Source organism: Cyanobacterium sp. Dongsha4 (assembly GCF_036345015.1).
Classification (GTDB): domain Bacteria; phylum Cyanobacteriota; class Cyanobacteriia; order Cyanobacteriales; family Cyanobacteriaceae; genus PCC-10605.
Window position 1 is genome coordinate 2,768,231 of record NZ_CP084098.1, and the last position, 57,671, is coordinate 2,825,901.

45 protein-coding genes (1 of these 45 cut by a window edge) are annotated in these 57,671 nt (G+C 35.5%); 21 read left to right on the forward strand and 24 right to left on the reverse strand.

Going from position 1 to position 57,671, the window contains the following annotated elements:
* On the reverse strand, positions 1-414 hold the 5' portion of the coding sequence (locus Dongsha4_RS11910) for a HEAT repeat domain-containing protein (protein WP_330202592.1). The gene continues 411 nt to the left of window position 1, outside the view; only the first 414 of its 825 coding nucleotides appear in the window; its start codon is at positions 412-414; the stop codon falls past the left edge of the window.
* A 239-nt stretch (positions 415-653) separates the two neighbouring features.
* Positions 654-1,925: a Ycf66 family protein gene (locus Dongsha4_RS11915; RefSeq protein ID WP_330202593.1), complete on the reverse strand. Its 1,272-nt coding sequence runs from the start codon at positions 1,923-1,925 to the stop codon at positions 654-656.
* Between the two features lie 276 nt (positions 1,926-2,201).
* Between Dongsha4_RS11915 and hemE the strand changes: the two genes are divergently transcribed.
* Positions 2,202-3,239 (forward strand): uroporphyrinogen decarboxylase, encoded by a 1,038-nt coding sequence (hemE, locus tag Dongsha4_RS11920; RefSeq protein WP_099435747.1) that lies wholly within the window; start codon positions 2,202-2,204, stop codon positions 3,237-3,239.
* Between the two features lie 181 nt (positions 3,240-3,420).
* Positions 3,421-3,897, forward strand: a complete 477-nt coding sequence (locus Dongsha4_RS11925; protein ID WP_330202594.1) for a TspO/MBR family protein — start codon at positions 3,421-3,423, stop codon at positions 3,895-3,897.
* A gap of 218 nt (positions 3,898-4,115) precedes the next feature.
* On the opposite strand, the gene Dongsha4_RS11930 is transcribed toward Dongsha4_RS11925, so the two are convergent.
* Positions 4,116-5,120 (reverse strand): pentapeptide repeat-containing protein, encoded by a 1,005-nt coding sequence (locus Dongsha4_RS11930; protein WP_330202595.1) that lies wholly within the window; start codon positions 5,118-5,120, stop codon positions 4,116-4,118.
* A gap of 211 nt (positions 5,121-5,331) precedes the next feature.
* Positions 5,332-6,228 carry a DMT family transporter gene (locus tag Dongsha4_RS11935; protein ID WP_330202596.1) on the reverse strand — a complete coding sequence of 299 codons (897 nt, stop codon included), beginning with the start codon at positions 6,226-6,228 and terminating at the stop codon, positions 5,332-5,334.
* A gap of 191 nt (positions 6,229-6,419) precedes the next feature.
* On the opposite strand from Dongsha4_RS11935, the gene Dongsha4_RS11940 reads away from it, so the two are divergent.
* The 3 genes from Dongsha4_RS11940 (at position 6,420) to Dongsha4_RS11950 (ending at position 10,628) form a co-directional block, all read left to right on the forward strand.
* Positions 6,420-7,805 (forward strand): FHA domain-containing protein, encoded by a 1,386-nt coding sequence (locus tag Dongsha4_RS11940; RefSeq protein ID WP_330202597.1) that lies wholly within the window; start codon positions 6,420-6,422, stop codon positions 7,803-7,805.
* 213 nt (positions 7,806-8,018) lie between these two features.
* On the forward strand, positions 8,019-8,573 hold the full coding sequence (locus tag Dongsha4_RS11945) for a hypothetical protein (RefSeq protein WP_330202598.1): 555 nt from the start codon (positions 8,019-8,021) through the stop codon (positions 8,571-8,573).
* A gap of 231 nt (positions 8,574-8,804) precedes the next feature.
* Positions 8,805-10,628, forward strand: coding sequence for a penicillin-binding protein 2 (locus Dongsha4_RS11950; protein WP_330202599.1), 1,824 nt, complete (start codon positions 8,805-8,807; stop codon positions 10,626-10,628).
* Positions 10,629-10,900: 272 nt separating this feature from the next.
* On the opposite strand, the gene Dongsha4_RS11955 is transcribed toward Dongsha4_RS11950, so the two are convergent.
* The 8 genes from Dongsha4_RS11955 to Dongsha4_RS11990 form a co-directional block, all read right to left on the reverse strand.
* Positions 10,901-14,041 carry an Hsp70 family protein gene (locus tag Dongsha4_RS11955; RefSeq protein WP_330202600.1) on the reverse strand — a complete coding sequence of 1,047 codons (3,141 nt, stop codon included), beginning with the start codon at positions 14,039-14,041 and terminating at the stop codon, positions 10,901-10,903.
* A gap of 49 nt (positions 14,042-14,090) precedes the next feature.
* Positions 14,091-15,290, reverse strand: coding sequence for a hypothetical protein (locus tag Dongsha4_RS11960; protein ID WP_330202601.1), 1,200 nt, complete (start codon positions 15,288-15,290; stop codon positions 14,091-14,093).
* A gap of 192 nt (positions 15,291-15,482) precedes the next feature.
* Entirely contained in the window at positions 15,483-16,088 is a 606-nt protein-coding gene (locus Dongsha4_RS11965) for a Crp/Fnr family transcriptional regulator (protein WP_330202602.1), read from the reverse strand.
* A gap of 209 nt (positions 16,089-16,297) precedes the next feature.
* The gene (locus Dongsha4_RS11970) at positions 16,298-16,984 is read right to left on the reverse strand and encodes a TspO/MBR family protein (protein ID WP_330202603.1); all 687 of its coding nucleotides are present in this window, start codon (positions 16,982-16,984) and stop codon (positions 16,298-16,300) included.
* Between the two features lie 42 nt (positions 16,985-17,026).
* On the reverse strand, positions 17,027-17,299 hold the full coding sequence (locus Dongsha4_RS11975; protein WP_330202604.1) for a DUF3493 domain-containing protein: 273 nt from the start codon (positions 17,297-17,299) through the stop codon (positions 17,027-17,029).
* A gap of 5 nt (positions 17,300-17,304) precedes the next feature.
* Complete coding sequence (locus tag Dongsha4_RS11980; protein ID WP_330202605.1) at positions 17,305-17,682, reverse strand: DUF2358 domain-containing protein; 378 nt, start codon at positions 17,680-17,682, stop codon at positions 17,305-17,307.
* A 15-nt stretch (positions 17,683-17,697) separates the two neighbouring features.
* Complete coding sequence (locus tag Dongsha4_RS11985; RefSeq protein ID WP_330202606.1) at positions 17,698-18,243, reverse strand: hypothetical protein; 546 nt, start codon at positions 18,241-18,243, stop codon at positions 17,698-17,700.
* A 98-nt stretch (positions 18,244-18,341) separates the two neighbouring features.
* Entirely contained in the window at positions 18,342-19,715 is a 1,374-nt protein-coding gene (locus Dongsha4_RS11990; RefSeq protein ID WP_330202607.1) for a gluconeogenesis factor YvcK family protein, read from the reverse strand.
* Positions 19,716-20,110: 395 nt separating this feature from the next.
* Here Dongsha4_RS11990 and Dongsha4_RS11995 point away from each other — a divergent pair, with 395 nt between their 5' ends.
* The 3 genes from Dongsha4_RS11995 (at position 20,111) to Dongsha4_RS12005 (ending at position 24,613) form a co-directional block, all read left to right on the forward strand.
* The gene (locus tag Dongsha4_RS11995) at positions 20,111-22,411 is read left to right on the forward strand and encodes an MASE1 domain-containing protein (protein WP_330202608.1); all 2,301 of its coding nucleotides are present in this window, start codon (positions 20,111-20,113) and stop codon (positions 22,409-22,411) included.
* A gap of 158 nt (positions 22,412-22,569) precedes the next feature.
* The gene (gene lpdA, locus Dongsha4_RS12000) at positions 22,570-23,994 is read left to right on the forward strand and encodes a dihydrolipoyl dehydrogenase (RefSeq protein ID WP_330202609.1); all 1,425 of its coding nucleotides are present in this window, start codon (positions 22,570-22,572) and stop codon (positions 23,992-23,994) included.
* A 112-nt stretch (positions 23,995-24,106) separates the two neighbouring features.
* Positions 24,107-24,613 carry a hypothetical protein gene (locus Dongsha4_RS12005; protein WP_330202610.1) on the forward strand — a complete coding sequence of 169 codons (507 nt, stop codon included), beginning with the start codon at positions 24,107-24,109 and terminating at the stop codon, positions 24,611-24,613.
* A 150-nt stretch (positions 24,614-24,763) separates the two neighbouring features.
* Here the strand turns inward: Dongsha4_RS12005 and Dongsha4_RS12010 are convergent, their stop codons facing one another.
* From Dongsha4_RS12010 to Dongsha4_RS12020, 3 genes are all read right to left on the reverse strand, one after another.
* Positions 24,764-26,368: a mechanosensitive ion channel gene (locus tag Dongsha4_RS12010; protein WP_330202611.1), complete on the reverse strand. Its 1,605-nt coding sequence runs from the start codon at positions 26,366-26,368 to the stop codon at positions 24,764-24,766.
* A 378-nt stretch (positions 26,369-26,746) separates the two neighbouring features.
* A complete protein-coding gene (locus tag Dongsha4_RS12015) occupies positions 26,747-27,511 on the reverse strand; it encodes a MinD/ParA family protein (protein WP_330202612.1) in 765 nt (254 codons plus the stop codon).
* 67 nt (positions 27,512-27,578) lie between these two features.
* Positions 27,579-29,390, reverse strand: coding sequence for a TolC family protein (locus Dongsha4_RS12020; protein WP_330202613.1), 1,812 nt, complete (start codon positions 29,388-29,390; stop codon positions 27,579-27,581).
* 41 nt (positions 29,391-29,431) lie between these two features.
* Between Dongsha4_RS12020 and Dongsha4_RS12025 the strand changes: the two genes are divergently transcribed.
* The 5 genes from Dongsha4_RS12025 (at position 29,432) to Dongsha4_RS12045 (ending at position 39,281) form a co-directional block, all read left to right on the forward strand.
* Positions 29,432-30,604: a DUF7005 family protein gene (locus Dongsha4_RS12025; RefSeq protein WP_330202614.1), complete on the forward strand. Its 1,173-nt coding sequence runs from the start codon at positions 29,432-29,434 to the stop codon at positions 30,602-30,604.
* Between the two features lie 292 nt (positions 30,605-30,896).
* Entirely contained in the window at positions 30,897-32,006 is a 1,110-nt protein-coding gene (locus Dongsha4_RS12030) for a cyclic nucleotide-binding domain-containing protein (protein WP_330202615.1), read from the forward strand.
* Positions 32,007-32,119: 113 nt separating this feature from the next.
* Positions 32,120-33,715, forward strand: a complete 1,596-nt coding sequence (locus Dongsha4_RS12035; RefSeq protein WP_330202616.1) for an NHLP bacteriocin system secretion protein — start codon at positions 32,120-32,122, stop codon at positions 33,713-33,715.
* A 375-nt stretch (positions 33,716-34,090) separates the two neighbouring features.
* Positions 34,091-36,340 carry an NHLP family bacteriocin export ABC transporter peptidase/permease/ATPase subunit gene (locus Dongsha4_RS12040; RefSeq protein WP_330202617.1) on the forward strand — a complete coding sequence of 750 codons (2,250 nt, stop codon included), beginning with the start codon at positions 34,091-34,093 and terminating at the stop codon, positions 36,338-36,340.
* A gap of 4 nt (positions 36,341-36,344) precedes the next feature.
* The gene (locus Dongsha4_RS12045; RefSeq protein ID WP_330202618.1) at positions 36,345-39,281 is read left to right on the forward strand and encodes an NHLP bacteriocin export ABC transporter permease/ATPase subunit; all 2,937 of its coding nucleotides are present in this window, start codon (positions 36,345-36,347) and stop codon (positions 39,279-39,281) included.
* Positions 39,282-39,784: 503 nt separating this feature from the next.
* Here the strand turns inward: Dongsha4_RS12045 and Dongsha4_RS12050 are convergent.
* The 5 genes from Dongsha4_RS12050 to Dongsha4_RS12070 all read right to left on the reverse strand — a co-directional run bounded on the left by Dongsha4_RS12050 (position 39,785) and on the right by Dongsha4_RS12070 (position 44,677).
* A complete protein-coding gene (locus tag Dongsha4_RS12050; RefSeq protein WP_330202619.1) occupies positions 39,785-41,041 on the reverse strand; it encodes an FAD/NAD(P)-binding oxidoreductase in 1,257 nt (418 codons plus the stop codon).
* 829 nt (positions 41,042-41,870) lie between these two features.
* Positions 41,871-42,710: a leucine-rich repeat domain-containing protein gene (locus Dongsha4_RS12055; protein WP_330202620.1), complete on the reverse strand. Its 840-nt coding sequence runs from the start codon at positions 42,708-42,710 to the stop codon at positions 41,871-41,873.
* A gap of 44 nt (positions 42,711-42,754) precedes the next feature.
* A complete protein-coding gene (locus tag Dongsha4_RS12060; RefSeq protein ID WP_330202621.1) occupies positions 42,755-43,609 on the reverse strand; it encodes a type II CAAX endopeptidase family protein in 855 nt (284 codons plus the stop codon).
* Positions 43,610-43,653: 44 nt separating this feature from the next.
* Positions 43,654-43,944 carry an ATP-dependent Clp protease adapter ClpS gene (clpS, locus tag Dongsha4_RS12065; RefSeq protein WP_330202622.1) on the reverse strand — a complete coding sequence of 97 codons (291 nt, stop codon included), beginning with the start codon at positions 43,942-43,944 and terminating at the stop codon, positions 43,654-43,656.
* A gap of 223 nt (positions 43,945-44,167) precedes the next feature.
* Positions 44,168-44,677 carry a hypothetical protein gene (locus Dongsha4_RS12070; RefSeq protein WP_330202623.1) on the reverse strand — a complete coding sequence of 170 codons (510 nt, stop codon included), beginning with the start codon at positions 44,675-44,677 and terminating at the stop codon, positions 44,168-44,170.
* A 404-nt stretch (positions 44,678-45,081) separates the two neighbouring features.
* On the opposite strand from Dongsha4_RS12070, the gene Dongsha4_RS12075 reads away from it, so the two are divergent.
* From Dongsha4_RS12075 to Dongsha4_RS12100, 6 genes are all read left to right on the forward strand, one after another.
* Positions 45,082-45,990, forward strand: coding sequence for a MoxR family ATPase (locus tag Dongsha4_RS12075; protein WP_330202624.1), 909 nt, complete (start codon positions 45,082-45,084; stop codon positions 45,988-45,990).
* Positions 45,991-46,068: 78 nt separating this feature from the next.
* A complete protein-coding gene (locus Dongsha4_RS12080; protein ID WP_330202625.1) occupies positions 46,069-46,581 on the forward strand; it encodes a dihem cytochrome c family protein in 513 nt (170 codons plus the stop codon).
* 144 nt (positions 46,582-46,725) lie between these two features.
* Complete coding sequence (gene mutL, locus Dongsha4_RS12085) at positions 46,726-48,423, forward strand: DNA mismatch repair endonuclease MutL (protein WP_425590798.1); 1,698 nt, start codon at positions 46,726-46,728, stop codon at positions 48,421-48,423.
* Positions 48,424-48,672: 249 nt separating this feature from the next.
* The gene (gene cobW / locus Dongsha4_RS12090; RefSeq protein ID WP_330202627.1) at positions 48,673-49,716 is read left to right on the forward strand and encodes a cobalamin biosynthesis protein CobW; all 1,044 of its coding nucleotides are present in this window, start codon (positions 48,673-48,675) and stop codon (positions 49,714-49,716) included.
* 123 nt (positions 49,717-49,839) lie between these two features.
* On the forward strand, positions 49,840-51,006 hold the full coding sequence (gene sat / locus Dongsha4_RS12095; protein ID WP_015219538.1) for a sulfate adenylyltransferase: 1,167 nt from the start codon (positions 49,840-49,842) through the stop codon (positions 51,004-51,006).
* Positions 51,007-51,332: 326 nt separating this feature from the next.
* Entirely contained in the window at positions 51,333-52,493 is a 1,161-nt protein-coding gene (locus Dongsha4_RS12100; RefSeq protein ID WP_330202628.1) for an NDP-sugar synthase, read from the forward strand.
* Between the two features lie 39 nt (positions 52,494-52,532).
* Here the strand turns inward: Dongsha4_RS12100 and Dongsha4_RS12105 are convergent, their stop codons facing one another.
* The gene (locus Dongsha4_RS12105) at positions 52,533-53,315 is read right to left on the reverse strand and encodes an aminotransferase class IV (RefSeq protein ID WP_330202629.1); all 783 of its coding nucleotides are present in this window, start codon (positions 53,313-53,315) and stop codon (positions 52,533-52,535) included.
* 23 nt (positions 53,316-53,338) lie between these two features.
* A complete protein-coding gene (locus Dongsha4_RS12110) occupies positions 53,339-53,539 on the reverse strand; it encodes a hypothetical protein (protein WP_330202630.1) in 201 nt (66 codons plus the stop codon).
* A 266-nt stretch (positions 53,540-53,805) separates the two neighbouring features.
* On the opposite strand from Dongsha4_RS12110, the gene Dongsha4_RS12115 reads away from it, so the two are divergent.
* Positions 53,806-54,123 (forward strand): antibiotic biosynthesis monooxygenase, encoded by a 318-nt coding sequence (locus Dongsha4_RS12115; protein WP_330202631.1) that lies wholly within the window; start codon positions 53,806-53,808, stop codon positions 54,121-54,123.
* Between the two features lie 129 nt (positions 54,124-54,252).
* Positions 54,253-54,687, forward strand: coding sequence for a photosystem I reaction center subunit II PsaD (locus tag Dongsha4_RS12120; RefSeq protein ID WP_330202632.1), 435 nt, complete (start codon positions 54,253-54,255; stop codon positions 54,685-54,687).
* 452 nt (positions 54,688-55,139) lie between these two features.
* On the opposite strand, the gene cobQ is transcribed toward Dongsha4_RS12120, so the two are convergent.
* Both cobQ and Dongsha4_RS12130 read right to left on the reverse strand, forming a co-directional pair.
* Positions 55,140-56,624, reverse strand: a complete 1,485-nt coding sequence (gene cobQ, locus Dongsha4_RS12125; RefSeq protein WP_330202633.1) for a cobyric acid synthase CobQ — start codon at positions 56,622-56,624, stop codon at positions 55,140-55,142.
* 262 nt (positions 56,625-56,886) lie between these two features.
* Positions 56,887-57,642: a DUF2993 domain-containing protein gene (locus Dongsha4_RS12130; RefSeq protein ID WP_330202634.1), complete on the reverse strand. Its 756-nt coding sequence runs from the start codon at positions 57,640-57,642 to the stop codon at positions 56,887-56,889.
* Between the last annotated feature and the right edge of the window lie 29 nt (positions 57,643-57,671).

Sequence of the window (57,671 nt, forward strand, 5' to 3'; positions counted from 1 at the left end):
TTTCCCTAGGGGTGTACCCTTACCATATTCTGTCAATTCTTCCCCTTCAACCGCCGTTTCTAATAAATTCATCAAAGATGCGATCGCTCTTGTATCATTTAACATTTCTAGGGCTTGGGCGGCAGATTCACGGACATAATAATCATCACAATCCAAGCATTTAATTAGAGGTTCAACAGACCGATTAAAACCCAATTTTCCTAGGGCTTTAGCGGCATTTCTGCGCAGGGGAAAACCACCATCAGGGGCGCGATCTTCTTTATCTTCTAAAGCCTGAATTAGAGCATTTACTGCCTCATCTGTGGCAACTCTGAACTTGCCCAACCACCAAGCGGCATAGTACCTCATACCAAGGTCTTCTTTTTGTAGTAAGTTAGCTATTGCTTTTTCTGGAGTTAAATTTGCTTCTGTCACGGTTTTTTTTAGTTAATGAATAATAAGGGGTGTAGATTTCAGAGTTAGGTAAGAGGTTATCAGATTGTAGGTGTTTGTTGGATATTGGGGACGAGATGAGAGGGGGAGTAGGGTATTAGGGAGAAACAAGTAATGAGTTAGGAGTTAGAAGTTAAGAGTTAGAAATCGTTAATTATAAACTATTTACCTTTCCCCTTGCCCTTTTCTATCAGTATCTCTTATCTGCTTCAGGAGTGTAATTAATTTTTCTTGTCAGGAAATAAATCATCAAGGGATTCGATGGTATCTTCTGAGGGAATTTCCTTTTCTTTATCTTCCTCTTGAGTGTCTGTTTGAATGGATATTCCCTCTTCTATGACGAGATTTTCTGCTTGAGAAGTGGCAGTGGTTTCTATTTCGGATTCAGTGTTTACATTCTCCTCCATGACTTCTATCTTTTCTTCTGTTATCTTTGTTTCTACCTCTTCAAACTCATTTTCCTTCTCTTCTTCCACAACTACTGATTTATCTTTTATTTCTTCGTTGGTTTCTTCTTCTGAATCGATAATTAACTCTTCTTCTAAGGCTTTTTCCTCAACGTCTTCTTGAGATATTTCACTTACTTCCTCGTTATCTTTTTCTTCCTCCAGTGTTTTTTCTGTAACATCTAGGTTTGCGATCGCTTCTTCTACTTCTACGGCGGTGGATTCAGGGTCAATTTCTTCCTCTAAATCATCAATTTCATCCAAAAGGGATTCTGGTAATTCATCCTTAACCGATGTGGAAGAAGTTTCGGCGGGTGATTTGCGGAAAATATTTCTAATTCGACCAAATAAGTTTGTTGTTGGCTTATTTTCTGTTGTTTCTGTCACATCCTCTGAGATAGCATCTACATTATCTATTTCTATCTCCTCATCATCTGGGGTAGCATCGATTTTTTCTTCTTCTTTATCCTCATCACTAATTGCTATGTCTTTTTCCAACTGAGGAGGGGAAGTTACTTCTTCTATGGTGTCTTTAATAACTTCTTCCCTATATGGTTTAATTTCTGTTTCCGTTGGCGGATTTTTAACTGGAGTTTCTTCTTTTGTGGTTGAAGCGACGGGGGTGGCAGTTTCTTCTTTTTCTTCTGAAGGAGTGGTGAGAGTCTCTGATGGTTTTTCTGGTTGGCTAGTTGTAACAACGGATTTTTTCTTACCTAACTGAGATACCTTTGCCAACAGTTGGGCTATAAATGTTAGCACTGAAAACCCTTCTAAGGCTTGGTTAGATTGAGATTCTGCTGTCTGGGCTTGTCTTAGTTTAGTATTTTCCCAAATAAATGCGATCGCCACTGCAACTCCTGCACATTGTCCTAATAATACAGCACCAGTTATTCTACCTGCACAAATCCATAACACAAGGGCATAAAATAAGCCTAAACCACTCCATAAAAAATCATCTTTCCTGTGTATTTTGGGACGGATAAAAGCATTTATATATAGAGATAAACTGGTTATTGCTACAAGAATTGCCAGAAAATAAGCTAACATCGCTTTTTTACCTTTTATAGATTATTTCTGTGATTATTATAAGTCATTAGTTCAATTAACAATTAGGAAAAGTTAAAAGGCAAGAGGCAACCCCCTCTGTGTCTCCCCTTTTAAGGTGAGAAGGGTAAAAGTGTTTAATTAACACTAACCCCAACACCCTAATACCCCAACTAGGGTTATAAGAAAATAATCGTTACATTTCTTTTCGTTAGTTATGAAGTGTATAACTCTGGTGATAAGCTAAAAAATGCACTAAATTTAAGAAACAAATATATAATGAGCGAATTGCCTTGTCTATTACGGGTTGCCCGTGGTGAAGTTTTAGATCGTCCTCCTGTATGGATGATGCGTCAAGCAGGTAGATATATGAAAGTCTATCGTGATTTGAGAGATAAATATCCTAGTTTCCGTGAACGTTCGGAAAATCCTGATTTAGCTATTGAAATTTCCCTTCAACCTTGGCGCGCTTTTCAGCCTGACGGGGTAATTATGTTTTCTGATATTTTAACTCCTTTACCCGGTATGGGTATTCCTTTTGATATTATCGAAAGTAAAGGTCCTATTATTGATCCTCCTATTCGTAGTTTGGCTCAAATCGAGCAGTTACATCCTCTACAACCAGAGGAGTCTTTACCCTTTATTAAAACTATCCTTAATACTTTACGTCAGGAAGTTGGTAATAAATCAACGGTTTTAGGATTTGTGGGTGCGCCTTGGACTTTGGCGGCTTATGCTATTGAGGGTAAAAGCTCTAAAAATTATGCTGTGATTAAAAGTATGGCTTTTTCCGAGCCTGATATGCTTCACAAATTGCTAGGTAAAATTGCAGATGCGATCGCAACTTATGTACGTTATCAAATCGACTGTGGAGCTCAAGTAGTTCAGATGTTTGATTCTTGGGCAGGAGAATTAAGCCCTCAAGACTATGAAACTTTTGCTTTACCCTATCAAAAAAGAGTAGTAGAACAAGTTAAAGCCACTCATCCTGATACCCCTTTAATTCTCTATATTAGTGGTAGTGCAGGAGTTTTGGAAAGAATGGGACAATCTGGGGTTGACATTGTTAGCGTCGATTGGACTGTAGATATGGCAGAAGCGAGACAAAGACTCGGTAAAGAGATGAAGGTGCAAGGAAATATTGACCCCGGAGTTTTATTTGGCTCACCAGAATTCATTAGGGAAAGAATCCATGATACTGTTGCAAAAGCAGGAAAAGGAGGACATATTCTTAATTTAGGCCATGGTGTTTTAGTGGGAACTCCTGAAGACCATGTTAGGGTTTTCTTTGAAACTGCTAAATCTATTAGATATTAATTGATATAGGAAAGGGCAAGGGGCAAAGAGCAAAAGGCAATTAGTGAATAGTGAATAATTAAAAACTCCTAACTCCTAACTCCTAACTCCTAACTCGTTTCTCCCCAATCCCCTAACCCCGAACTCCGAACTCCGAACTCCGATGTTATCTTTGAAAAAAGAGTTTACCCCTTGCTTTTAAATGTTTTTACCTTCTTGGCTAATAATAGGTGCGATCGCACTTTTGTTGAGCATTGTTATTAATCGCATACCTGCCGATGATTTACGTTGGTTTTTTCGGCTTAAACGTCCCTCATGGTTAACTTTTGAGTTTCTTATTCCCTTTATTTGGATTTTTATTTTTGTCTGTTTAGTCTTATCTGCTAGTTTGGTTTGGGATAGTAATATCAATCTTTTTCCCAAAATAACATTTATGTCTGCCTACGTCATCTTACAAATGTCCATACTTGCTTATACAAGAGTAATGTGTGCTGTGCGTAGTTTAGTGGTAGGAACTGCGATCGGGGCTTTTGGCTTTTTTATTGGTTTAATTTTGGCTTTTTTCGTGGCAAAAGTCGATTATTCTGCATTGGCTCTATTGATGCCATATCTTTTGTGGAGTCCTATTGGTACTTATGTTACATGGGCAATGATTCCTTTAAATCGTAGTGATATATGATATGTAGTTACCTGAGTTATACGAAAAAAGTATTGAAAAATAATGAGTTAAGACTTATGAATTAGCGAAATTTTCCTCGAAAAAATCAATTTTAATAATTTTTTTATCAATTATTATTACTATTCCCTATTCTCTTCTCCACTTTTAGGGGGAGACACAGAGGGGTTTTCCCTGTTCTTTACCTTAACTGGCAATTTTATATCGAACTCATGTTTTCATTAAATAAAAATTTTTCCATCAGGCATGGTTGCACCCTCTAAAATAGCCTCTGACAGATTAACTCCCGATAAGTCTGCATCCCTCAAACTAGCACCACTTAAATTGGTATCTTTTAATATCGCCCCATTGAGACAAGCACCCCAAAGATAAGCACCTCGCAAGTTTGCCCCTGTTAAATCTGCACCTCTTAGATTAACTAAGTTCAAATTAGCAAAACTTAAGTCAGCATTGCGTAAATCTGTTTCACTGAGATTACTTTTCATTAAGTTAGCTTGTATTATTTCTGCTCCTTTCATTTGCCCGTGATACAATTGGACATTTTTTAAATTGGCTTTGTGCAAAACACTGCGACGTAAGAAAGCACCAGTGAGATTACTTCCAGAAAAATCCGCCCCATAAAGTTTTGTACCACTTAATTTTGCTTCTTCTAAATCCATCCCACTAAAATTCAAACCGTGTAAGTCTAAACCGTTAAGAAATGCTCCTTTTAATTTTATGCCGTATAAGGTTGCCCCCCTTAAGTTTGCACCGCTCAACCTCGCATGGTTTAAATTTGTCCAATTTAGATTTGCCCCTTGTAAATTCGCACCCCTAAGATTAATTCCATCGAGATTTGCACCACATAAGTTAACCCCTGGTAGATTTGCCATGTAGAGACTTACCCATGTTAAAATAGCACCGCTTAATGTTGCTCCCTGTAAATCCGCTTTATGTAATTGAGCTCCTCTTAAATCTGCTTTGGTTAAATCGGCTTCTATCAGTTGAGCTTCTTTTAACTTAACAAAACTTAAATTTGCCCCATACAAAAATGCTCCTCTTAAATCTGATTCTAAAAGAAAACAACGTTCCAAATCTGACCATGCAAGATGGGTTTCAATCAGTTTGGAGTAAGAAAAGTTGGAATTACTTAGTTTCATTCCACTTAAATTACTTTTGCTTAAGTTAGTATTGCGAAAATCTCGATCGCCCTCTTGATAGCGTTTAATAACATCGGTAACAGTCATTTCCTTTTCTCCTTAAAAGATAGCGAAATGGGGTATCAAATCATTTCTTATTAACTGATAACATTAAATGAAAAAAACAACCTCTATCTATATTTTATATTCTTTGATTTATCTCTCATTTTTTATCAACAAATCCACACTAAATTTATCGAAACTTGATTTTTATTAATAAAAATACATATCATCTGAGTTTGGAGTTAAGAGTTTGTGGTTACAATTTTTTCTTAATAGAATAAGTGACTCCCAACAATAGAATAAAAGCACCGATGATAACTAACAACTGAGGTATTTCTTGAAAAAACCACCATGCAAATAAACTGGAAATAACAGGCTCAAATAAAATCAATAAAGAAATAGTAGTAGGGGAAAAATATTTTAAAGACCAATTTAAACTTGTATGACCAATTATTTGAGAGATAATAGCCATTAAAATTAAATAGATATAAATATTGAGGGAATGACCTCCATAGCTAGTTCCGAAAAGGAGTGGTAAAGGTAATAAACATAATGCTCCTGTGAGGTAAGCAATAATAATGTACTGTTTTGTGGTCAATCCTTTCTGCTGTGCTAATGTGCCTAGTAAGATATAGCCACTAGCAAACCAACTACCCATTAATGCTAGTATTGCACCTAACAAGGGATTTGAGCTAAAACTATTACCATCATGGGCAAAGGCAATCAATACACTACCTAAGAGTGCGATCGCAATACCAATAATGGTTTTTCGAGTTAATTTTTGTCCTAAACACCACCAAGAAAGCAAAGCCACCCACAAGGGATTGGTAGTTACGAGACTAACCGAAGCGGCAATGGAGGTAAAACCTAATGAACTTATCCATGTGGCAAAATGTAGCCCCAAACAAATACCAGCCCCTAAGCCATAATAAACACCAGAATTATTTTTCTTGATTTTCCATAAATCACCATAAGAGGGAATTAAGAGAAGAGCAGAAATTATTAACCTACTCGAAGCGATAAATAAACTAAATCCAATGGTAACTTCATTTATTTCCTGTTGAGATAAACGCACAAATATAGCGGCTAAAGAAACACAGATAATGCCAACTCCTAGAATAGTTCTTTTTTGCCAGTATGATGGAATGTTCACTTATGAAAAATTGTATGTATATTTTTTAAATTTTTATGATGAATGATATAAACAAAAATTAATAATAATTAATAATATATTATCTTTCTGTCTTTTATTTCCTTACTGAAGTATAGTAAATTTAGATGCAAACTAGCTTATAATTTAGATACCCAATGATAAATACTAAATAACATTTTAGGGAGTTCAATATGGATAATTATTCTCCTGCTCACGTCACTTTAATTAATAGTAAATTAAAAGAAAAAGTAGAGTATATTCTTTCTAGTCAATCTCTTAATTTAATGGGCAGATCTCCCGATTGTCAAGTGGTTTTAGATCCTCAAGAATATATTACTGTCTCTCGTTATCATGCACAAATTCAGTTAATAGAAAAAGATGATAATTTTTATTGGCAAATAGAAGATAAAGGAACAACTAATGGTACTTTTATTAATGGGGAAAAAATTATTTCTCCTTATACCCTCAAAAGCGGCGATCGCATCTTATTAGGATTAAAAGGACCAGAATTTATTTTCACCACAGAAATATTAAATCCAACGGTATTAGTCGAAGATTCTCCTCCAAAAATTAATCAAGATAAAGATAAATTAGAAAATCAGAATATAGAAACTGGGGAGCTAAAAGAAGATATAACATATAATAAAACTAATAAAGAAAAAATAGTTGCTAATAAAACAGAAAAACAAGAAAATAATCAAAATTTACCTCAAGAAAAAGTAACAGATAAACCAAAAATTGAGAAAGAAAAAATAGACCTTGATGCTTATTTAAAACCAATTAATATTCCTGAAAAAAATCTTTTTAATTTAGTCAATTTTCAAGAAATAGCTACCTTAGAAATAGATAGCAAAGAGGTTCAATGTTGTGTATTTAATCCTCAGAATCAATTAATTGTAACTGCACTCTCTAATAAAAATATAGAAATATGGGAATGGCAAACAAAAACAAGAATATTAACCCTAGAAAATGCCCATAGGATTAATATAAATAGCGTAAACTTTAGTCATGATAGTAAAAAATTAATTAGTGGTGGTAGCGATAAAATAGTTAAAATTTGGGATATAGAAAATCAAGCAGAAATAGCATCTTTATCAGGGCATAAAATGGCAATAAATACCCTCTGTTTTAGTCAGGATGATAAATTATTAGCTAGTAGTGGCAGTGATAAAATAATAAAAATTTGGAATGTAGAAAATCAAGCAGAAATAGCATCCTTATCAGGACATAAAATGGCAGTAAATAGCCTTTGTTTTAGTGATGATAACCACTATCTAATCAGTGGAGGAGGAGATAAATTAATCAAAATTTGGAATATAGAAAAACAAGAAGAAGAAAAAACCATTAAAGTAGAAAGTAAATCCCCTATTCAATCCTTAACTTTTAGTCCTGATAATACGTTAATTATTTGTTTGCTTCAAGACGGGAAAATTAGTGTTTATGATCGAGAAAAAGAAACAGAATTAATAACTCTAACATCTCCTGATATATGGGGAGAATTAATTGCAATTAATCGAAATGGAAATTTATTCATCAGCAAATCTCCAGATAAAGGCATTGTTATTGGGCAAATTTAACCCTGTTGTTTACCCTCGGCAACACCACTTTTTCATCAACCCTCAATTAAAACCATCAAGTCTGTTACCTGACACCCGAAACTTAACCAAACCCAATATCCTTATGCCAAACTGAGGTTAATTAATTCCCAAAGTTGGGAAAAATAAAAAATTATATATTTCTGCTATATTTGCTAATATTAGTTAATTCTAATCAAAATCTCCCAATGACTTATGTTAGCCCACGATACCTTACCCAAAAAGAATACTAATGCTGTCGTAAAAAATAAATCCCTTAATCAAAGAGATTTTCGCCGTAAATCCAGTCATTTCCACAATCAAGAACAAACCGTAAATAAAAACCCTAGGCGCGTTCAAGAAAGAAATAGTAATACTTCTACTTCTCAGTTTTCAGAATCAATACAGTATCCTCTATGGTTAAAAAGTTTTATCGTCCTTAATCATTTTTCATCTGTTATTTGTGGTCTGAGTGTTGGTACAGCATTAGTAATTTATGGCATGACAGTTTATGCTCCAAAGCAGTGGACTAATAAATATCATCAGTTACAAAATTTGCAAAAACAAGAAAGACAATTTACTTTTACCGATGAAGTACTGAAAGATACATTGGCGGAATCCGCCCAGCAACAGGGATCTGGCTTTGTAAATCCAGACCAAAGTAAGCCCCCTATTTTCTTACCAGAAACTAACGCCACTGCCATTACCCCAAAACCAATTAACCCAGTCAAAATAAAAAAAGTCAAACCTATTTATCCTGTTGCCTATTAAGATTAAACCGATTGGCTCTCTTGCTTCTCGTCGTGATAAATTGTTGGTTAGGGCAGGAAAGAGGAAAAAGGGAATTATTGAATAATAATTTATAAACTTTTAACTTTATATTTAACCTGAAACCAGAAACTTTTTTAAGAAGTAATTTATCATAAACTACGATAGAAGAATCAACTTATTTCTTTTTAGTCAATTGTTTGTAATAATGCTAAGTTATTTAACTTCCTCAAGATGAATGTTTTTAAGCTAAAATCTGACAATGATCATGTTGGTAACTCTCAATCTAACAGTAAATTGAGTAACCTAAAATTAGCCTTTACTCAGTTAAATTTTGATACATGGATTAGACTATTACTGATTTGGTTGTTTTTAGTTTTTGGAGCGACTGGTTTAGGATGGCGACTATATAAACTACAAATAGTCAAAGGAGATGAGTTAGTTAAACTGGCAAAACAGCAACAAACCTATAACTTTCGTCCATATATTCCTCGTCGCTCGGTTACAGATGCACGGGGTAATGTTATTGCCCTTGATAAAGTGGTTTATAAGGTTTATGTTCATCCTGTGATGTTAAATGAAGATAAGGATATAGTTGCTGAAAAATTAGCAACCATTCTTACAGATAGAGACAAAAATGAGATTTTAAAAGTTTTAAATAGCGGTGACACTGGTATCGTTTTAGCTCGAACCGTGACGGAAGACCAAGGAAATAGTATTAAAAGATTGGGATTTGAAGGGATTGACCTAGAAAAACGCTATGCTCGTTTTTATCCCCAAGGGGAGTTGTTTGCTGACATAATTGGTTATGTGGATACAGAACATAGTGGACAGGCAGGAATAGAATATAGTCAACAAGATTTATTAGAACGGGATTTAACTCAACTAGATTTAAAATCTATGATGACGGTAAAAAAAGACGGTGAAGGGGCTATTATTCCTGCTTCTTTGCCAGATGGTATCGTCCAATTAGATGATTTACAACTGCAACTTACCCTTGATACAAGACTACAAAGGGCGGCAAGGGATTCTCTCAAAGCACAAATTAAAAAATTTAATGCGAAACGAGGGGCTGTTATTGTTATGGATGTGCATACAGGGGAGATAGTTTCTCTGGTAAGTGAACCTACTTACGATCCTAATAATTATTCCAGCTATGATTTTGCTCTTTACAAAAATTGGACTGTAACAGATAGTTATGAACCGGGTTCAACTTTTAAACCCATAAATGTTGCGATCGCACTTGATGAGGGAGTAATTAATTCTACCTCAAGGGTATTAGATGCACCTAGTGTAGTAATTGATGGATGGCCGATTTCTAATGCTTCTAAAACAGGAAAAGGGTGGGTTAGTATTACCAAAGCCTTAGAAGATTCTAGTAATACAGCGATGATTTATACCATGAAAAAACTAAGCCGAGAAAAATACTACCAAAGATTAGAAGAATTAGGCTTAGATAAACTAATGGGGGTTGATTTACCTTTTGAAGCCACAGGATACGTAAAACCGAAAAGTATTTTCACCGCCAGAGACATCGAAACAGCAGTATCAGCCTTTGGACAGGGATTATCTCTCACACCATTGAAATTAGTTCAACTTCATGCGTCTCTCGCTAATGGAGGAAAGTTAGTTACCCCTCACGTTGTTAAAGGTTTAGTCAATGCAGAAGGAGAAATAGAATCGAGTGCTTCCTTGAAAACTAAGCAAATATTTTCTCCCGAATCTGCTCGTAGTGTCACTTTAATGATGCAATCAGTAGTTGCTAACGGTACAGGTAAAGCCGCTCACATCGAAGGCTATCACATAGGGGGTAAAACGGGAACAGCCCAAAAACATGATGGTAGAGGAAGATATAAAGCAGATGCTAAAATCACCAGTTTTATTTCCATTTTACCTAGTGATGATCCTCAATATATTGTTTTTGCAGTGGTAGATGAACCAAAAGGAGCAAATACTTATGGCTCAACTGTTGCCGCTCCTGTAGTTAAAGATGTTATTAAAGCCATTATTCGGACTTATGGACTTCCTCCCTCCTATACTCCTCAAAAGAAAGAATAGATTTCGTCTGAGATATTGGGGTATTAGAGGATTGGATGAATAATTTTAAAAAGTAGTTTAGGGGATTTCGGGGTTCGGAGTTCGGAGTTCGGAGTTCGGAGTTCGGAGTTAGAAGTTATTAATTATCATCAACTATTTACCTTTGCCCTTTGCCCTTTGCCCTTTGCCCTTTTAACTTTCACCTTTGCCCCCTGCCCCCCACTTCTTCCTAAATCTGCTACCAAAGCGAGAAAATTTTATGTCTAACTGAGGTGAGTTAAGATTCCAAAAATTTATTCTCTGATAGTATCAATGAGGAATTGTTTGATTTGGCTCGAATCCTCCTCGGAAACTGTGGCAATATTTAACATTTTTGGTAATAATTCTATGCGATCATCAAATATGGACTCAATTTGGCGGAAACCACTTAAATAACTATGGACAGGTAAATCGGATTTTGGTAATAACTCTATTTGTCGGCAGATGGTGGGATTTAGTTCATAGTCTAGGGCGTGCCATGCTAAACACTGGGATAAGCACCCTAACATATTTAAGGCAACTTGAGGTTTGATGATTACATGGTGCAACTGTTCTAGGGCAAATTGAGCGATTCCTTCTACCTGTTTAAAGTCAATTCTATACTCTTCAGGTTGTCCGGGGCTAATTAAACGACTTAACGCCCATGCGGCTTTTTCTTGTTGTCCCAAATGTTTGCTCGTTTTTAAAACGTTTTTCAGGAAGTTAAGGTTATTGGAGTTGCATTGACCACATTTACCTAGTGAGTTCAAAAATACTAGAGAGCTTGGTTCTCTTTGAAAACACTTAAAGGCTTCTATTAGTTTGAGATCAAACCCTTCCCATAATAGTTTACCCGGAATATTTGCGATCGCCTGATAAAGTTTATTATCTAATCGGGCTAAATCCTGATTAATTTTCATTTGAATCCACTGTTCAAATTTAATCTCAGCACTTTTTAAGGCGAGAGATTCTTCTGGGTTGAGAGAGGCTAAAATTTCCCCCAAACACAATACCGCTAAATAACTACGGGTTGGATGGTTAGATGTTCCCCAAAAACTATCCATTTCTAGCCATCGCAGTAAATCATTGACGATTTCTCCTCGATTAGATGCGATCGCGCTTAACTTAGTTAAATCACGACGGCGATCATGTAAACGAGCATTATTGAAATTGCGATCTAACTGATAGGCTACGTCTTCCCAATCTTTAAATTTTACTTGCACGCCATCGTCAATTTCTTTACCTTTACGAGTGCGAGAAATATGGGGAATTAAAGTTTTAGGGTCAAATTCACTAGCCACTTTCAAGGTTTTAGTGGTGGCCACAAAACCGTTGTTATGATGATCAGAGGCAACCTCTAACTTAAATCGTGCTTTCTCATTTTTTTGAGATACTAAAGTTAATAACAATCGTTCATCAAAAGTGTATTCTACCTCCAAATTGAGAGGATCACCCGGTTGTAAATTAGCTTCTAAAATTTCATTGAAAGATACCCCCCGTGAACGTTGTAAATTGGTATTTACATTAGGTTTACTACCCATGCCCACCCAAATATCAAAACTTAGATAGCCTTCAGCTAAGGAAGGTAACTTCAAACCATTCAGACTGGTTTTGTAAGGGTATTTTTGTCCTTGGGCAATTAATAATCTTAATCCTGTTGTATCTTCTTGATTGGTTTGCAAATAGATATGGGTAGGATTAACTCTTTCCACAGATTTTAATGCCCCTGCCGCATATAAACTTGCACCCCTTGCCACCGCTAAATCGGGATTCCCTTCATCTAAAATGGGAATATTACCAAAAAGCTCTCTTAATCTGTCTTTTATCGGAGGAAAATAAGTCATACCCCCGTTGAGCAAAATTGCGTCCACTTCTGGTATTTTTCCAGTGGTGATTTTCGCCTTTAACAATACATCTAAAATTGGTACGACAAAAGTATCAAAGCGGTCAGTAAAAGGGGTTTCATCAAAAGCAGTTTCGGGGTTCATGGCTTGTAACATCTCCAAATTGAGATCAGGGCAGAGTAAATCTGCTAAAATCAAACTCATCTTATCGACACTGATATAATGGCGAATGGGTAATTGATTATCTAAAAAAGTACCTTGAAAAGCCAATTTAAAGTTATTTTTATCATTAGTAGAAAAATACTCAGATCCCCATAATTTCTTAAATTTTTCTGCATAAAGAGGCAATTCATACCCTAATTTATCTCGATCAGCAGGAGACAAATTAACATTATTAACTGCATTCTTTAAAATATAATTAGCAATTAATTGATCAACTTTATCCCCTCCAACACGGGTACGAGATCCGATTGCAACATCATTGATCAAAAAAGTATTACTATTACTATCCCACTGCACCTGATGTAATGTAACATCTAAAGTACCTCCCCCCAAATCATAAACCATGATATTTGCAGGGGTATTAACATCAAAAGCAGGAGGAATATCACCCCGTTGCATCGAGTAAAGAAAATCATACAAAGCCCCTTGAGGTTCAGATAATAATACAACATCTTCCTCTTGCCAACCAGCCAACACCGCCGCCTTTCTCGTTGCTTCAATGGCATCTGATTCATAGGAAGCAGGATGAGTAATCACCACACCTCCCACATTGGTATATTTATCTAACAACTGCTGACGGCAAAAATTTAACACTTGAGAAGCCGCCTTTTCAGGAGAAACTTTTCCCGATGTCAGAGAATATTCAAAGGGTTTCCCATCAAGGTTATATCCCATATTGTGTTTCCATGCCAAAATAGTTTGATCTCGGAAAGCATAAGCATTACTCTTAATATGTCCACCAATTTCTCCTTCGTCTGCCGAAGTAAAACGCACTCCAGAAGGAATAATTGCCTTTTTCACCAAGCTACCATTTTCATCCTTTACAGGCACTTCCACCACTGAAGCATTCCATTCCTTTCTCAGAGTATAATTAGCTAAAGACATAACAGTATTAGTTGTACCTAAATCTATCCCCACATAAGTAGGTTGCATTACCTCCGTAAGAATTTCCACATAATTAGCATTTTCTCTGGACTTATTACCGATTTGATTACCAATTACTAGGGATTTTATGCCTTTAGATTGAAGATAGCTAAAAAGTCGAGCATAGTCATTATCATTACTAACAATTGCCACTAAATTAATAGCTAATTTACTATTATTAATTAACTCATCTACGGTTTGAAAGATTAAATTATCTACTTCTTGAGAAACAGGATTTAAGCCGGGGGTTAATTCAAAACGATAGTCAAATTTACGAAAACTACTACCATAGGCAGTTAAGACAGAAGGAGTATTAGAAAAAGCTCTTTTGACAACCATATTGCCGTATTTACCACATAGTTGCTCAATGGTTTCTAATCTCGGTTTAATATTATCTAAATCTAATAAAACAGCAATATTGTACATAATTTTTTCCTCTTGATTATCAAATATTTAGGCACAAGTTAATTAATTTCTAATTTTCAATTTCTTCCACTTTTGCAGGGGTAACAATTTCTTCTCCCACTTTCCAACCACAGGCAACACATTGAACTTTTTTTACTTCTTCTTTACTGGTGAATTGACTACCAGAAATATAGTTATATTTGTTGTTGTCTAAATCTTCTCCTGTGATTTCTAATATGGCTTCTGTATCTGGTGGAAAAGGTTGAATATTTAACGTAGAAAAAGCCTTAAATAAATTTTCTAAATTAATAAAACAAGTGAGGGTATCTTGAGTTGATAAACCTTCATTATTTTCTAGTAATTTATCAATCTTTTTATAAAGGCTAAAGAGTTGATCTAAAACAGGTTGTTGTTGTTCATCTTGGAGAGATTTAGCTAATGTATAAACTGCTTCTTGTAAGGAGTTTTCTTTTATATCTTGAATTTCTCTTTCTAACTCCTGACTCTCATTTTCTAGTCTGCTAATTTCTGCCCTTAAATTATTTTCTGTTTCCCCTAATTCTTGAACTAAATTTTGTGCGGCTTTTTCTTTTATATCAGTCCTAGTTAAATTAAATTCTTTTTGTAATTGATAACCAAATTTACCAATATATTCTGATGCACCGAATTGAATTATAGTTTGATAGGATTCAGAATTAAGAAGGAAATATTTATTTTTTTCGTCTAGGTAATAGGGTAGTTGATGCAAAAACCAAAAACTTCTTTCCCTTGAGCGATTAAAGTTATCGATGATGTTTGCAAAGTTTTCTAATTTAATTAAATCAAGTTGATCGCTGTTAACAATTTTTTCAAATAAATCGACAAATTCTGATATTTTTTGATGCCAAAAAGTGATAAATTTATCTGGTCTAATACTATATTGGCGAGAGAGATGGTAATAAAAATTTTCGGCTTTGTTATATTCTTCGTCGTCTAATTCGTCTAATTCGTCTAATAAGTCATCCCAATTATTTGTTTTATAGTTGAGCAATTTATCTAAACATTTAATCTGAATAACTGCTAGTTCGGAATATTGTCTTTTTTTACCGAAACTTCTAGGGGTTATATCTCCTAAAGCACGATCGAGAAAAAGGGTTAATTTGCCCCAAGGAGAAGACGTTAATTCAGCTTGAGAAACGGGATTTTTCTGTTTATTAATAATGGGTTTAGGTTTTGTATTTCTTTCAAAGGCTTTTGCATTTATTTTCTGGAAAAAATCAGGTCTATTCATGAAAAATACCCACCGTATATAGAATTATGTTTTTCGGGTGCTTATCTATATATCAGTAGCGATTTTCAATTTTATGCAAAGTGATAATAATTTTTTGAAAGAATAAAAATGAAATTATATGTAATCAGAATTGAGCTTAAATAGTTATTCCTCATTTCTGATACTTTATTTCTGGTGCTTTTTCAATCTATGCTACGAAAAATGTAAAAGTAAGTGACGACTAGAATCTAAGGAGATTAATTTTTGTTTCTGCATATCTCCTAATAGTCTTGTTACTGTTACTCTGGTTGTACCGATCGCATCTGCTAAATTTTGATGAGTAAATCTAACTTTAATTCTAATTTTATCCTCTTTGGTTTCCCCTAAATATGCACCGAGAAGATTTAATAATTTTAGCAGACGTTCTTCTATTCTTTTCAAAGTTGCGATCGCTAATAACTCCTCTGTTTGACGAATACGGGTAACAGTTTCCGTGAGAATTTTTTGAGCTAAATTAGGATCATGTTCAATTTCTTCCAAAGAAAACCATTGTAAATAAACATCAGATAAAGCCTTAGCCTGAAAAGTATCGAGATTAGTAAACCACAAGCCGAAAAAATTGCCCGTTTGTGACCATCCTAATAAAGTTTCCTCTCCCAATGCACCCACTTTGAAAAGTTGTACAACTCCTCTATTAACTTGCCAAATGCCTTGAGCAATTAAGGGTATTTCTTCCCCCCGCTCATAAAAATGTAATCTTCTTTCTCCGGAACGTAATTGAGTTTTCAGATTATGATTGGAAGGATAACCCAGTAGCATAATAAATACTGTTATTGAGAATACATTGATTTAAGCATTAGGTTAACAGAACAAAATTAAGAACAGGTAAAGGTTTCTCACTTTATAGAATCTTTTTTCTCCCAGATTTTATTGAATTGTTACCTTCAAGAATATATACACTTTCTCTCTATTTTCTTTAAAATAAACTGATAATAAATAAAAAACACCTGCTACCTGATACCTTTTTCCTAACTTCTATTTAACTGCCAAATACGAGTTACTAATGCGGAGGCAACAACTAACCAAACGCAAGAGGGAAGTATTAGCCACCCAGAAGAAGGGATTATCTGCCAGTAAACCACAGCGAGAATAATAGATGATAGTAATGGCCCTAATATTACAACAGGCACGGCTAAGGCGTATCTACCTTCAACGGTGAAAATAGTATTCCATGTATCTCCCAAGGCTAAATGAATAGCAAAGACAATTAAGGGAATAGCAAGAAAATTTTGGTCTAATTTTTGCCACACTAGGTAGGATGAGACGATTCTTAATACCCCAATACTCATCCACACTATAGGAAATACGAATGGAGGAGGAGCCCATTTTGGACGAATAACTTGATCATATTGACGGCGCGATCGAGTATTATCAAGAGGGGAGAAAAATCGAGAACGAATAGTAAAAAAGGTGAGAAAAAGACATACTATTGATACATTGATTTTCTCATCTAAATTGTATTTAATTAAATTCTCAAAACCCTTATTAGCTAACCATAGAGTCAAGGTCATTAAGCCAATTTGAGCTAGTGTTCCAGCAACATAACTGAATATTTTTTGTCCGTTTAAAGGGGTGTTTTCTTGATTACTATTTTGGCTTTCTTTTTTTACACCCATGACGGTGTTTACAGTGCCTGATAACCAGTTATTAGTCATTTTTTCCTTAATTTATGATAATTGATAATAGTGAAAAATATTTTACTTTTTTTTGCGATCTTCCCAACGATAGAGAAAAACCATAATAGCAATTACTGTTATTTGTACAAATAAATTATAAATGTTATCACTAATGTTTTTTCCTGCTAATAATTGAGCGAAAAAGATAAAAGCTCCGATCGCACCTGATGCTCCCAAACCTAAATAAATAAACTTTCTTAAACCCTTATAGGGGGCTTCTGCTTCTGCTTTTAAATAGGCATATTTTTCAGAACTTAATTTATTATTTTTCTGATTATTAGAATTATTATTCATAAAAACTATTTAAAAATAAAATGTTGTTTAATCATATCAAATAAAGAACAATCCCAATAGTCATAATGACCTATAATGAGATCATCTTTTAATTTTAGTTCACTTCTTCCTGATACAGAAATAAAAGGTTTCCACGGTAATGGACTATTCCAAGACATTGTCCAACGGGTATTAATTTGATTTTCTATTTGATTTATTTCATGTAATTCTAAGTTTAAATTACTAAACCATTTTCTTAAAAAAGCAATCATTTCCTGATATTTTTCAAGTCCATAAAAATCATAAACAGGGTCTTTAAAGTGGACATTTTCGGCATAAATTATATAGGTTTGATCTTCAGGAAATTTTTGATAATCCTCTTTGATAATATCGATTAAACTCATTTTTTTTATATTAATTTATACTAAATTAGAAAACTGTATTTGATAAATAGTCCAAATATCCACTAACCAGAGAAAAAAGGTAAAAAAGAATAAAAAAATATACATCCAAGGTTGTGCTAAAGGACGAATATCTGTAGTGTCAATGTTAGTTTTATTCTGCACCTGTTTAACCATTTTGGCAAAACCAGCAATTCTCATGGGTAGTAAATAGGCTTTATCTCTATTTTTTGAGACAAAATAATAGACTAATCCTCCTTGCCCCGTCGTACGCATTTTCAGACTGTCAATTTCTCTCCAAGATAAATGCCATCCCTTACGCCATAACCATTTTACCCATTGAGGATAAGTAACGGCTATACCCTCATCATCAACCATAACTCTTTCACTTAAAATAGCAAAAATTGCGATCGCACCTAAGCCAATTAATAGCGAAAGTAACCAAATAGGGAAATTAAGAGAAGTTGTTTTGAGCAGAAAAGGCAAAGGAATTGTTAAGGCGAAATAAAGATTAAGAAGGGTTATTTTGATTAAAGGAGAAATAGGATAAATAGATGATTCCATAATAATAGTTATGCTGTCTAAGGTTATAAATTGATGCCACAAGAAAACTTTAGCTTACCCCAACTTAAATGAAGTTATACGGGGGCAGTGAGTATAATTTATCGGCGGGAAATATCCATTAAAAACTGCTTACTATTTTTCACAAATTTTGATTTGGGCATATTACTATACCAACGAAATAAAACTTTTCCTAATAATTGAGGATCATGGCGAACATAAGCACTATCTCGGTTTTCACTCATGACATTGGCTTTAACAATTCTGCGACCCAATTTTTCCACCTCTTCCCGATCTAAATATACAGGATGACAATGTTTTTCTGCATACTTTCTTAAAGCCTCTGGAGAAGGTTGTCTTCCCTGCACCAAAACCGCATCAAATATTTTCTTCCCACACACCTTATCTATCGCTTTAATATGATCACTAACTGTATAACCATCAGTTTCCCCTTTTTGGGTCATTATATTACAAACATAAATTTTAGGAGCAGAACTATTCAAAATAGCTTCTTTAATTTCAGGCACTAGCAAATTAGGAATAATACTTGTGTATAAACTACCCGGCCCTAAAATGATATACTCTGCCTGTTGAATTGCCTTAACTACCGCAGGAGTAGCAGGTGGATTGGTGGGATTACATCCTAACTCAACTATTTTCCCCCTAGCAGAGGGAATATTAGACTCTCCATAAATCACTCTACCATCCTCTAATCTCGCCCACAAAGTAACATCTTCTAGGGTTGCAGGTAAAACTTTCCCCTGAATCGCTAATACCTTAGAACTTTTTGCGATCGCACCTTCTAAATCACCAGTAATATTAGTCATAGCGGTTAAAAATAAATTACCAAAACTATGACCATTTAATCCTTCCCCTGCGGTAAAACGATACTGGAATAACTCTGTTAACAATTTTTCTTCGTCAGCCAAAGCCGCCATACAATTACGAATATCTCCGGGAGGTAAAATACCCATTTCTCGTCTAAGCCTTCCCGATGAACCCCCATCATCAGCAACCGTTACAATAGCGGTAATATTGGCACTATATTCCTTTAAACCCCGTAATAAAGTTGATAAACCAGTACCACCTCCAATAGCTACTATTTTTGTCCCCTTATTTAAACGACGATAATGCCAAAGCACATCGATTAATTCTTCATCTTTATTTGGTTTTAAAACCTCTGTAATTGAGCCTAAAGTGCGAGTTTGCCCCCAAAATAATAAAAATAAACCCAGAAACAAAACTAAGGGGCCAGAAATATGACTAGGAATATAATTAGTAATTTGATCTAAAATATTAAAAATAAACTCGAAAATGCGAAAAACAGGAGTTAAGTTACTCCAAATAGCTAATCCTAGGGCAATCATAAAAGCCCCAATCACACTGGTAAGTAACCAACGCTTCACGAAAATTCCGGGGGAAAGCCATTTAAAAAGATGATTGACTTTTTTTCGGTGTCGGGGTTTTTTTTCCATAATCTTTGAAGGATTTTCTGCAAAACAGGGATAGTAGTTTAATTAATCAAGATTATATCTGAATTCTCAAAAACAAATCGGGGTAACGATGCGAGGTGAAAGGGGGAAGTAGAGAATAGGGGTATTGTTAGGAGTTAGGAGTTAGGGGTTTTTAATTCTTAATCATTTACCATTGCCCATTGCCCTTTTAACTTTGCCCTTTTCACCATCACTCATCGATGAAAATTTATCCCAAACTCAGGTTACTTAGTTAATTTTACTGAGACTAATGCTGAAAATACCCAATTTATTACAAGTTTGTTCGTCATGTTTAATACCTAGTCTAAAATAGAGAGAGCAAAGGTGTCTTTTTATATTTTTAATCTCTTTAATTACCTATCACAAAACCCCCAATAATGCCTTCCCCCGATCATTTTTTGTATATTGAATCTTCAGAGAATAACTTTTTGCCTCGGCAATCTCCTCCTGCTGGTTGGAAATATATTGTAGTTGCGATCGCATATTTTGTCACAGCGATACTTTCAGATTACTTTACTACTTATCCAGAAACAGGTTCAACCCCCATTTGGATTGCGGGGGGAGTAGGAGTAGGTTTGATATGTATTTGGGGAGATTCTTTGTGGTGGGCTTTATTAATAGGTATTTTAGGGGCAGAAATATTTATTTATCAAAGTTGGTTAGGCATTCCTGAGCTAATTTTAACTTTCACTATTACGGCAATTTCCACTTTAGGTAAGTTATTTGCAGTTTATTTAATTCGATTATCCGTTGGTAGCTATCAATTCATTTGTCATATAGAAAGTACCATTAAGTTTATTGCCTATGGTTGTTTTCTGAGTCATTTACCAGTAGCAGTATTATGTTCATTAATAATTTGTTTATTAGGAAAAGCACCTTGGGAATTGTATTTCGACATAAGTTTTACATGGTGGTTAAGTGATAGTTTCGGTATCTTAGTTTTTACCCCTTTAATTATTGCTTGGAATAACTATTTCTCTGGCTTCTTGGTGAAAATTAATCATCGTTACTGGCAAACAATCATCATTGTCGCTTTAACTATCATTATTATTTACTACGTTTCTATTGGCTATAACGTTGAATATTTATTTATACCGTTACTGGTGTGGACGGTTTTTCAGTTTCAGGAATTAGGTGGAACACTACTAACTTTTATTATTACCATTAGTTTAGCAGTAACAACTATCAAGGGTAATAGTTCTTTTTCCCAAGATAATATTAGAAGTTCTTTACTTTTTTTACAATCTTTTATTGCCTGTATTGCTATTACAACTTTAGTCTTGAGTGCTGTATTAAATGAAAAAAATCAAACGGAAAAAGACTTAGCTTCCGCAAATGAAGACTTGAGAGCAACAAATTTACAGTTAAAAAATTTAACCAAACAACAAAGGGAAGATAGACTACAAAGAGAAAAAATTTTAGTGGAATATAATAAAGCCTTAAAAACTCAGCTAAACTTGGCACAGGCAAAAGAAAAAGCAGAAAGTGTGGCTAAAGCTAAAAGTGAATTTCTCGCAAACATGAGTCATGAAATTCGCACTCCGATGAATGGGGTAATCGGTATGGCACAATTATTATCTCTTACTCACCTTAATGAAGAGCAAAAAACTTATGTTCATACTATTATCGATAGTGGGGAAACTTTGCTAACTATCATTAATGACATTCTTGATTTTTCCAAAATTGAATCAGGTAATTTACAATTAGAAGAACGCCCCTTTGCTTTTCGGGAAATTATCAAAACTATTGTTAATCTACTTTCTCCCCAAGCAGAAAAAAATAACATCCAAATTTCTTGCTTTATTGCCCCACAAATTCCCTCTAACTTATTGGGGGATAGTATTCGTTTCAGGCAAATACTACTTAATTTAATGGGTAATAGTATTAAGTTTACTCAGGTTGGTCGCATTAATGTCTATGCAGAGATAAAAAACGTTTATAGTCAACAGGAATGGCAAGAATATGAAATAATGATCAGAGTGGAAGATACTGGAGTTGGCATAGAATGCGATCGCCTTTCTTATTTATTTAAACCATTTTCCCAAGCAGATAATTCCATTACCCGTAAGTATGGTGGCACAGGTTTAGGGTTAGCTATTAGCAAAACTTTAATTAACCTCATGGGAGGCACAATTTGGGTTGAAAGTAACGGAAATATCGGTGGTTTTCCTCCAGAAAACTGGTTTTATCACCGTCCAGAAAAACAACCCGGATCAACATTTTATTTTACATTTAGGGCAAAAGAAGTTCTTAAATGTTATTTAACCTCAAAAAATTCGTCTTTTATTGTCGAAGATTTAGACAATATCAAACCATCAAATCTCAAGATTCTTTTAGCAGAAGATAACCTCGTTAATCAAAAAGTTACTCTTTCCTTCTTAAAAAAACTGGGATATAGTGCAGACATTGCCAAAAATGGACTAGAAGTCTTAAACAAAATTGAAAACAATAATTACGACATCATCTTAATGGATGTACAAATGCCCGAAATGGATGGTTTAACCACCACCAAAAAAATTAGAAAAATGTCCATCAAACAACCTTTTATTATCGCTTTAACTGCCAACGCTTTAGATCAAGATCAACAAATGTGTTTATTTGCAGGAATGAATGATTATATTCGCAAACCAGTGAAAATAGATGAACTTAATCAAGCTATTTTGAAAATTAAGAGTTAAAAGGGCGGCATTGGGCAAGGGGCAAAGGTAAATAGTTGATGATAATTAATAACTTCTAACTCCGAACTCCGAACTCCGAACCCCGAAATCCCCAAACTAAGGTATTATAAGGGTTATGGTTTATTTTTCTCAATTTCAGAAACAAAGTATAAAGTATTATGAGTAAGTCTTTTGATTATGATTTAATTATTATAGGTGCTGGTGTAGGAGGTCATGGTGCCGCTTTACACGCTGTTAAATGTGGTTTGAAAACTGCCATTGTTGAAGCAGGAGACATGGGTGGTACTTGTGTCAATCGTGGCTGTATCCCTTCTAAAGCCCTTTTAGCCGCTTCTGGTAAGGTAAGAGAGTTAAGAGAAACTGAACATTTACAGTCTATGGGCGTTACTGTTGGCGGTGTTAGTTTTGACAGAGGTGCGATCGCATCTCATGCGGGGGATTTAGTTAGTAAAATTCAATCAGACTTAACTAATAGCTTAACCCGTTTAAAAGTAGATATTATCAGAGGTTGGGGTAAAGTAGCTGAATCTCAGAAAGTAATTGTTATTGGTGATGATGGTTCAGAGAAAGTCATCACAGCGAAAGATATTATGTTATGTCCGGGTTCAGTGCCTTTTGTGCCTAGAGGGGTAGAAGTGGATGGTAAAACCGTTTATACTAGCGACCAAGCAGTAAAATTAGAGTCTTTACCCCAGTGGATTGCCATTATCGGTAGTGGTTATATTGGTTTAGAATTTGCTGATGTTTATACAGCTTTAGGCTCAGAAATTACTATGATTGAAGCGATGGATCAATTAATGCCTACCTTTGATCCTGATATTGCTAAAATTGCCGAAAGAGTATTAATTAATAGTCGTGACATCGAAACCTATACGGGCGTATTTGCCACCAAAATCACCCCCGGAAATCCTGTAAAAATAGAATTAACAGACGCTAAAACCAAAGAAATAGTTGATGTATTGGAAGTTGACGCTTGTTTAGTCGCTACAGGGCGTATTCCTGCCACCAAAAACCTCGGTTTAGAAAATCTGGGTATTGAAACCGAAAGAGGTTTTATCCCCGTCAACGATAAAATGCAGGTTTTAAAAGATGGTAAAGTCGTACCCCATTTATGGGCAGTAGGCGACGCTAATGGTAAAATGATGTTAGCCCATGCCGCATCAGGACAAGGTATCATTGCCGTAGAAAATATGTGCGGTAGAGACAAAACCATTGATTATCGTAGTATCCCCGCCGCCGCTTTTACCCATCCTGAAATTAGTTACGTGGGCTTAAATGAGCCACAAGCCAAGGAATTAGGCAAAAAGGTCGGTTTTGAGGTAGCTACCGCTAGAACCTACTTTAAGGGCAATTCCAAAGCCTTAGCAGAGAAAGAAACAGATGGGATCGCTAAAATTATTTTCCGCAAAGATACAGGGGAGTTACTCGGAGTCCATATTATTGGTATTCATGCCTCGGATTTAATTCAAGAAGCGGCAAATGCGATCGCATCTCGTCAAACCGTTCATGAATTAGCCTTTAATGTCCATGCTCATCCTACTTTATCCGAAGTATTAGACGAGGCTTATAAAAGAGCAAGTTAAGAGTTCGGAGTTCGGAGTTCGGAGTTCGGAGTTTTTTAATTGTTAACTCTTGATTGTATATCTTACACTGTTCCCTGTTCCCTGTTCCCTTTTTTAATTATTAATTGAAAACATGAAGAATTACTTAATCGCTGTATTATCCGATCGCATCCAAGCAGAAGATGCTTACACTGCCCTTGAAAAAGCGGGTATTCCCACAAAACAAATATCGATTCTCGGTAAGGGGTATAAAAGTGCCGATGAGTATGGCTTAATTAAACCTGAAGATGAGGGGCGTAAAAATGCCATTAGAATGGCTTATTGGTTAGTGCCTTTTGGTTTTTTTGGTGGTTATACTTTTGATGCCATTACCAGTATTAATACCTTCGGTTGGGCAGGTGAACCTTTTAACCATATTATAGGTGGTTTTTTAGGTGCGATCGGTGGTGCTATGGGTAGTTTTTTTGTGGGGGGAAGTATCGGTTTAGCAGAGGGTAGTGGTGACGCTCTACCTTATCGTAATCGTCTTAATCAGGGTAAGTATTTAATCATTGTTGAAGGAGATCAAATGATCAAAAATCAGGCTACTAGAATTTTAAAAGTTTTTGAGCCTGAAAATTTACAAGGTTATCAAGGATGATTAAGGGGCAAAGGGCAAGGGGCAGGTGCAAAGGTATATAGTTGATAATTAAGAATTAAAAATTAAAAATCCCGTTCACGACCGAAGGGAGTGTAAGAGCCGAAGGCGAACTCTCCTAACTCCTAACTCCTAACCCCGAACTCCCCTAAACTACTTTTTAAAATTATTCACCCAATCCTCTAAAACCTTTCCAGCCACTTCTCTGCCTCCTAAACCAAAAGCAAGTGCGATCGCAACTGCAATACCTCCTGTTAGTAAGCCAAAAGCGAGATTAACAATATTTGGGGCAATGCCGATTCTTTCTAAAGCCATAGCCGAAACCATGACAATAATGGCAATACGAGCCGTTTGGGCTAAGAAATTCGCTTGATTAGTACCAGAGTTAGCAATTAATCGGAATACTAAATTAGCAAAGTATAAGCCAATGGCAAAAACCAGCAACCCTGCTAAAATTTGTCCTGAAATAACAAGAATAAAAGCCACAACACTTCTAAGGGCATCTATTTCCAAAATGTCAACTGCTGTTAAAGATGCAACTAACATCACTGCCACTAAGACGATAACTCCTACAATTTGAGAAGGTGTTTGTTGGGCAGTTGTTTGAATGCCATTTTCTGCTTCTTCTGTTTCCTCTGCTTGAGGACTTTCTTGAGTTACTCCAAGCCAAATGAAAATATTATTAAATCCGACAGTGGTTAAAAGATTTGTGATTAATTCAGATAAATATTGCCCTGCTACATAAGCCAAACCAATAATCACGATCGCAGCAAAAAGTTTTGGTAATATATTTAATACCTGATTGAGCATTTCTGTGGCAGGAGTAGAAATGGCATCGATTTGCAGAGCATCAAGGGCAGTTATGGCAATAGGTATTAAGACTAACACATACACCACAGAACCAACTATTTGAGCCAAAGATTGACTATTTTCCTTTCTCCCTAAACCAAATTTCTCTCCGATTTGATTTATACCACTAGCCACTAATAGATTAATCACAACCTTTTTAATGATTTGTGCAATTACCCAACCAATCGCCCCAATAATTACCGCCGCAAAAACATTGGGTAAAATACCAACAACTTCATTAACTAATTCTTCTAAAGGGCGTAAAGTACCCTCTAATTTTAAAATACTTAATAGAGCAGGTAAAAATAAAAGGTAAATAAACCAGTAAAGAGCATTACCAATAGTTTCACTTAAGGCAATAGTTTCTGTTTCTGAATCATCCCCCTGTATTTGTTGATTAAGGCGTTTATCTACTTCTAGTTTGCCTAAAGCATTGACAACTAAAATTTTGACCACTGTTGCTAATGCCCAAGCCAATACAAGTAGTAATACTGCACCTCCTATACGAGGTAAAAATTGGGCTATTTCCTGTAATAGAGTATTTAACGGTTGGGAAACAACTTCTAAATCTAAGGCGTTGAGAAAGGCAACAATAACAAATAAACTGATAATCCAGCCGATGATTTCTCCAATCCATTGTTCAATCGGTAAAGAAGAAGAATCTTCATCGCTAGTAATCCAAGCGGCAATTTTATTGTCGATTTCAGTCCTATGTAGCCATTTTTTCACTTGTCCCTTAAAAACACTGGCAAAAATTAAACCTATCACCAAAATTAATAAGGCTTTTGCGATTATAATCAAATTCTCCCCCAAAGTTCCATCTAGGGAAAAAGTTTTCATTGAGTTTTCAATCTGAGCAAGAAAATTAATCGTCCTAAAAGACGGATTTAATAAAGAATTGTCAAACATTTTTTTACTATTTTTGATTCTTTACGTTTTGTCCATCTTACTTAGATTTCATTTTTTCTTCAAATTTCTTTTCTCAAATTTACTCTTAAATATTCCTCCAAAAAGTAAAAATTCTAATTAATATCCCATTAATATCCTGTAAAAAAGAGTTTTCCTGAGTCAATTGGTGTATTTTAATTCAAGTTTTAAGAAAAAAGTAATATCTTTCTAAGATTATCAAAATTAGTTTTAGAGATCTGAGATGTTGTACTGGTGCATTAATACTTAACAAAATAAATCCAGAAAATCAATTTAGGAACTGTTTTTATTAAATATTATTACTATTGCCCATTGCCCAGTCTCGATGACACTATTTTTACATCATTTTTGCGTCAACCTCTATTTAATCATTACTGTTTTGGCAATTTCTTTAATAGTTTCTGTAATGGGATGATCTTCATATTTCAACGAAAAAATACCATTACTAGCAAGTTTAATCACATCTTTTGATTCTGGCAAAATTCCCACTACAGGAAGACCATAGGTACTTTCTATTTGTTCTGACATTTTCATGAAGTTATATGCCGCTAATGCTTTATTAATAATTAAAAATATTTGGGGTACTTTGAGTTTTTGTGCAACTTCTACTGTTACCGCAGTTCCCTGAAAGTCCTGTTTATCGGGACGTAAAACCACAAAGACAATATCAGAAAATGTGAGAGATAAAAGAGTTTCTTCGTTTAAGCCGGGGTGAGTGTCAATAAATAAATAGTCTAGTTTTAATTTTTCTACTAGGCTTTGAAAACCATCAAATAACAACTCAATATCAAATCCTTCTCTGAGAATACGAGAAATATCATTGATTTTCATGCTGGAAGGAAGTAGATATATTTTACTGTCTTTATGGGCGTTTTCTTGCAGAACATGGGTTACATCACAAGCGACTTTTTCTATGGGACACTGACCCCAAAGAAAATCATTAAGAGTATATTCTAGTTTTTTCTCATTAACCCCGAAAAGAATATGTACCCCCGGAGATTGAATATCAGTATCCACTATTCCGACTCTATTTCCTTGACTTGCGACAATACTGGCAATATTAGCGGTAAGATTTGATTTTCCAGTACCACCTCTGTAAGAATGAATTGAAATTATTTTAGCCATAAAAAAATCCTCTTAAAAATCTTTTTTTTATCTTAATCAACAAAATAAATAACTAAATAAATTATTTTTAATTTTTAACAGCTCTTTGTAGTTCTGCTTTAGCTCTGTTGTAACCTAATACGGCATTGAGTAAATTATTTTGAGCTTGAACCAGACGGGTTTGAGCATCTAAAACTTCTGTTTGAGTGGTAACACCAGCACTGAATCGAATTTGAGCCGCTTCGACTGCTTCTTGAGCCCGATTAACAGCTTGTCTTGCTGTGTCAATATTTTCCACTTGGGAGGGTAATTGTAGGTATGCTCGTTCTACCTGAAAACGTATGGAATCAGCTTCTTGAGAGTATTCTTGATCTGTTCTGGCAATGTCTGCGTCGGCTTGTCTCGCTCTTGCGTTGGCCGCACCACCGTCAAAAAAGTTCCAATTTAACTGTAAACCAAAAGCATATCCTGTGGAAAAACTACCATCTACTAAGACATTGATTCTGGGGTCATCGGTATAAGATTGTAGCATTTGATAGTTAGCAAACAAGGCTAAAGTTGGTCTAACTTGTGCTAGGGCAATTTCTCTCTGGGCTTCAAAACTTTTTCGTTGGGCTAATTTTTGTTGTAGTTCAACTCGGTTTTTATATGCCATGATGATGCTTTCTTGTAGGGAGTATTCCCACAAATCACTCATTGCGATCGCATCTGAGGCAGAGGGGGTCACAGTAGGGGGTAAATTCAATAAACGAGCTAAATTACGCCGTGAGGTTTGTTGAACGGTTTGGGAATTTCTTAAGTTTTGTATGGAGTTATCGAGTTCAACTTGGGCATTGAGTAAATCCACACGGGTGGCTAACTGGGCTTCTAATTGCAACTGTAAGCCTTCTAATCTAATTTGTCGGTTGGTTACGTCATTTTGGTTAATTTTTACCTCTTGATCTGCTTGTTGAAGGTCATAATAAGCTAAGGTGACATTTAAAACCAATTCATTTTCAATTCTTTGTACTTCTAACTGGTTGATTAAAACTTGTTCCGAGGCGGAATTGATAGTTGCTTGACGACCCGGAGAATAGATATTATAGTTTAAGCTCACAGTGCCATCAATGAAAGTACCTGCATAATTTTTGATGTCTCTTAGGGCTTCCCTACTGCTTTCTAAAGAACTTTGAGCGCTTAGAAGACTTTGTTCAACATTATTTCTTTCTATCAATAAGGAAACGATTGTTGGTATGACAGTGGGATCGGCAGGGTTCAATTGTTCTAATACACTATCAATCTGATCAAGTTGATTTTCAATGGCAGGAATAGAAGACTCTAACTGTGCTATTTGGTTTTTTGTGTCTTGTTCACTCGCATCCGTAGATAAACCTTGAGAAGCCTCCTCTCGACGGGAAGCAGTAACCGCCGCCGAAAGAGTGGGAAACAGAGCCGCTTTCGCTTCGTCTAAGACGGCTTGACTTTTCTCTAAGTTGATTTTGGCTATTTTTAACTGTTGACTATTTCCTTTTGCAACTGCGATCGCATCTTCTAAAGATAAAGGAATAGTAACGGTTTCCACTTCTTGGGGAGTTGTCGGTAAATCTAAAGGATTTGGATTCACTCGTAAGTCTGGAGGAATACTATTTTCAACCTCTGAAGTATTTTGACTTAAGAATAATTTTTCATATTCAGAGAAATTAAATTCTTGTGTATCAATAGCTTGATATTTACTATCAATAAAAGGTGTTATTTCTTCTTTTTTATTGTCTCCCATTGTTAAAGAAGGCTCATTTGCTAATAAAGATTTTTGAGAGATAAACAGAGTAGTTATGTTAACAAAAGTTAATATCAGAAGATAAAAACTGCCACTTCCAAAAACTTTATTTTTAGAAATATAAATCATTAGAAATTTTTTCATTATCTTCATTTATGATGGTAGGAAAAAAGTTTAAAAAGTATATGGATAAAATACAATCACGTTATAAAACCTTAACCAAATTTAAACTAAATGAATCCGAAATTGAAGAATTATTGACTTATAACGAAAATAAGTTCAAACAAAATAGTAATATCAATGATTTTATTTCTTTCCCACTAAAATCAGAACCTCACGTAAAAATTTGGCAAAATTATAAAACTTTAGCTGATAAAATTGGTACTAATAATAGCTTAACTTTTCCATTAGTTCAACTGAAATTTCCCGTGCAAGAGGGAATGAGTCAAAACGAACAGTATCTTCGAGCAGTGCGCAAGGGGGAATGTGAAGAAAACTTCCGATTTGAGGGGGGATTACAATTAACAGACCCAGATAATTTACAACTGGAGATTAAAGACACTCTTGCAGGAGCAATACCTGTTATTATTGCCCCTAATCGTCAAGACTTTGAGCTTTTAATTCAAGCCATCACCAAAAAAAATGAACCCGCCACCATTCCCCCATCCATGGGAGCTTGTATAATTGGAGGTTATAACAATTGGGATCGAATCAAACAATATCGCCTTGAATGGGAAAAGAATAATCCTAACCATTGCACTCAAGAAGACTGGAATCAAGAATTTAAAAGATTAATCCCCCAAAAATCCTTATATCAAGACCGTTTTATTATTCTTAGTCAAGGCTTTTACAGTAATGTTAGTGCTACTCAACTAGGGTTAACAGAACAACAATGGCAAAAACTATCTCTTACTATTCGTTTAGAGCATGAGTGTACCCATTATTTCACCCGTAGAGTGCTTAACTATATGGGCAATAACTTATTAGATGAGCTTATTGCTGATTATCAAGGAATTGTAGCGGCTTTGGGGTATTTTCGGGCTGATTGGTTTCTCCATTTTATTGGTTTGGAATCTTTCCCAGATTATCGTCAAGGAGGAAGACTAGAAAACTATCGGGGTGTCCCACCTTTATCAGATCAAGCATTTAAAATACTTCAGAATTTAGTAAAAACTGCCGCAGAAAATTTAGAGAAATTTCATAACAAATACTTTGACTCTACTCCCACAGAAGAAGAAAGTATTTCCTTACTAATGGCTTTAACAACTTTAACATTAGAAGAATTGGCTTCTAACGATTTCGAGACTCTTGTTCAAGAATCTATAAATTATCAAAAAAAATTCTTTAAGATTGAGTAAATATGGTTATACTTTGGACAAGAATAATTGACTCTGAAAAAAGGAGAAAATCAAGGAGAAATAGGTAATATTCAGATCTTGACCCAGAGAATAGATGACTAATGAAGGTGACAAACAGAGTTGAGTAATAATTTTAATTGAAGCATACTCAAGATATTTGCACCATTTTGGCTAGTTAGTCGATGTTATTTTAAACCAAGATCTCTAATAATAATCAGTATTTTTTATTATCTCAAATTACCAACTTCGCCAAAATAAAACAAATTTAAGATTGCGGAGAATAAATTGAATTATGACAGATGTTTTATTACAGGAACTAAGCAATAGCGATATTGAATGGCTCAAAAACACAGGTCAAACTCAAAGAGTCGCTGTTAACACCCTTTTAATTGAACAGACAAAACAAGTTGATTTTGTTTATATCATTATTCAGGGAGAATTTATTGCCACTTTAACTCGTCATGAAAAAGGACGACTGGGAGAAGTTTTTGCCGCTTTAGAAGATAATCAAAGTCTTGAACAAGAAATTGGTAAATTTTCTGAGGGTGAAATTTTGGGAGAAATGAGTTTTTTAGAAGTGAATCCCGCCGCTAATAGTATAAGAGCGATCGCAGATTCTGTGGTTTTAAGTATTCCCCGTGAATCCCTAAATCAAAAATTACAACAAGATTATGGATTTGCCGCTCGATTTTATCGAGGAATGACCATACTTTTACTCGAAAGATTCCAACATCTAATCACTCTCTATTTGAAAAAAAGACTAGGTCAAATAGCCCCCCTCCAAGAAGTATCCCTCATTTTTGGAGAATTAAGAGATTCAGATGTGGACTGGTTTTTACAAAAAGGTAAATTAGAGACATTTCCCCCTAATACCGTTTTAATTCAATCAGGGGAGCAAGTAGAAAATATTTATATATTGCTTCAAGGAGTAATGAATGTTTCTGTGAGTGAACAGAAAAAAAATCGTCTCAATAGCATTTTTGCTCTTTTAGAAAGTGACGATAATACTTCCTCTGCTCCCGTAGAACGAGAAATTGGTCACATATCAAGGGGAGAAATAGTAGGAGAAATAGCGGTTTTAGAATCCCATCGCTCCTACTGCACAATTAAAACAGTAGAAAACTGTTCTGTTTTGGTCATCTCAAGGCAACAAATGATTCTTAAACTACAACAAGACATCGGTATGGCTTCACGCTTTTATCGAGTAATTGCAAAACTAATGTCAGGTAGGGTGCAAGGCATGATTAGTCGTCTAGGGTTTGGCAAAACTTCTTATTCTCAAGGAGAGGCATTATCTCAAGATACAACTTATGAAGATGAAATCGACTTAGATGTTATGGATAATCTCACCCTCGGCGGTGCAAGATTTGATTGGATGCTAAGAAGATTAAAAGTTAGTTAATATTTGATGACAAAAATTTTATATATCCTTATTTTCCATTGGCACATTAGCACATTAGTTGAAACATAAAACATATAACGAAATATTAGTATATAAGGGAAATTCGCATAGCAATGAGTAAACTATTCAGACAAGAATCTCTCGAACGTCTTTCTTCCCCAGAAAGATTAGACCAATTAATGCAGGTGATAAACCCCAAAGCATGGGTACCTTTAACCGCCATGAGTTCTTTAGTGTTAGTAGGAGGACTTTGGAGCGTTTTTGGTCGTATTCCCCTGACAGTAACAGGTCAAGGAATTTTAGTTCAACCTCGTCGTGTGGTTCAAGTTCAAGCCCTAGGGCAAGGAAGAATTATCACATTAAATGTTAAATCAGGAGATGTGATCAAAGAAGGAGAGATATTAGGCACTATAGACCAATCTTCTTTAAGACAACAAATCGCCCAAGAAAAACAAAAATTAGCCGATTTACTTAACCAAAATCAGGATACAACACAAGCAGAAGGATTAAAAAGAGAATTAGAAAGAGGAACTTTAGAACAAAGAAAAGATAACCTAGAAAAAACTCTCGATCGCGAATCTATCATACCTGTTTTACGGGAAGAAAATTTTGCATTATTAGAAAAAAACCGTATTAATCTACAAAAAAGTCTTGAGAACCTTGAAACAAACGTTCCTCTCGTGCGAAAAAGAAGCATTACAGCCCTTGAAGAACAAAGAAAGAGTTTAAATGAGCGTATTCGGCAAATTAATGTCCTGCTACCCACCCTCAAAGAAAGAATTGAAAGTCGCCGTAAACTTCTCGAAAAGCAATTAATTACAGGGGATGCCCTCTTAAGTGCGGAACAACAACTATTTGAAAATATTGCCTCATTATCTAACCTAGAAGCAGAATTAAGTCAACTTGATGTGAGAGAAGCCCAAATAGAACGAGAATATCTACAAGGTTTAGATCAAATCAATAATCTTAAAAGTAAGCTCCAAGAAATAGAAGTACAAAAAACAGATATGCAACGACAATATCTGGAAAGTCTCAATCGTCTTGATGATATTCAAAACAAAATAGATGAAGTTAACAGCCAAATAGCCAGTATAGATCAACAAAAACTAGAATCATCCTTTAACAGATCCAATCAAGTCGATGAAGTAAAGCGTAAAATAGCTCAATTAGAACTTCAATTGGCGGATCAAGGAAAAATTATCAGCAAACATCATGGCAAGATTTTAGAATTAGCCATAGTACCGGGTCAAGTAATTCAAAGTGGTACTCGTGTTGGCTCTATTGAAATCGATGAAGAAGACAGCCCCTTGATTAGCGTTACCTATCTTGCCGACAGAGACGGACAAAAAGTCAAAGAAGGAATGACAGTTCAAGTTACTCCTAGTCTCGTCAAAAGAGAAAGATACGGAGGAATTTTGGGCAAAGTAACCGATGTTTCAGATTTTCCCGTCACTACTCAAGATATGACTGCAATTATCGGTAATCCAGAATTAGCCCAACAATTAGGACAGGAAAAAGCACCCATACAAGTATTTGCTGAATTGGAAAAAGACCCTAACACTTTTAGTGGTTATAAATGGTCTTCTTCTAAAGGTCCCAATGAAGAATTATCCCCCGGCACTACAACCACAACTCGTATTCAAGTGGGAGAAGTTGCACCCATTTCCTACATTATTCCCCTATTTAGATCTTGGACGGGGGTTTATTAAAATTTGCCTTAAAAATATTTTAACAAGCCTAAAATTGACAATAAAATATCTTAATTTAATTTATTTTGTGCTTTATATCAAGTCTATAAAAACTATTTTTAAATTTTAATTTAAGCTGAATTATGGATAAAATTTTCTAGTTTTAGCAGGAAAAAGAAAAGAGGGAAAAAAGATAATAATTTACAAAAACATATATTTATTGATTTTCTTCTTTTTAATCTTTTAACTGAATTATTAAATATTAGAAAAATAAAACTGTCAAACCTATCCTTATTAGATATTCTTCAGACAAACTGAAGTTAATTCAATCAACTTTATAACCATAACCATACCCGATAACTACTTTTTTACTTTTAATATTGGATGTTATAAATTATGGCTTTTGCATTTTTATCAAAACTATTTTCTTCTCCCCAAACAAAAAGAGTTCGTACTCCTACAGTCATTCAAATGGAAGCTGTGGAGTGTGGTGCGGCGGCATTGGGGATTATTTTAGGTTATCACCGTCGTATTGTACCCTTACCCGAATTAAGGCGAGAGTGTGGGGTATCCAGAGATGGTAGTAAAGCATCAAACGTATTAAAAGCCGCCAGAATATACGGCTTAAATGCTAAGGGCTTTAAAAAATCCTTAGAAGAAGTACAAAAACTTCCACCCCCTTATATTGTTTTCTGGAATTTTAACCACTTTTTGGTTGTAGAAGGATTCGTAAAAAATAAAGTCTATCTCAACGATCCAGCTTCAGGTCCTAGAACCATTACCCTAGAAGAATTTGACCAAGGTTTCACAGGAGTTGTCTTAGTTTTTGAACCGGGACCAGAGTTTACCAAAGGAGGGAAAAAACAAGGAATTATACCTGCTTTAACTGCCCGTTTACAAAATTCTCACGCCGCAATTTTATTTTGTCTTTTAACGGGTCTATTTTTAACTATTCCCCGATTAGCCGTACCAGCATTTACTCAAGTTTTTATTGATGAGGTGATAGTGGAAGGTCGGCAAGACTGGCTCAAACCGTTATTATTAGTAATGTTATTTGCCGTTATCCTCATAGGGGTTTTAGCAAGATTGAGGTTGACTTATCTGCGAAGATTGATGCTGAAACTGTCGATTTCTATGTCAGGGCAATTTCTGTGGCACACTTTGCGTCTCCCCATTGGTTTTTATGCTCAAAGATACGCAGGAGAAATAAGTAATCGATCGCAGCTTAATCAAAAGGTTGCTAATATTTTATCGGGACAGTTAGCCACAACGATCATTGATACGGTGATGATTGTCTTTTATGCCTTAATCATGTTCCTTTATGATTGGGTATTAACAATAATGGTTATTTTCTTTGCCGCCATTAATTTCGTCGCCCTGAGATATTTAGCCCGTACCAGATTAGATGCCAATGCCAGATTAGCCCAAGAGAGCGGAAAAGTGGCGGGGGTTGCCATTGGGGGAATTATGACCATTGAAACAGTGAAAGCCGCAGGTTTAGAATCAGACTTATTTTCTAAGTTTGCAGGTTATTATTCAAAAATGGTTAATGCTCAACAGGAATTGAGTTTACCCTCTCAAGTTTTATCTTCTATTCCTAGTTTATTAACCTCTCTCGCAACCACAGCTATTTTAGTGGTAGGAGGTTTTCGGGTGATGAATGGCAATCTTAGTATTGGTATGTTGATTGCTTATCAGGCTTTAACTCAAAGTTTTTTATCTCCCGTGAATAACCTACTTAATTTCGGTAGCACTTTACAGGAATTAGAAGCAGATTTAGGACGTTTAGATGATGTTTTAGCCAATCCTATTGATCCTGAAGTAGAAAGAGGGGAAGAAGTAGAAACCACTACCCAACTAGCAACGGTGAATCAAGATAATTTTAAACTAAAAGGTTATATTGAATTACGCAATATTAGTTTTGGTTATAGCCGTTTAGAACCCCCTTTAATCAGTAATTTCAGCTTAAGTATCAAACCGGGGCAAAGAGTGGCTTTAGTGGGGGGCAGTGGTTCAGGTAAATCCACCGTCGCAAAATTAGTAACGGGACTTTATGCACCTTGGGAGGGAGAAATTTTATTTGATGGTATTCCTCGTACCCGTTTATCAAGGGCGGTTTTAGCTAATTCTTTGGCAATGGTAGAGCAGGAAATCTTCCTTTTTGCAGGTTTAGTACGAGATAACTTAACTCTTTGGGATTCTACTGTGCCTGAAGAGTATATTGTTCAAGCCTGTGAAGATGCGGCAATTCATGATTTGATTTTAGCTATGCCGGGGGGTTATGAAGGGGAGTTAATTGAAGGGGGTATGAACATGAGTGGAGGACAGAGACAACGTCTAGAAATTGCACGGGCTTTAGTAAGAAATCCCTCAATTTTGGTCTTGGATGAAGCCACAAGCGCCCTTGATGCGGAAACAGAGTTAATTATCGATCGCAATTTGCGCCGTCGAGGTTGTTCTTGTGTTGTAGTTGCTCACCGATTAAGTACGATTCGAGATTGTGATGAAATTATCGTTTTAGATCGAGGCAAAGTAGTACAACGGGGAACTCATGAGGAACTAAGGGAACAAGGAGGTATTTATGCCCAGTTAACCAGTTCTCAAGAAACCGAAGAAGAAGAACAAGAACAAGGAGTATTGATCTAAAGTTATGACAGAACAAACTTTATTACCCGAACAAATTTTAGTTAAAGGTAACGAACCTTTATTGTTAAATGATCCTCAAACCGTGTGGTTAGTGGAGTCAGGTTCAGTAGTATTATTTTCTACCCTGATTGAAGATGATAAGCCTCAAGATATTCGTCGTTATTTATTTACCGCCGTAGAGGGAGAAATTTTACTAGGAGTTGATTTTCTCTCGGATGAATATGGCATAATTGCGGTGGGTTTAGAGGAAACGGTTTTAAGAAAGTTCTCTTTTCAAGATTTTTTTGAACCCTTGATCCAAAAAACTTCTGATTCTGACCCCAATCAAGATCTAAAACAAATTACCCCATTAGAAACATGGTTACATCATTGGGATGAGTGGTTAGCCCGACAGTATGTAAAAATCACTGAATTTCCCTTAAGTTTGGTTACAGCCGAGGGTAGTCATTTCATTTCTTTAATTGAAGGACAAAGTCTTCAAGCTAGAAAAGAGCAGGTAGCTTGGATTGACGTTCGCTCAGGAAGTTTTCATTGGATGGGATTAGAGGAAATAATGCTTGAGTCGAATTGCTCTGTTTTTCCCCTTACTCCTGAAATGTGGTTAAATACAAAAGAACAGACGGAAATTTATACCTGTCCCACTTCTGATTTAGAAAATTGTCAAGATTTAAGTCTAAGTTTAAATCAATTTCATCGTTATTTATTGCATTACCTTGGTTTAGTTGTTGCCAAGGAACAAGAGGAGAATTTCCAACAGTTTCAGCAACGGCAGGAACTTAATGTTCAGGTGACAGAAAGTGCTTTGGGGGGATTAAAAGAAGTTTTACACCCTGAAGAGGTGGGCTTTTTCCAAGAGGGAATGCCTTTGTTAGTTGCGGCTGGGGCTATTGGCAGAGTTCAAGGAATTACAATTCTTCCTCCAGCTAAGTCAGAAGATTTGAGTCGGATTAAAGATCCCCTAGATGCGATCGCACGGTCTTCTCAATTTCGTACCCGTCGGGTGTTGTTAATGGGGGAATGGTGGAAGCAAGAAAATGGACCTCTTTTAGCTTATACCCTAGAAGATGATAATCCTGTGGCATTGCTACCCCATCAGGGTAATAAGTATGTTTTGTTTGACCCGATTACTAAAACTAAAACCCCTGTAAATGAGGCTATTGCTGAAACTTTATCGGTGGAAGCCTATATGTTTTATCGCCCTCTGCCTACGGGAATAACTAATTTTTTAGAGGTGTTTAAATTTGGTATTCGGGGTTATGAAAAAGACGTAATTGCCATTGGTATTATGGGTACTGTCGGTACTCTTATGGGGATGGTGACACCTCAAGCGACTAACCTTTTAGTTAATAATGCCATCCCTGACAGCGATCGAGGTTTGTTATGGCAAATTGGTTTGGCTTTATTTGCGGCGGCTTTTGGACAAGCGGCCTTCCAGTTAGCTCAAGGGATTTTTTCTTTAAGGGTAGAAAGTGCGGCCGATGGAGTTTTGCAACCTGCTGTATGGGATCGCTTAATTAAACTCAGTCCTGCTTTTTTCCGTAAATATGCCACAGGGGATTTATTGGTGCGTTTGTTGGCGGTGGGGCAGATTCGTTCTCAGTTAAGTGGGGCGACTCAACGTACTCTTTTAAGTGGTATTTTCGCCCTATTAAATTTAGGGTTAATGTTTATTTACAGTGTCAAATTAGCTTTAGTGGCAATGGGCATAACCCTTGTAGCGGCAATTGTTACCACTGTTTCTAGTACCATGCTTGTACGGCGACAAAGGAAAACAGAGGAGTTAGACGGGGAGTTAAATGGTCTCAGTATTGAGTTAATTAACGGAGTTTCAAAATTGAGGGTTGCGGCCGCCGAAGAAAGGGCTTTTGCGGCTTGGGCAAAAAAATTCGGTCAACGGACAAAGTTAATGGCTGGTATTCAAAGAATTAATGATAGTGTTACTGTAGTCACAGAAGCCTTACCCTTAATGAGTTCGGTATTATTATTTTGGTTTGCCATTATGTTTATTCAAGGTGCGATCGCAAAAGGCATACCGGGGGGCTTAAATGCGGGTACTTTCTTAGCTTTTAACTCTGCTTTTGGCACTTTTTTCAGTGGTGTAATCGATCTGAGTGTTACTATTACCGATGTCTTAGAAATTGTCCCTCTATGGGAAAGGGCAAAACCTATTTTAGACGGCAAACCCGAAGCAGACGTTACCAGCGCTGACCCTGGGCGTTTAACGGGACGTTTTACAGTGGATCATGTTACTTTTCGTTACCGTGAAGATGGCCCCTTAATTTTAGATGATGTCACCATTGAAGCAAACCCCGGAGAATTCATTGCTTTGGTAGGTCCTTCAGGTAGTGGTAAATCAACAATCATGCGTTTGTTACTTGGCTTTGAAACCCCTATAGCAGGAACAATCTATTATGATGGGCAAGATTTAGCAGGTTTAAATCCTCAAGCTGTCAGACGACAATTAGGGGTTGTTTTGCAAAATGGGCGTATCGGTGCAGGTTCTCTGTTTGATAATATTACTTCTGGAGCTTTAGTTACCCTTGATGAGGCTTGGGAAGCGGCAAGAATGGCAGGTTTTGCAGAAGATATTGAACAAATGCCAATGGGAATGCACACGGTTATTAGTGAGGGGGGAACAAACCTTTCTGGGGGGCAAAGACAAAGGCTTTTAATTGCCCGTGCTTTAGTGCTGAAACCAAAAATTATCTTCCTCGATGAAGCCACAAGCGCCCTTGATAATCGCACTCAATCCATTGTTACCAAAAGCCTCGATCGCATGAACGCCACTAGAGTAGCGGTAGCCCACCGTTTAAGCACCATCCGTAATGCCGATCGCATCTATGTTTTAGAAGCAGGGCGAGTGGTACAGGTGGGCAATTTTGATCAACTTATCAAAGAAGATGGATTATTCGCTAGACTTGCCGCCCGACAATTAGAGTAAGTTGTGGGGAAAAGGGCAAAGGTAAATAGGGAATAGGGAATAGGGAATAGGCAATGGTTTAATAATTAACCTGAGTTTTGGATAAGCTGAAAGCTGAAACCAACTCGTAGTCAGAAAACCTTATAGCTTCTTAGAAATAACGATAAAATTGCCTTAACCCGAACTAACGTTAAAAATATATTCAACCCCTACCACCCCAAACCCTAAGCCTCTACTTCCTCCTCTCATCCTCTCTTATCATCTGGTCATCATCCTAACACCTGCAACCTGACCTGAGTTCGGAGTTCGGAGTTAGGGGTTCGGAGTTAAAAGTTATAGTTATTGACAAAAAAGCTGAATAAATTAATTTCATAAGAATTTATTTAATTATTTTTTCTCGCAAAATTTTCTCTGCGATAACTCTCAACTTCTTATTTTTCAAAACTTTCTTCATCGAACTCAGGTAACCTGCAACCTGAAACCTGACACCTACCCTTATCGGATATTCTTAAACAGAACTGAGGTTATTTTAGTAAACCTAATTTTTTCAAGATACTGGTTTCAAAAGGTTTACCTTTTAACATTCGATTCCAGTATAACCAAGGTAAAAGATACCGTTTGACCAAAAACATACTATAACGCTCTTTTGCTAAATCAATGAAAAAAGAAGAAATGGGTTCACCCTCATAATTAAATTCTGCTAAAACTACTGAATTATAACTGGTAATAATCGGGCAACAAGTATAACCATCATACTTAGCTTTCAGAGGTTGAGATTTCATAAGAGATAGTAGATTTTCCACTACTATTGGCACTTGCCCACGCACGGCGGCGGCCGTTTTTGAAGTGGGCAAAGAAGAAGCATCTCCTAATCCGAAAACATTGGGATACTGTAAGTGTTGAAGGGTATATTTATCAACATCAACCCACCCCCCTTGAATACCATCATTTTCTTGTGCAAAAGGGCTTTCTTTAATAAAATTTGGGGCACTCATTGGCGGTGCAACATGAAGTATATCGTATTCAATGATAACTTCTTTTGTGCCATTGGCTGTAATTACATCGAAAATAGCTTCTTTAGTATCTGCTTTTATCTCTTTGAGGTTATGTTGATATTTAACTTCTATTCCCTGTCTTTCCACAACTTCATCTAAAACATCGGAATATTCTTTAACCCCAAACATTCTAGTACCTGCTGTACAAAACATCACCTCACTATTAACACCTACACCACTTTTTTTCTTGAAAGTTGCATCAGCCATATACATTACTTTTTGTGCCGCACCCCCACATTTGATAGGTGTGTTGGGGTAAGTAAAAATGGCTGTACCCCCTTTGAAATTATCAATTAGCTTCCAACTGTAACCCCCTAAACCTGCATAGTTGCTCGTTACCCCATTTTTGCCTAAAGTTTCTTTTAAACCTTTAATTAAATGTAAATCTAGTTGACATCCGGGACACAAAATCAGATATTGATATTTAACAACTGTGCCTTGACGAGTAATGAGGCTATTGTTATCAGGATTAAATTTTGCTACAAATTCTTTAATCCAATGAACTTGTTTAGGCATTACTTTTTTTTTGTCATGGATTATCTTATCAGGATCGATTAAACCACCACTAGCTAAAGTCCAACCCGGTTGATAATAATGTTTTTCAGAAGGTTCAATTACTGCAATATCAAGATTTTTGTCTTTAAGTAACAATTGGGCGGCGGTGGTTATTCCGCCACTACCTCCACCAACTATTACTATTTGATGAGAATAGGTTTGATGTTCCATTAATTTATTTAATTTTGTATAAGTCCGAATAATAATTTTTGTAGGTTCAGAGCTTGATTTATTTAATAATTACTCTTAGCTTTAATATTTTTATTATATAACTATATAATTAAGTGTACAATAAGTAAATTTTCCTGATGGTAAGTAAAACCACTGCTCAAATATTTTGTTCGTTGCCTTAATTGTTTTGTTAGAATCTTCTAATTTAATAGAGTTTCTGTTTGTGGCGATGAACTAAAACCCTTAAATTTGTGATTAGTCAATCAAAGAATTGAAAATAAATAAATGCTCAATTTTCCAACTAGAAATCTTAAATAATCATTTCTGACTCTTTTATTTACTTTTTCGGCTCTTCAGAGTATAAGTAACCTGAAGTTAGGGATAAATTTTCATCTATGAGTGATGGTGAAAAAGGCAAAGTTAAAAGGGCAATGGGCAAAGGGCAATGGGCAAAGGTAAATAGTTGATAATTAAAAGGTGACAGGTTTCAGGTTTCAGGTTTCAGGTGTTAGATGTTAGAAAATTTCCGAATTTTTAATTCTCCCTACTCCCTACTCCCCACTCCCCTACTTTTATAAAACCCCTAACTCCTAATTCCTAACTCGTTTCTCCCCAATCCCCTAACAATCTGACACCTACCCTTACCCGATATTCTTAAACCGAATTGAGGTTAATTAGTACAAACCTTAACTGACAAGAAGTTTTGCTCAAATAAAAATACAATGGTTATAAATTAACAATTTTAATTCCACCTAAAACCTGCTCTGCTACCTTTCACCTTTTATGGACAATTAATTATATTTTTGCGTAACATCAGTTATTAATTTATTTATCTATTACCGATGAAACAAAGACTATCTCTGTTGTTGGGGCAGAACTGTCGTGCTACTGGATTTTGATGTAGATATACCCTTTCTAAATTTTTTAAATCCCATAGGGGTTTGATTCCGACTTCTGTTACTTGATTGTTATTGAGGGATAATTCTTCTAGTTTACTCAGTTTTGCTAAGGGAGTTAAATCAGAAATTTGATTATTATCTAAAGATAATTCCTCTAAATTAGTTAAATTTTCTAATGGTTTTAAATCACTAATTTTGTTGTCTCTAGCATATAATTCTTGTAAGTTAGTTAAATTTTCTAGTGGTTTTAAATCACTGATTTTATTCTGATTAATATATAAAGTATTAATTTTTTTTAGGTCTTTAATTGCTTCAAAATTATTAGTATTAATATTGCTGATATATAATTTTTCGAGGTTATTTAATGATTTTAAAGGGGTTAAATCTTGAATGGGATTATGACCTAAAACTACTTTCTTTAAATTGGTCATCGATTGTAGAGGAGAAATATCGACAATATTGTTATTGTATAAGTTTAAGTCTGTAAGATTGATAAAACTTTTGAGTGGTCGTAAGTCGGAAATACTTTGATTTGCTATAGTTAAAGTAAATACTCTGGGGGCAATTTCGGCGGCTTCTGCACAATTTTTTACATTTAAAGCCTTAGTGATTGCATTAATGGTTTTTTCTGTTTCAGCAGATAAAGATTGTTGTTCGCACCATTGACTAAAACTGATGTTTACATTTTGTGCATCAACTTCTGTCGGTGAATAAATAAGAGGAGAAATAATTACACCGGCAATAAATAAACTTTTTTTAATTAAGGACATTTTAACCTCTATTACACTTTTTTTTAGTTAATATTTTTCTTAAATTAGTTAATATTAACATCCTTTTTAACTTTATTTCTCAATTTATCATCTATTTTTAGACTATATAATAATATCAATAAAAAACTAATTCCCATAACTCCTGCAATGGGATTTTTGTCTATTCCTGTTATCCAAGATGGTACTACATCGTTATAGTTTATCATTTGTCCTACATTTACAATATAGTAACCCCACACTAAACCACTATGAATACCAATACTAATACCTAATAAGTTAAGATGCGATCGCTTCCCTAATACTAAAATATATCCTAAGATAACCAAAGCAGGAAAAGTAACACTGGTACGAATTACTTCAGGCAGGGGTTTAATAAAATGTAAAAAGGCAAAAATAAAAGCATTTAAACTAGCAGAAAAAGTCAGGGAAAAATCTCTTTCCAATTCCCATAATAAAAAGCCTCGAAAAAACAATTCTTCTGCCAAGCCAATCCCAAGAGCACTTATAAATCCTTCTGTTAATAGTTTAATCAAGGGTAAGGAAGGAGATTGAAAACTTACCCACCCCAATAAAAACTCAACTCCAAATAATAGCCAATTAGAAATAAAACCAATAATTAAACCTTTGATTAGAAAAAGAAAATTGGTGCGAGAAAAAACTAAACCATAACTTTTAAAAATATTAGATTTATCATATACAAATTGACCCCAAAACTTAACCAAAAATAGAAAAATGACAAATAAAATTGCCATAGTTATAATAGTAGTTAAATTAGGATCTTTTGCTCCTAGAAAATAGTAAGTAGAGAGTAAAAAAGGAGACCAAATAAATAGTAAGGCTAAGACAAATAGCCCTAACCTTAAAACTATGGGATAATTTTTGATATTAGATAAAAGCAAAATGAGGACAATTAATAATTAATATAGATAGTAATAATAAACCATTATTCCGCAGGTTCGATCGTGCTAGTTAAACCCTTACTTTTTAAACTTTCACAATAAAACTCAGCGTGTTCCAAAGCACATACTGTTACTAAACCAACACCATTTGTATGAGCTTCCATCATTACACTAACTGCTTGAGGTTCATTCATTCCAACGGTTTCCATTAAAGTTTCTACCACATACTCCATCGTATTGAAACTGTCATTATGCAGTAAAACTCGATAACCCGGATGATGTTTTTTTTCACTATTAGCTTTTGTTTGCGGATTTTGAATAACCTGAGTTGCCATAAAAGTTGATAACCTCCATCTGTATAATAAATAGTGAATAATTAGTAGTTAATAGTGGATCACTAATTAATGATATTAACAAGTTATTTAACCACTAATTCTCGATCAACATAATTCCTAATTCTTCTAATCCCCCCAACAGACATCGCCATAAATATATACAGGCAGAATGACTTTTTTACCCCTTAAAAATCCTAATTTTTATCAGAAGTAGAATGGAATACTAAGCTAAGACGAAATCAACATCACTTGTGCCTCCCGTTTCACCTTCCCCAGATTGTAATTTTGTTCCGTTAATTTCTACGGCAAAGGGAGTATTTCCCATCTTTAAATTATAGTCTGTGGCAGAATTGGTATAGCCTACACTAGCAATCATTTGTCTTCCACTGTCAGTATATTGAAAAACAAGCATTTGATTTTTAGATTTTTCGTTATCGTATGCCCAGATTACCATATACTGTTTATCCTGATATTCAAACACTTTGGGAGGGCGATTAGGCTTATAACGCCCCGAATTACCAAAACTTTTATCAAGAAAATCTTGAACGGAAGAAGTTTCGACAACGGCAAAAGCAACCTCTTCTTCTGGATTAGAAATTTGAGCATCTTCGGGAGTTTCGGGCAATGCTTCTTGCTGTTTTTTATTATGGAAATAATCAACGGCTTTTTTTACCCCCACTGCACCAACCGCAGCTATTCCAGCACCAATGAGGACGTTGCGTAATTTACTCATGATAGTTTTTTAATTTCTTGTGTCTAACTAATTTTTATCTTACAGCACTTTTCAATTGTACAAACTACTTCTCGACACGGTAGCGATGCTCATTCTAAAGGAGTTGAGTGGTAGGCTAAGAAGCAGACACATTTAACATCCCATCTAACAGGTAAAGAGTAGGTAACAATGTGATCATACATAACAAGGGGCTTAAGCCCTCCGCCCAATAAAAAGATAAGTTTAATAAGTTTTAGCTTGATGACTTTTTACTTACAAAAATACTGATGATTTAAAATTAATTTTGAGAAAAATTAACTAAAACCTAAAGCCTGAAACCTACTTAGAGAGTGATATTTGTATATCGCACTTCGTCTAAATTTGATAAAATATGGACTCAGTATCACACAAGGAAATAACTGCTGATGAGGGAAAAAATTACCATTCTCAAAGAAAATCTAGCCCGTACAATTGTGGGTAAGGATGATGCCATTAAATTAGTTTTAGTTGCCTTATTAAGTGGAGGTCATGCTTTACTAGAAGATGTACCCGGAGTGGGTAAAACCCTCTTAGCGAAATCTCTTGCAAAATCAATTAATGGTAAGTTTCAGCGTATCCAATGCACTCCTGATTTATTGCCTAGTGATGTAACAGGAACAAATGTTTGGAATCCCAACAGTCGAGAATTTGAGTTTTTAGCAGGTCCTGCTTTTGCGAATGTTTTACTAGCAGATGAAATTAATAGAGCTACTCCGAGAACTCAATCAGCATTGTTAGAAGTAATGGAAGAAAAACAAATCACCATTGACGGAGTTGCTAAGATTGTACCGACACCTTTTTTTGTCATTGCCACACAAAACCCAGTAGAATATCAAGGAACTTTTCCCTTACCAGAAGCACAAATGGACAGATTTGCTATTTCTTTGAGCCTCGGTTATCCTTCTTTTGAGGAAGAGTTGCAAATGTTAGAAAAGCAGTTAAATCCCACTTTAGTGGAAGAATTAGAACCCTGTGTGAGTTTACAAGACGTGAAAGATTTACAAACAGAGGTATTTTCAGTTAGGGTTGCTCCAGAGATTCAAAAGTATATCGTTAATTTAATCAATGCTTCTCGTCAGGATGATGATATTGCTTTGGGGGTAAGTCCTAGGGGAACAATTGCTCTACAAAAAGCATCTCAGGCTTTAGCTTTCTTGGAAGGGAGGGATTATGTTATTCCCGATGATATTAAATTTTTAGCACCTAGTGTATTATCTCATCGTTTGATTCCGGCCGGAGGTAGAAATGCCAAAGTGATTGTAGCTCGGTTACTCAATACAGTTGCAATAACTTAGTACCAACGAGTGCGATCGCATTAATGTCGCCGAAGTTGGAGAGGGATAATTCTCAAATATTCATTTTTAAGGGTAATCATGTTTTTTAAGTCAAAAAAAAGAAAAAAAGTAACTTTACCACTAATATTAGCTTTAACAGTCTTTTTCTGTTCGATTTTTGGGTGGGGTGCATCCTTAGCGATGAATCATCAATCTTTAACCGCAGGAACAAAATCTGTTGATAAAGCAGTAGGCAACTTTGTTATTGGTAAAGACTTATACTTAGAAAATTGTTCCACTTGCCATATACCAATTCCCCCAGCCGTTTTACCCTCAGAAACATGGCAGACAATTTTGGAAAATCCGGGGAATCATTATGGTGTGAGAATAGATGGCATTGTCCGTTTTACCCAAGTTTTAATGTGGCAATATTTACAGCAGTATTCAAGACAATTACTTAAGGATGAACCTCAACCAAAATTTATTGCCCAGTCTCGTTACTTTTTCGCCCTACATCCTGATATAGAATTTACAACCCCAGTTACTCACAATACTTGTGTTGAGTGTCATAATCGAGCTAGTGAATTTGACTACAGTGTCACTAATGAGTAAATGAGTCAGAAGTAGGTAGCAGGTTTCAGGTGTTTTTATTATTTATGATCAAACTATAAACTATTGCCTATTGCCTATAAACTATTGCCTATTGCCCATTGCCCACCCTCATGACACCACTTTTTCATCAACCCCTAATTACTAATTGAAATGGCTATCAGGAAATTACCAGACAACTTAATTAAATTAATTGCCGCAGGAGAAGTTATAGATTCATTAGTAGCCGTTGTCAGAGAGTTAGTAGAAAACAGTTTAGATGCAAAAGCCGATCGCATTTTCGTGTCCATTTATCCAGAAACATGGAATTTACAAGTAGCCGACAACGGAGAAGGTATTACCCAAGAAGATTTACCTCTGACGATTCAACCCCATGCCACCAGTAAAATAAATAATACCAATGATTTAATTAATATTCACACACTGGGATTCAGGGGCGAAGCCTTACATAGTATCGCTCAATTGGCACAGATTAATATTAGCAGTCGGGTTACTGATGATTGCGGTTGGGAAATTATGGCTGAAAATGCCCAACTACAACATATTTATCCTAAACCCTCAGCCGTGGGGACAATAGTAAGAGTTAATGACTTATTTGGCAATATGCCTGTGAGAAGACAGGTAAATCCCCCTTTTAAACAGCAGTTGAAAAAAATTCAAATCTTGTTGGGAGAATTTGCTTTATGTCATTCCCATATTACTTGGCAATTATTAGTAAATGATCGTTTAATTTTTTCCATTAGTCGTAGTAATTCTGCGGATAGAATTTTGCCACAATTATTAAAAACTATTCATTATTCTGATTTAAAAACTATTAAAAAAACTCTTGATACTCCCTATGAAAAATCTATTTCTCACCTTGAATTAGTTTTAGGATTACCCGATCGCATCTCTCGTCCTCGACCAGATTGGGTTAAGATAGGAATTAACGGTAGAATAATCAAATGTCCTGAGTTAGAATCAGCTATTTATAAGGGTTTTCATCGTACCTTAGAAAGAGATCGTTTTCCCGTTGCCTTTTTACATTTACAAACATCTCCTCGACAAATAGACTGGAATCGACACCCTGCTAAAGCGGAAGTCTTCTTAGATAATATTGAATTTTGGCAAGAACAAATTAAAGATACTATTGCAGAAATTTTTAAATTAACTAATAATAATATATCTCAAAAATGGGAGAATAAGAGAGTTGAAAATATCCTTAAAGTAGCAGAAAATAAAAGTATTTATAACTTAGAAACGCCAGAAATCAAAGAAACAGAAAAAGAGACAGAAGAAAACATCGGTTTAATTAATTTACAAGTCATTGCTCAAGCAAGAAATACATATATTATTGCGGAACATTCCCAAGGAATATGGTTAATAGAACAACATATCGCCCATGAGAGAATTATTTATGAACAAATACAAAATCAATGGGAAATAGTCGCCTTAGAAAATCCCATTATTTTAGATAAATTACTACCAAAACAAATAGAACAACTAAATAATATTGGTTTGGAAATAGAGACTTTTGGGGAAGATTTATGGGCATTAAGAACTATTCCTAAAATACTTTTAAATAGAGATGATTCTTTATCAGCAATTATGGAATTAAGTTATGGAGGAGATCTCAATTCTGCCCAAGTTGCGATCGCTTGTAGAAGTGCCATTCGTAACGGTGAAAAACTGACTATTGAACAGATGCAAAACATCGTTGATAATTGGAAAATTACTAAAAATCCTCACACCTGCCCCCATGGCAGACCTATTTATTTATCCCTAGAAGAATCCTCTTTATATCGCTTTTTCCGCCGTCATTGGGTATTAGGAAAAAGTCATGGCATTGAGGAAAAAAAGACATGAGCCACCCCTCCCCTGACCGCTACGGATCAAGAAAAGGGTGGCTATCTTCTCATAGTTAAATTATAACAAATTAGACAAAAAATTGTCAATAGTTTTTTTGTTCTTTTTAGATTATTTAAAATTAATTTAGTGGTTATTAAATTAAAGATAGAATGTGTATTTTATTATACAAAGGTTGAATAAAAAAATTTTTTCCATAAAATGTATAGAAGGGAAAATATCAAAATTAATAGATAAATAATAATCAAAATGCACAAAATTCCAGTAACAGTAATCACAGGCTTTTTAGGTGCGGGAAAAACTACCCTTTTACGACACTTATTACAAAATAATCAAGGAAGAAAAATTGCGGTTTTAGTTAATGAATTTGGAGAAGTAGGTATTGACGGAGATTTACTGCGTAGTTGTCAGGTATGCGATACCGAGGAAGAAGAAAATAACATCATTGAATTAACTAATGGCTGTCTTTGTTGCACAGTCCAAGAAGAGTTTTATCCTACCATGCAAGAGTTATTAACTAGGAAAGATGCGATCGACTCTATCATTATTGAAACATCTGGATTAGCCTTACCAAAACCCCTCGTACAAGCCTTTAAATGGCAAGAAATTCGCACCCATGCCACTGTTGACGGTGTGGTAACGGTTGTTGATGCCCAAGCCTTAGCTAATGGCACATTAGTAGGAGATTTAGAAGCCTTAGAAACTCAAAGAGTGGATGATCCTAGTTTAGATCATGAAACCCCCATTGAAGAACTATTCGAGGATCAATTAGCCTGTGCAGATTTAGTATTATTAACCAAAACTGATTTAATTAGCGAAACGGATTTAACTCAAGTTAAGTCTTGGTTAGAAAAGGAATTGCGTCAAGGAGTAAAGGTAATACCCTGTCATCAAGGAGAAATTAACCCTGATATTTTACTCGGTTTTAACGCCGCCGTGGAAGATGATTTAAACAATCGCCCCTCCCATCATGATACAGAAGAAGAACACGATCACGATGACGACATAAATTCCCTTGAGTTAGTGATTTGTGAAACTTCCAACCCACAAGATTTAATCCAAGAATTACATAAACTAATCACGAAATTTGAAATTTACCGCATCAAAGGATTTGTAAATGTTCCTGATAAACCCATGAGAATGGTATTACAAGGAGTGGGCGATCGCATCGAAACATTTTTTGATCGTCTTTGGAAACCTGAAGATAATCGAGTAACCCGTCTTGTAATCATCGGCAAAAATTTAGAAAAACAAAAAATCAATCAAGAACTAAATAACCTCACTGAGAGTTAATTTTCCCCTCTCTCCTTCTCTATCCAATCCCCTAAAACCTTAAATTTGGCAACCTGATTGTTTCTGAGAGTCAATGCCTGATACTATAAAACCTGATCCTTTATCAACTTAACAAAAATTTATATGAGTAATATTATAGAGACGATCGCACCTCATGGAGGGCATTTAGTCAATCGGGTGGCTACTCCTGCCGAAAGAGACGAATTTATGGCACAAGCAGATAGCCTTCCTAGAATTGAATTAGATGATCGTGCCTTATCTGATTTAGTTATGATTGCCATAGGCGGATTTAGTCCTCTTAACGGGTTTATGGCACAAGATGACTACGAAAGAGTAGTAGAAGAAATGCGTTTAATGAACGGATTACCTTGGGCTGTACCTGTAACCCTTTCTGTCAGTGCAGAAGTAGCAGAACCTCTAAAAGAAGGTAGTTGGGTACGTTTAGATGATCATACTGGCAGATTTGTTGGTGTATTGGAATTAACCCAGAAATACCGCTATAACAAAACCCATGAAGCAGTAAACGTGTATCGCACCGATGAAGAAAAACATCCCGGAGTTAAAGTAGTTTACGAACAAGGAGAAATCAACCTTGCAGGGCCTATCTGGCTACTACAAAGAGACGATCATCCCTACTTCCCTAAATATCAAATTGATCCCGCCGAATCCCGTAAAATGTTTGTAGAAAGAGGCTGGAAAACCGTTGTTGGCTTCCAAACTCGTAACCCCATCCACCGCGCCCACGAATACATCATCAAATGTGCCTTAGAAATCGTTGATGGTTTATTCCTTCATCCCCTCGTTGGTGCAACCAAAAGCGATGACATTCCTGCTGATGTGAGAATGCGCTGTTATGAAATTATGGTAGATAACTATTTCCCTCAAAACCGAGTTATTCTTGCTATTAACCCTTCTGCTATGCGTTACGCAGGTCCTCGTGAAGCCATTTTCCATGCTTTAATTCGCAAAAACTACGGTTGTACTCACTTTATCGTTGGTAGAGATCACGCAGGGGTAGGTGACTACTATGGTACTTATGATGCTCAACATATTTTCGATGAGTTTAAGCCTGAAGAATTAGGCATCACCCCTCTTAAATTTGAACACGCCTTCTATTGTACTCGTACAAATCAAATGGCAACCTCAAAAACCAGCCCTGCTACCAAAGAAGAAAGAATCCACTTATCAGGTACAAAAGTAAGAGAAATGTTGCGTCGTGGTGAATTACCACCTCCAGAATTTTCTCGTCCTAAAGTAGCGGCCGAATTGGCTAAAGCAATGCACCAATAAGAGTTCAGGGTTCGGAGTTAGGAGTTCGGGGTTCGGAATTAATTTTTAAGATTAGATAGGTTAGACAGGAAGGAGTATTAGGACATTAGGGGGAAACCGCCCATTAAAAACTATTGTCTGCTCCATTCTTTGGATTATTATTCAGAAAATCAAACTTGAAACCTGAAACCTAATCAAATCAGATATTCTTATATCGAACTGAGGTATCAGCTTTGCCCGTTGCCTAACTTTACCTAGACCAAACTATGCTTTTCCTCAATATAATTGCACTGTAGGATAAACTTGATTAAGTTATATTAAATATCAAATTTAAGATCAAGAATATTATGAAAGCAATGATTCTGGCGGCGGGTAAAGGAACTCGTGTTCGCCCCATCACCCATACTATCCCTAAGCCTTTAATTCCCATTTTACAAAAGCCTGTAATGGAGTTTTTGGTAGAGTTACTCCGTCAACATGGTTTTAAGCAAATAATGGTGAATGTTAGTCATCTAGCTGAAGAAATTGAAAACTATTTTCGGGATGGGCAACGTTTTGGGGTGGAAATTGGTTATTCTTTTGAAGGACGTATCATTGATGGTGAATTGGTGGGAGAGGCTTTAGGCTCTGCTGGTGGTTTAAAAAAGATTCAAGAGTTTAATCCTTTTTTCGATGATACTTTTGTGGTTTTGTGTGGTGATGCTTTAATTGATTTAGATTTGACTGAAGTTGTGAGACAACATAAAGCCAAAGGGGCGATCGCAACAGTAGTAACAAAAAGTGTTCCCAAAGAGGCAGTATCAAGCTACGGTGTGGTAGTAAGCGATGAAAATGGCAAAATTCTCACTTTCCAAGAAAAACCTTCTGTAGAGGATGCTTTGAGTACGGAAATTAATACGGGGATTTATGTTTTTGAGCCTGAAGTAATTAACTACATTCCTCCCAATCAAGAATATGATATTGGTAGTGAGTTATTCCCTAAATTGGTAGAATTAAACCTCCCTTTTTATGCGGTTAATATGGATTTTGAGTGGGTGGACATTGGAAAAGTTCCAGACTATTGGGAGGCTATTCGGGCGGTATTAAGGGGAGATGTAAAAAATGTGCAGATACCGGGGAAAGAAGTAAAGCCGGGGGTTTATACAGGTTTAAATGTGTCAGTTAATTGGGATAAAGTTGATATAACTGGCCCTGTTTATATTGGTGCGATGACTCACATTGAAGATGGTGCAAAAATAGTTGGCCCCTCTATGATTGGCCCTAACTGCTGGATTTGTGAAGGGGCAACGGTGGACAATAGTGTTATCTTTGAATATTCTCGTCTTGGTTCAGGGGTTTATTTACAGGATAAATTAGTATTTGGTCGATATTGTGTGGATAAAACTGGTACTGCCATTGATGTTCAAGCGGCTGCGATCGACTGGTTAATTACAGATACCCGTAAAGAAACAGTCAATCATCATAATAAGGGACAATTTATCACCGATTTTGTTACAAATCAATCTTAAGAAACCATTATTTTCCGTTTAAAGAAAAATGCTAGGGGATTAGTTAAAAATCCCTCTCAAAGTCTTATAGGCAGGATGATTATAGTCATAGTCAATCACTTTTTCTCCGTTCATTATCTTATTAAAAGGAATTATTTCTATCACACTATTACTATAGGCTATGGCTTCCAAGTCATTAATAAAATCTGGAGTCCATTGGTTAATTTCAATGGGGAATTGTGCTTTGTCAATAATAGTTTGTCGAGCAATTCCGGGCAAAATACCTTGAGCTAAATTAGGGGTAAACCAAATACCTTGTTTATATCCCCACAAATTACCAGTGCTGGTTTCTAACCAATTCTGTTCAATATTTGTCAAAATTGCTTCTTGATAGCCCTGTTTTTGTGCCTGTTGCAAAGCCAACCAAGGAGCAAGATAATTACCTGTTTTATGTTCAGGAATAGAGCGTTGTATGGAAGGGTTTAAACATACTAATCCTTTTATTCCTTCCCGTTGCTTTTGCAATAAATTTGTGGGTAATTGTCGCCCAATAATTAACTCTCTACCATCGGGAAAAACAGTAATTCTAATCACAGGAAAATATATTAGTAACTGCTCAACTTCTTGTTTTATTAATTTCCAATCAGGAGAAGTCCAATTTAATTCTTTTATACTCTTTAAGAGGCGATCGCAGTGTTTTTGCCAATTAGTAAGAGGATGATTTAACGATTGTTCATAGACTCTCATGGTGGTAAAAACTGTTGCACCATAAAGCCATGTAGAATCATTTATATTAAGAGAAATACTACTTCCTTCGTAAAATTGACCTTCATAATAAAACATAAATTGAGATTTTTACAGAATAACTATTTATACAGATTTTCTTTCATAGAATAAGCAACACCGATGGAAACAATACGGGAAAGACGCTCACCATTTTCCCACTGATTACTAATTTGAAAACTTTGATAAAACTCAGCAATTAAAGAAGACGAAAAACCAACGATAATATAAGCTATTATACAGTTACGCCAAAAGATAGAAGAAAAGAAAATTTGTTTTAACATAATGGAGAATCATCAAACATATGATAATGTATTTGTTATTATTTTTGACTTTAATAATAAATAAAAAGTTTCCATCAATCTAAAATTTAATTAATTTTCTGTCAATAGAGCATTTAATCAGTTCATAATTTTAGTATTTCAAGAACTCCTTTGCTCCTTGACCTTTTTATCTTAATGTAACTGTTTATGAATCAGAAGATTCCTATGGAAGCAAAAAAACTTAAGATGATCAATAGAGATTAATTGTTATATTTCTGAATTAAACTATGCAAGAATTTAGTGACTTTTTACGTCATAAATGTGCCTACGTGGCAACAGCAACCTTTAAACCGGGTAAATTTCCCGAAGCCCAGAAACTATTTGAAGAGGCGATCGCATCTTATTCTCAAGGATTTAAAGGGGCATACCTATTCCAAAAACCAAACACAGACGAGGGAATAGCCTTTATTCTTTGGGAAAAAATAGAAGATATGGAAGAAAACAAAAACGAAGTCCATAACCAAATTGTGGAACAAATGAAGCATTTATTTGCCACCCCTCCTCAAACCAGTTTTTATGATGTTTTAACAGAATTTTCTCCTTAATAAGAATTTACACTTGAAGGATAAAAAAAATAAACTGTTACAGTTCATAACAAAGATGCACAATAATGGGGATCTCAGTGGTAGCATTGCCTAGATAGTAAATATAATTTGTACAAAAGCAGTATCTCTATGAGCGAAACAATTCAACTTACAGGAACAATGCCTAAATTTGGCGGTAGCACTGGCGGTTTACTTTCTGCGGCTGACAGAGAAGAAAAATATGCCATCACTTGGACTAGCAAAAAAGAGCAAGTCTTTGAAATGCCCACTGGTGGAGCGGCTATCATGAATGAGGGTGAAAACTTATTATATTTTGCCCGTAAAGAACAGTGTTTAGCATTAGGTACTCAATTACGCACTAAATTTAAGCCCAAAATTGAAGACTATAAAATTTACCGTATTTATCCTACTGGCGAAACTCAATATCTTCATCCTGCAGATGGTGTTTTCCCTGAAAAAGTTAATGAAGGCAGAGAGTTTCACGGTAAAAAAGACAGAAATATTGGCAAAAATCCTGAACCTGTTACCCTCAAATTCTCTGGTAAAGCACCTTACGACGTATAGTTCTAGCTGTTAATTCCAGACTCAGGGGGATGGTAAGTAAGAGAAAAAGGAATCTTTATCCATACATCTTTTACAATTCCATCTCCTTTTTTATGATCAATTATTCATTAGACTTGTTGCAGAAGTTACCTGAGTTCGAGATAGAATTTTCGGTTTTGGAAAGGTGTCGGGTATTAGCTGTTCGGTATCGAGTTAAAGAATTGATAAAAAACACATCTTTATTGATTTTATTATTTTCAATCTTTAGATTAACTAAACAACTTGATTAGAAAATTAAACCTAAAACCTGCAACCGGCAACCTGAAACCTAACCATAGCAACAATTTTTAAATCGAACTGAGGTAAGTTGGGTAATTTGGGTAATAGGGAATAAGCTGTATCAGGACAAGTAAAGATTGTTGAAATTATCTGGTGTTTAATTTATTTTAAATTTGATTTTACAAACTCACTAATTATAACTTCAGAGGAGTTAAATCTAAATGCTCATCAATTAAATCCGCAAGAGAATCGAGAATTTTTTCCCTTTGTTGGCGATAATTAGCAATTCCAGTGGGTAGAGATGGTAAACCTCTTTTCAGTCGCAAAGTGTTTAACCATGCCCGTCTCCATGCACCATTATCAAAAATTCCATGTAAATAACAACCCCATACGGATTGATTATCATTAACTAAACCTAGGGTTGGATCGTCAAAAAGACTGTTATAACCGATTTTTCTTTGTCGGCTCAGAGCAGGTATTACTTCTGTATAACCTTGGTGAATTTCATAGCCGTCCACAGGTAATCCTTTTTGGGGATAGTTAGCGTTTACTTCCCTTTGCCGAGTGATTTTTTCTACTTTTAATGTGGTTTGAATGGGTAACAAATCTAGTCCTTGACAAGATTCCTTAAGGTTTTCTAAGTGATCTGGATCTAAGACTTGATGTCCTAACATTTGGAAGCCTCCACAAATGCCAAATACTGTTCCTCCTGATTCTACATACTCTTGAATTTGAGCTTTCATTCCCGTGTTTTCCAAAACCATTAAATCGGGAATTGTGGTTTTTGTACCAGGTATAATTACAGCATCAGGATAACCAAGAGGTTGATCTGGTTCAATATACTCAATTAAAAGGCTTTCTTCCGCTTCAAGGGGGTCAAAGTCGGTGAAATTGGAAATGCGAGGTAATTTGATGACGGCTATTTTTAGTTGATAATTAATTTTACGGCTAGGGCGTTCTAGTAATCCTAAAGAATCTTCTGCAGGTAAGTGAGAATCAAACCAAGGAATAACCCCTAAAACTGGTATTTTAGTATATTCTTCCAGCCATTTTAACCCGGGATCTAAAATAGATTTATCCCCTCTAAACTTATTAATAACAATTCCTTTAACGAGCGATCGCTCTTCTGGTTCTAGCAATTCTAATGTACCAACAATATGAGCAAAAACCCCACCTTTTTCAATATCTGCGATTAGAATAGTATCTGCTTTAAGATGCTTGGCAATACGCATATTAGTTAAATCTCTATGTTTAAGATTAACTTCTACTGGACTACCTGCACCTTCACAAATGATTAAATCAAATTCTCGGCTTAGAGTATCTAAACTTTCGCTTATGGCTTGCCAACCTTTTTCAAAATAGTTTTCATAATATTCTTTAGCGTTGGTAACTCCGACAGATTCTCCTTTGATAATAACCTGAGAAGTCATATTACCTTGAGGTTTTAAAAGAATCGGATTCATTTCTACCCTTGGTATTGTTTTCGCCGCCCATGCTTGTAAGGCTTGAGCGTAGCCAATTTCCCCTGTGGTAGCGGTAACATAAGCATTCAAAGCCATATTCTGACCCTTAAAGGGAGTAACTAACCATCCTTTACGCCACATTAAGCGACATAGGGCGGTTACTAAAGATGATTTACCTGTGTGAGATGCAGTTCCCACTACCATTATTGCTTTCATCGGATTATTCTCAGTTGGATGTTAGACCGTATTAATACTTAGAAGGAATTGAAATAAGACTAACTTAATACCTATAAGGGGTTGAAATGATTCTCTATTCCTTTTCCTCTTAAGTATCGTGAAAAAGTCTAAAAAAATCAATAGAATTCTCGAAAAATTAGGGTGGTAGAGGGCGGTTAAGAATAAAGGATGAAGATAAAATTAATTCTTAACTCTTAAATTATGATTGATAATTACTAATCCCTTCTTAATAATTGAAATATTATTTTTTCCCTTCTGGGAAACGATCAATTTCCACAGTGCCATAAAAGACGAATTCTTTATCTTTTACTCTAGCTCGATCGACTCTTAACCTACTACCATCGAGTTTAAATTTGTCTAAATCAAGTAAATTATTGACATGATCTAATATAGCTTTGCTTAATTGAATTGAGTTTTCTTCCCCTTCAAATTTAGGGTTAATAAACTGAATTTTAGTTCTACCTTCAGTATGTAATTCTGTTTGCATATTAATGGGAATATAATTAGTATTATCCCCTACTTTGATTTCTGATTGAATATTAATGGATTTATCTGAGTTAACGGTTATTTGAGTATTTTGAAAATGAAGGGATTGCCCTTGATATTGTAATCTTTGCAGTTTTTCGATAATAAAAGGAGTGTTAAAAGAGCGAGTTAAATCTTCTTCTGTTAAGACAATTCTCATGGTGGCTTGAGTTGGTTGTCTCAATTTGACTTTGCCACTAAAAATAGCACTAAAGTCGATGGAAATAGCTTGTAAGTATAACTCCATTGCTTCTAAACGCAATCCGTTATACATCACCATTCCTTTGCCTACAAAATCAAAACCATCAATACTCCCTTGTAATATTTTAGCGATAGGTTCAGCTCTCACATTGGCTTCTAGTTTGCCTGTTTTTTTAAATAAGGCTGCGATCGCTGTTGTAACTACTTTACTGACGATTTGATCGCCACTTTGTCCTGGAAAAGGTAAACTACCAAACACGATTGCTGACATTGTTTTATTTATCTTTACAGTAACCTATC

Bases quoted from the DNA above. Each gene is read 5' to 3' on its own strand.
- Dongsha4_RS11915 (WP_330202593.1), bottom strand. From the start codon at position 1,925: ATGTTAGCTTATTTTCTGGCAATTCTTGTAGCAATAACCAGTTTATCT.
- hemE (WP_099435747.1), top strand. From the start codon at position 2,202: ATGAGCGAATTGCCTTGTCTATTACGGGTTGCCCGTGGTGAAGTTTTA.
- Dongsha4_RS11925 (WP_330202594.1), top strand. From the start codon at position 3,421: ATGTTTTTACCTTCTTGGCTAATAATAGGTGCGATCGCACTTTTGTTG.
- Dongsha4_RS11930 (WP_330202595.1), bottom strand. From the start codon at position 5,120: ATGACTGTTACCGATGTTATTAAACGCTATCAAGAGGGCGATCGAGAT.
- Dongsha4_RS11940 (WP_330202597.1), top strand. From the start codon at position 6,420: ATGGATAATTATTCTCCTGCTCACGTCACTTTAATTAATAGTAAATTA.
- Dongsha4_RS11945 (WP_330202598.1), top strand. From the start codon at position 8,019: ATGTTAGCCCACGATACCTTACCCAAAAAGAATACTAATGCTGTCGTA.
- Dongsha4_RS11950 (WP_330202599.1), top strand. From the start codon at position 8,805: ATGAATGTTTTTAAGCTAAAATCTGACAATGATCATGTTGGTAACTCT.
- Dongsha4_RS11955 (WP_330202600.1), bottom strand. From the start codon at position 14,041: ATGTACAATATTGCTGTTTTATTAGATTTAGATAATATTAAACCGAGA.
- Dongsha4_RS11960 (WP_330202601.1), bottom strand. From the start codon at position 15,290: ATGAATAGACCTGATTTTTTCCAGAAAATAAATGCAAAAGCCTTTGAA.
- Dongsha4_RS11965 (WP_330202602.1), bottom strand. From the start codon at position 16,088: ATGCTACTGGGTTATCCTTCCAATCATAATCTGAAAACTCAATTACGT.
- Dongsha4_RS11970 (WP_330202603.1), bottom strand. From the start codon at position 16,984: ATGACTAATAACTGGTTATCAGGCACTGTAAACACCGTCATGGGTGTA.
- Dongsha4_RS11975 (WP_330202604.1), bottom strand. From the start codon at position 17,299: ATGAATAATAATTCTAATAATCAGAAAAATAATAAATTAAGTTCTGAA.
- Dongsha4_RS11980 (WP_330202605.1), bottom strand. From the start codon at position 17,682: ATGAGTTTAATCGATATTATCAAAGAGGATTATCAAAAATTTCCTGAA.
- Dongsha4_RS11985 (WP_330202606.1), bottom strand. From the start codon at position 18,243: ATGGAATCATCTATTTATCCTATTTCTCCTTTAATCAAAATAACCCTT.
- Dongsha4_RS11990 (WP_330202607.1), bottom strand. From the start codon at position 19,715: ATGGAAAAAAAACCCCGACACCGAAAAAAAGTCAATCATCTTTTTAAA.
- Dongsha4_RS11995 (WP_330202608.1), top strand. From the start codon at position 20,111: ATGCCTTCCCCCGATCATTTTTTGTATATTGAATCTTCAGAGAATAAC.
- lpdA (WP_330202609.1), top strand. From the start codon at position 22,570: ATGAGTAAGTCTTTTGATTATGATTTAATTATTATAGGTGCTGGTGTA.
- Dongsha4_RS12005 (WP_330202610.1), top strand. From the start codon at position 24,107: ATGAAGAATTACTTAATCGCTGTATTATCCGATCGCATCCAAGCAGAA.
- Dongsha4_RS12010 (WP_330202611.1), bottom strand. From the start codon at position 26,368: ATGTTTGACAATTCTTTATTAAATCCGTCTTTTAGGACGATTAATTTT.
- Dongsha4_RS12015 (WP_330202612.1), bottom strand. From the start codon at position 27,511: ATGGCTAAAATAATTTCAATTCATTCTTACAGAGGTGGTACTGGAAAA.
- Dongsha4_RS12020 (WP_330202613.1), bottom strand. From the start codon at position 29,390: ATGAAAAAATTTCTAATGATTTATATTTCTAAAAATAAAGTTTTTGGA.
- Dongsha4_RS12025 (WP_330202614.1), top strand. From the start codon at position 29,432: ATGGATAAAATACAATCACGTTATAAAACCTTAACCAAATTTAAACTA.
- Dongsha4_RS12030 (WP_330202615.1), top strand. From the start codon at position 30,897: ATGACAGATGTTTTATTACAGGAACTAAGCAATAGCGATATTGAATGG.
- Dongsha4_RS12035 (WP_330202616.1), top strand. From the start codon at position 32,120: ATGAGTAAACTATTCAGACAAGAATCTCTCGAACGTCTTTCTTCCCCA.
- Dongsha4_RS12040 (WP_330202617.1), top strand. From the start codon at position 34,091: ATGGCTTTTGCATTTTTATCAAAACTATTTTCTTCTCCCCAAACAAAA.
- Dongsha4_RS12045 (WP_330202618.1), top strand. From the start codon at position 36,345: ATGACAGAACAAACTTTATTACCCGAACAAATTTTAGTTAAAGGTAAC.
- Dongsha4_RS12050 (WP_330202619.1), bottom strand. From the start codon at position 41,041: ATGGAACATCAAACCTATTCTCATCAAATAGTAATAGTTGGTGGAGGT.
- Dongsha4_RS12055 (WP_330202620.1), bottom strand. From the start codon at position 42,710: ATGTCCTTAATTAAAAAAAGTTTATTTATTGCCGGTGTAATTATTTCT.
- clpS (WP_330202622.1), bottom strand. From the start codon at position 43,944: ATGGCAACTCAGGTTATTCAAAATCCGCAAACAAAAGCTAATAGTGAA.
- Dongsha4_RS12070 (WP_330202623.1), bottom strand. From the start codon at position 44,677: ATGAGTAAATTACGCAACGTCCTCATTGGTGCTGGAATAGCTGCGGTT.
- Dongsha4_RS12075 (WP_330202624.1), top strand. From the start codon at position 45,082: ATGAGGGAAAAAATTACCATTCTCAAAGAAAATCTAGCCCGTACAATT.
- Dongsha4_RS12080 (WP_330202625.1), top strand. From the start codon at position 46,069: ATGTTTTTTAAGTCAAAAAAAAGAAAAAAAGTAACTTTACCACTAATA.
- cobW (WP_330202627.1), top strand. From the start codon at position 48,673: ATGCACAAAATTCCAGTAACAGTAATCACAGGCTTTTTAGGTGCGGGA.
- sat (WP_015219538.1), top strand. From the start codon at position 49,840: ATGAGTAATATTATAGAGACGATCGCACCTCATGGAGGGCATTTAGTC.
- Dongsha4_RS12100 (WP_330202628.1), top strand. From the start codon at position 51,333: ATGAAAGCAATGATTCTGGCGGCGGGTAAAGGAACTCGTGTTCGCCCC.
- Dongsha4_RS12105 (WP_330202629.1), bottom strand. From the start codon at position 53,315: ATGTTTTATTATGAAGGTCAATTTTACGAAGGAAGTAGTATTTCTCTT.
- Dongsha4_RS12110 (WP_330202630.1), bottom strand. From the start codon at position 53,539: ATGTTAAAACAAATTTTCTTTTCTTCTATCTTTTGGCGTAACTGTATA.
- Dongsha4_RS12115 (WP_330202631.1), top strand. From the start codon at position 53,806: ATGCAAGAATTTAGTGACTTTTTACGTCATAAATGTGCCTACGTGGCA.
- Dongsha4_RS12120 (WP_330202632.1), top strand. From the start codon at position 54,253: ATGAGCGAAACAATTCAACTTACAGGAACAATGCCTAAATTTGGCGGT.
- cobQ (WP_330202633.1), bottom strand. From the start codon at position 56,624: ATGAAAGCAATAATGGTAGTGGGAACTGCATCTCACACAGGTAAATCA.
- Dongsha4_RS12130 (WP_330202634.1), bottom strand. From the start codon at position 57,642: ATGTCAGCAATCGTGTTTGGTAGTTTACCTTTTCCAGGACAAAGTGGC.